The sequence below is a fragment of the Halococcus qingdaonensis genome (assembly GCF_024508235.1).
GTDB classification, from domain to species: Archaea; Halobacteriota; Halobacteria; order Halobacteriales; family Halococcaceae; genus Halococcus; species Halococcus qingdaonensis.
Genome location: NZ_CP101943.1, coordinates 2,621,238 through 2,678,908, shown reverse-complemented (window position 1 = coordinate 2,678,908; position 57,671 = coordinate 2,621,238). Strand labels below are relative to the sequence as shown.

The following is a 57,671-nucleotide window of genomic DNA, read 5'->3' as shown; positions in this document are numbered from 1 at the left end:
GCGCCGGAGGACGTCCGCGACCGCCTCCGGTCGTCGCTCGAGGAGAGCGGCGAGGCGGCCGTCGAGAGCGTACAGGCAGTCGATGCGAGCGTGACGACCGCCGTTCGCGAGGGCCAGCCGACCGAGGAGATCCAGCGCTACGCCGACGATCACGACGCCGATCTCGTGGCGACGGGCACGCGTGGGCGACACGGCGAGTACCGGTTCGTCCTCGGCAGCGTCGCCGAAGCGCTCGTCAGAAACCTCTCGGTCCCGGTGCTCACCGTCCGCCAGCTCAACGAAGCGGCGGACTGAAGCGGGGAGTACTTCGGCCGCGGTGGCGTTGGAGGCGCATGAACGACCGACTCATCGACGACGAGCATCTCCCGCTGGCCCGGAAATCGCTGCTGCCGGGCACGGGTTTCTTCTACCCCGACTCGTTCGACGAGGAGCGGGCCGAGCGCGAGACGCGCGAAACCGTCACCAGCGCGGAGCGGGTGGTTATCGCCGATCCCGACGCCGACGGGCTGGCCTGCGTCGCCCTGATTCGGGAGGCGTTCGGCCCGACGGCGCTCGTCCCGGCCGGCCCGCACGACCTCAGCGACGCCATCGACCGGGTGGCCGACCACCTGGACGCCGGCGCGCGTGTGTTCGTTTGCGATCTCGTGCCCGACGACTTCCACTACATCGCCGGCCAGTTCGAGCGCCTCACCGAACGCGCCAGCGCGGTGAGCTGGTTCGATCACCACCAGTGGGACGACGAGGACGCCGAAAAGGTACGCAGCCACGGCGCGCGCCTCGTCGTCGGCGATTCCGACGAGGAGTGCTCGGCGGACGTCACGCTCGCGGCGCTCGATCACGAGTTCGACCCGCAGTGGGCCGAGCTCGCGGCCGTGACGCGCGATCACGATCTCTGGCTGCGCGAGGACCCCCGCAGCGACGATCTCGCGGATTTCGCCTACTGGGCCGATCCCGAGGAGTACGTCGAAACCATCGGCGAGCACGGCGCGGATCTCCCCGTCGAGATCGAGGAGTATCTCGCCGAGCAGCGCGTCGAGAAGGAGGCACTCATCGAGCGGGCGGTCGAGCGGGCGACGATCGAGGAGATCGGCCCCTGGACCGTCGGCGTCACCTACGGCCGCTGCTCGCAGAACGAGGTCGCCGAGGCGCTCCGAGAAGAGGGTGCCGACGCCGCCGTCGTCGTCAAACCCTCCGGCAGCGCCTCGATCCGCGGCTCCGAGGGGTTCGAGCGCTGTCACGAAGTCGCTGGACAGGTCAACGGCGGCGGCCACCCGAAAGCCGCCGGCTGCAAACCCGACATCTACGACGACATGCTCGACTACGCCAATCACTGGACGACGCGCGGCGCGGTGACCAAACAAGTGATCCAGGAGGCGTTCGGCCGACTCCTAGAAAACGAAGACGCACAGTAAGGACGACCGTTCGATCGAGACGTCGCGGTTCGATCGTGAAACGTTCAGGCGTCGCTCGGCATCGGCGGTGTGGTCCGCTTGTGCTCGTTGTCACGGTGCAGTTCCTGGATGTGCTCAACGACCTCAGGGGTGGTGTCGGCGATCTCGGCGGCCGCGGCGGTCGCCACGTTGCCGTCGACGGTGAGCGCGACGATCGCGTCGATGGTGTCGTACTCGACGCCGATCTCCTCCTCGTCGGTCTCGTAGTCGACCATCCCGCCGGTCGGCGTCTTCTGGACGAGCTCCTCGTCGGCACCGAGATCGGCGGCGAGCTGGCGGACCTGCTGTTTGTAGCAGTTGCCGATCGGGTTGCAGTCGACGCCGCCGTCGCCGTATTTCGTGACGTAGCCAAGCGAGAGTTCGACGCGGTTGCCGGTTCCGAGCACGAGTTTGTTCTCCTTGTTCGCGACGAGATAGTTGACCGTCATCCGGACGCGTGCGCTCGTGTTCCCGACGAAACGGTTCGCCCAGTCGTCCTCGTCGCTCGCGCTCTCGCCCGCATCGATGGCGAGCAGTTCGTCCATGATCGGGTCGATGTCGACGACGTCGTAGCGGATGCCGAGATCGACCGCGACGCGTTCGGCGTCGCTCATGTTCGCGTCGCTGTTGACGTCACGGGGGAGTATGAGCCCGTGAACGGCCGATCGCCCGAGCGCCTCGACGGCGAGATGGGCGACGGCCGTGCTGTCGACGCCGCCCGAGAGTCCGAGGACGACGCCGTCGGCGTCGTGGCGATCGACCTGTGCTTGAATGAACGACGTGATGCGCTCGCGCTCGGCGGTGAGTTCGTCGCTCGAAAACCGCAGGTCGAGCGGCGTTATCTCCGCGTCGAGCTGGGGCTGTCGCTGTGATAATTCCATGGCCGTACACGGCCGTCATCGTATATAAATTGCGTGATGCGCTGCGGCCGGTCAGGTCGCGCCCACGACCCAGCGCTCGGAGTAGACATCCCCGCACTCACAGACTGCATAGGCGTGGATCACGTCGCCCTCGGCGTAGATGCCGCCGACGTCCTCGTTGCGCTCCTCGGCGAAGGCGAAGACGAATCGCGGGACGTGCTCGTCGGTCCCGTTGGCGTCCACATCGTCGCCGTCGCTCTCGGGACAATCGCCTTCGAAGGAGTCGAGATCGACCGTCCCCTCGGCGTCCATCGCCGCGCTCGCGAGGGACATCGGATCGACGCCGGTCGCTCCCTCGAAGGCGCTCCGGCCGCGTTCGGCCTCCAGGATCAGTGCGACGCCGTTGCCGACGGCTTCACCGTGCTGTGAGAGCGTTCCGAGGTCTGAGACGGCCGATTCGGCGAAGAACAGGAGCACGTCCTCGGGGCGCTCACCGTCGAGGAACTGGCGTCGGTCGGGGTTCATGAAAGCGTTACAGCGAGGGCGAACAAAAGGTCGCGGGACTCGTGTCGTCGACCGATCCCAAAGCGCCGATCGCGGACGACCGTTCGATGTCAGCCGTCGGCGTCGTCGAGATCGCGCGCGATGGCCGCCAGCCCCTCGTCAGGTGATTCGACGGCGTCGTAGACGACACGCTCGCCGGGTTCGCGAACGCCGTAAAGAAAGCCCGATTCGACGATATCGACCAGCACGCTCCGTCCGTAGTCGATGTCGACCGAGCGACGCCACGCTTCGAGACGATCCTCGCCATCGCGCTCGCGTGCGAGTCGGGCGTTGCCGTACGCGCCGTTGATCTCGACACCGTCATCGCGAGCGCTCTCGATGCGGGCATGAGAAACGTCGCCGTCGAGAACGAGACGGATCGTCGTGCGTGGAAAACGGTCGTCCGCCGGCAGTTCGAGCCGTGAGCGGGTGCGTCCGCGGCGGGCGAGCGTCGCACGCACCGTCTCGACCGACGGGTGATCGCTCGGCAGCCGGTCGGTCACTCGTCGTCTTCGTCCGCGTCGCCCGCGTCGAGCAGTTCGTCGACCGATTGGTCGCCACGGGCCGTGATCGTGGCGTTGATCTGCTGGGTCTCCTCGCCGACTTCGCGGCCGCGGACGGTGACGCGCTTTCGTTCGCCGTCGCGAGTCGGGTTGAACCCCGTTCCGCCCGAGAGCAGGACGGCGTTGAGCGCCGGTCCGGCGATGTCCTCGCGCATCGGTCGACCGGCCGTATCCGAGCCGCCGGTGAGCTCGACGGTGTAGCCGTCGAGACCGACCGCGCCGCCGTCGACCTCCTCGCCGATCGAGCGTCCGATGAAGCGGTTGGCGTCCTGTCCGTCGACCGCACGCTGGTAGGCCGCCCCGTCCTCGGGGTCGGCGACGACGACCGTGAAATCAGCCATGTGCGGGGAAGTCGGTCGGCGTTCAAAAGCGTATTGAAAGCTTCACGGCGGGAACGTCACGGATAGCGAACACGATCCACGACCAGCAGATTAATATTTACCCGGGCTGCAGACGATAACCAATGACACGACGGACGATTCTCACGGGGGTCGTCATCGCGCTCGTGCTACTGGCGGGCTGTAGCTCGTTCGCGAACGACCCGGCCGAATCCACCGCTACCAACGGAACGACGGCCGCCACGGAAACGCCGGCACCGACGGCAGAGACGACCGCCGCCACAACGACGGTATCGACGGCGACAGCAACCGCGACGGCAACCGAGACGGCGACCGCAACGGCAACGGCCACGCCGACAGCGACACCGACCGCGACGGCAACGCCAACACCGACAGAAACCGCCACGCCGACCGAGACGGCGACAACGACGAGCGCGACCGATGAATCGGCAGCGTCGGCCGCCGGACCCGAGCCGCCGCTGGACGCTGGAAGCATCGCCAGCGGACACGTCGAGGGGCTCAGAGCCGCCGGCAGCTTCTCGATCAGCGATAGCGAGACGATCCAAGGCGGGGAGGGTGACGGAACCAACGATCGCAGCGGCCGGGCCGATCTCGAAGCGAACACGGCCCGATTGACGTCACAGCCGACCGACGAGGCGACCCGCCACAGCTACGCCGAGGGGGCGACGGCCTACGAGAAAACGGAGTACGAGAGCATGGAGCCCCAGTTCGAGACGTCGGAGCTCGGCCGGCCGCTCGCCGAGAGCCTGCTCACCGCAACCGAGATCCAGGAGACCGTCCGGGCGGTCGACTACGAGCGTTCAGGCAGCGTCACGCGCGACGGCCGCGAACTCGCCGTCTACGTCGCCAACGGCACCGACAGCCTCAGTACCGAGGTGCTGTTCCGCGGCGAGGACGTCTCCGCGTTCAGTTCGACGCTCGTCATCGACCCCGAGACGGGCATCGTCCACACGCTGAAAACCGAGCGCACGACCGACCAGCTGAGTGCCGGCGAGCCGAACACGATCGTCGAAACCCTCGAATTCTCGGATGTCGGCTCGACCAGCGTCGAGCAGCCCGGCTGGGTCGACGACCTGAAGTAGCGAAACGGGAGCGAAGAATCGACGAGATCGGACCGACGGGCCGAAAGCCCGCAGCCGTGAAGAGTGACCAATGAACGTCGAATTCCTCGGCGGCGCGCGCGAAGTCGGCCGGAGCGCGGTGCTGATCAACGGCGAGCTGTTGCTCGATTACGGGATGAAGAGCGGGACGCCGCCGGGCTATCCGGTCGGCTCAGTCGATCCGGAAGCGGTCGTCGTCTCGCACGGCCACCTCGATCACGTCGGTGCCGTGCCCGCACTGCTGTCGGGCGACGAACGCCCGACGATCCACTGGACGCCGCCGACACGCGAGCTCGCGATGACGCTCGCCCGCGACACGCTCAAACTCCACGGCGGAACCTACGGCTGTCCGTTCACCGAGACCGAACTGCGGCGGCTCACGCAGGTCTCGGAGACCCACGATTACGGCGAGTCGTTCACGGCCGCCGGCCACGAGATCACGCTCTACGACGCCGGCCACATCCCCGGCAGCGCACACGTCCTCGTCGACGACGGCGAGACACAGCTCTGTTACACCGGCGACTTTCACACCGGTCATCCGGACCGCGGCCAGCGCCTCGTCACCCCCTCGACCGCCCGACCCGACGCCGACGTCGTGATCTGCGAGAGCACCTACTCCGACACCGAACACGACCCTCGTGAACAGGTCGAGGAACGCTTCGCCGAGAGCGTCAGGCGAACCCTCTGGAACGGCGGGACGGTCGTCGTGCCGGCCTTCGCCATCGGTCGCACGCAGGAGCTACTCCTGGTCTGTGAAGCCCACGACGTCGACTGCTACGTCGACGGGATGGGCAAAGAAGTGACGGAGATGTGTCGACGACACCCCTCGTTCGTTCGCGATGGTGACGCGCTCGATCGGGCGGCGGGCCACGCCCGGTTCGTCACTGGTCGCGACGGCCAGCGCGAGCGCATCGCCGCCGAGAACACGGCGATCGTCACCACCAGCGGGATGCTCTCGGGCGGGCCGGCGATGTCGTACATCCCCGAGATCCGAGCGGACCCGACGAACCTGATCGCCATGACCGGCCACCAGGTCGCCGGCACCCCCGGTCACGAACTGCTCGACACCGGGCGCGCGGAGATCGACGGCCGCGTGATGGCCGTGAGCGCACGGGTCGAGGCGTACGATTTCTCGGCACACGCCGACCGCCGCGGCCTGCTCGCGTTCCTGGACTCGTACCGCGATGCGACCGTACTCTGCGTCCACGGTGACCGCTGTCCGGCTTTCGCCGACGAACTGCAGGAGGAGGGATTCGACGCGAGCGCACCCGAGCGCGGCGAGCGGGTCGATCTCTGATCAGTTCGAATCGAGATCGTAGTGCACGCCGGTCAGGTTTTCGGAGACGTCCCAGAGCCGTCCGGCGGTCCTCTCGTCGTACGAACGCTCGCTGGAGCGCTGTGTCTCGGGCTGGCCGCGCAGGTTCCCGACCCCGCCCGGGCCGACGTACTCGCCGCCGTCGACGTCGTCGGCAGTCGCGGCGTAGAGCAAGGGGAGCACGCCCGTCGCGGCGTCCTGACCGATCACGGCGTTGGCGATCTTCATTCCCAGCAGCCCGAGCGTGGAGCCCGCCTGCTCCGGCCCCCGCTTCTGGAGGTTCGTATCGGCGTAGCCAGGATGGCAGGCGACGCTCGAAACGCTCTCGACGCCCGACGCTCGGAGGCGGCGCTGGAGCTCGTAGGCGAACAGCACGTTCGCGAGCTTGCTCTGGCCGTAGGCGGCCCACTTGTCGTACGACTCCTCGCGCTGGCGATCGGCGCTGCGCGCTACGCTATCGAAGTCGATCGTGCCGTTCTCGTGGAGCGCGCTCGACTGGGTGACGACGCGCGTTTCGCCCTCGGTGTCGCGGAGCTCGTCGAGCAGCAGGCCCGTGAGCGCGAAATGGCCCAGATGGTTGACGCCGAACTGCGTCTCGAAACCGTCCGTCGTTTCGCCGTACGGGATCGCCATCACGCCGGCGTTGTTGCAGAGCACGTGGAGTCCGTCGTGCGTATCGGCGAAGCTCGTCGCGAACGCACGGATCGACGCGAGATCGGCGAGATCGAGTTCGATCACCGTCAGTCGAGTGTCGGGAGCCACCTCCCTGATGCGTTCGCCCGCATCGACACCGCGCTCGACGCTCCGACAGGCCAACACGACGTCCGCGCCGTGGCTCGCGAACGCTTTTGCCGCCTCGAAGCCCAGCCCGCTGTTCGCGCCGGTGACCACGACGGTTCGATCGCTCAGATCGCCCATCCGCTCGGTCGTCCAGTCGCCGTTAGCGGTCATGGCCGCCCTGAGAGTGGCCCGCGGAAAGCGGTTGGCGTTGCGGCGACCGCACCAAACGTTTTGGTCACTCTCGGCGATGGAGAGGGTATGGACGACCAGCAGGGACCGGACGAGGACGAACGGGCGGCGCTCCACGATCTCCAGCTCGGCATCGAACATCTCCACCGGAGTTACGGCCACCTGCTCGCCTTCCACCACGCGGTCGGCCGCGGCATGAACCGCTTCGACGACGCCCGCGAGACGCTCCGTGCGAGCGGACACGACGAACACGCCGACGCGCTCCGCGACGACCTCCTCCCGGCGGGCGTCGTCGACGGGCAGTGGACCTACGAACTGGTCGAGGCGTTCGTCGACGAGTTCCTCGGTCCCGTCGACGAGTTCGAGGCGGACGTCCGCGAGGAGCTGGCCGACGGTCGACGCCACGTCACCGAAGATCGCCAGCGACGGGCGTGGCGCGAGCGCAGCGAGAAGGACTGGTAACGAGGAGTAAGCGGGGCAAACCGAAGAGGTCGAGATTCAGTCGTCGGTCGCGCCCTCGACCGTCGCGGCACGGTCTTCGAGCGCGGTGGCGACCGTGCGGGCCTGCTCGGGCGTGAGTTCGATCTCGTCGGCGTGGGCCGGCACGGCGTCGAGATCGGTGTTGTCGAGTTCGAGCTGGAGTTTCACCGCATCGGGATCGTTGCGGTCGGCCGTGACGTTCAGCACCGCGAGCGCGTGCTCCTCGAAACCGTGGCCCTCCGCTCGCCCATCGAGCAGATCGAGCGTCGTGTAGGCGTTGACCTTCAGGATACGATCGCTCATCGACGATCAGTCGTCGGCGGTGATCGGCGTACCGTCGGCGCGGGCCGGCGTCGGCCGGTCGTCCATCTCGTCCTCCTCGGCGTAGGGATACCACGTCATCTTCGTGTTGTGCATGTACGGGTCCGCGTAGTCGGTCTCTTCGGGCTCGGCGAGTTCCTCCAACTCCTCCTCGTCGCGCGCGGCGATGAACTCGCGGAAGCTCTCATCGCCGGATTCCTCCTCGTAGGCCGCGAGTACGTTGCGGATGTAGCCCGGCACCTCGTCGGCCGCGACGCGCATCGCGATCCAGTCGGCGAAGTGGGGATCCTCGCCCAGCCCGCCGCCGAGCCCGATGTCGAACGCCTCGACCGGCTCGCCGTCCTTTCTCGTCTTCATCCCACGAAGACTGATGTCGGCGATCTGTGGCTGGGCACAGGAGGCGGTACAGCCCGAGAGATGGATGTGGAAGTCCTGGATTCCCTCGGGAAGCGCGACGTTCTCCTTCAGCCAGCGGGCGTACCGGACCTGCCGGTTCTTCGTCTCGACGATCGACAGCGAGCAGAATTCGGTACCCGTGCACGCGATCGACCCGCGCATGAACGGATGCGGGTCGGGTGAGTAATCCTCCAGGAGCGGTTCGTCGAGGAACGCGTCGAGACTCCCCTCGGGAACGTCGGTGACGATGACGTTCTGGCGTTGCGTGAGTCGCACCTCACCGGAGCCGTACTCGTCGGCGAGGGCAGCGAGCTCGTGGACGTCGTCGACACCCATCCGCCCGACCATGACGTTCAGGCCGACGTAGTAGTTGCCGTCGGGCTGTTCGTGGACGCCGATATGGTCGCCGTGTTCGTCCTGTCGGCCCGCGTTGTAGGTGTATTGGTCGCGGAGATCCTCGCCCGCCGAGGGGAGTTCGTAATCGACGTACTCCTCCTGAAGGGTGTTCCGGATCTTCTCGGTGCCCCACTCGTCGACGAGGAACTTGATGCGGGCGTTGAACCGGTCGTCGCGGTCGCCGTAGTCACGGAACAGCGCGGACATCCCTGCCGACACCTTGGGGGCGTCCTCGGGCGTGCAGAACACGTCGATATCGCGGGCGAAGCGGGGTTCCTTCCGCGAGAGACCGCCGCCGACGCGGACGTTGAACCCCATCGTCTCCTCACCGTCGATCTCCTTTTCCGCGGGCTCGAACGCGAGATCGTTGATATCGCCCTGGCCACAGCCCTCGTCACAGCCCGTCACCGAGACCTTCCACTTCCGGGGGAGGTTCTCGTAGGCGTCGTTGCCCTTGAACTCCTCGTGGAGCTGCTCGGCCACCGGCCACGCGTCGACGTGTTCGTGTTTGTCCTTGCCGGCGACCGGGCAGCCGACGATGTTGCGCCAGGAGTCGCCACAGGCCTGCATGGTCGATAACCCATTGGCTTCGAGTTTGTCGAAGATCTCGGGCACGTCCTCGATCCGGATCCAGTGGAGCTGGATCGACTGGCGCGTGGTCCAGTCACAGTACGCGCCGCCGAACTCGGGATTGTCGGCCGGGCCGCGGGCGTACTCGTCGGCGATATCGGCGACCACCTCCAGCTGGCCCGGTTCGAGCACGCCGTTGGGCGTCCCGATCCGCATCATGAAGTAACTCTCCTGGCCGTTGCGCTGGTGGTACAACCCCCACCATTTGAACCGCTCGAACCAGGCATCGTGTTCGTCGTCGGGGATCGACTCCCAGCCCTCCTCGGCGAACTCGAAGAGATGCTCGCGGATCTCCTCGCCGTAGACCTCGTCCTTCCAGCCTTCGACGTTGGTCGACATACCGTCGCAACGACCCCGACTCCTAAACCCTCCTCCGTGGTGTCAAACCTCCCCGCGTCTCGGTAAACGAGGAAAGAATTGCTTCATTCGGGCGACGCCGGACGGGCGAGTCGGCTGCGTCGACACGGGATATGGACGCTCTCGGGCACGACGGGGCGAAACTCGCCGTCGAGCACGCGACCGACGGCGAGCCAGTCGGTGACGCCGCTCGCGCCACAGGCGATACACTGACCGGCGATGCGCGCCTCGATATCGCGCGTGTCGACGCCGACCTCGACGAACCCCTCGGCGAGGAAATCGGCCATCTCACAGCCACAGAACTCCTGTCTGGCGAGTCGCCAGAGGTTGCTCACGCTCACCTCGCGGCTGTCGTTGACGCTGATCCACGCGCCGGCGTCGAGCTGATGGACGTCGATCGACACGGCTGCTCTTTCACCCCTATCACACTATGTCTGTCGCCCGCTTCCCACAGGAATCGTGGTGACGCACGGTTTCGAGAAAACTGCATGAAAGCGACCGTATTGGTCGATGAGGTGCGTCGAAGACACAGGCAGCAGTTGCCGAGAGATGAGAGCCGGGGTAGCGCTTACGGGTGAGCGCGTGCTTATCCTGGAACGACCCTTACCTGGGATCGATGTCAGATACCGACGGCGCGCGTCAGCACGTTTCGGCCGACGTCGCGCCAGAGCTGTACGACTCGGAGGACGAACGATGAGCGAGGCCGAGGAGAGAGAGGAGGAGCCGTCGACCGATCACCTCGACGACGTCGCGGACGGCTGTGGCTGCACCGAGATCTGGGAACATCTCTCCGAGGAACGCGACGACTGAGCGTGGCACGGTCGCGCGACGAGGTGCTTTTGTCCGTTGGCGTTTCACATGGGATATGACCCCCGACGACGCAGCCGACGGGCCGACCGACCGCGAGTCACCCGTCGGCCAGCCGGTCGTCCGGGGTGATCCGACCTTTGCCGGCGAACACGCCCAGCAGGCGGTCCAGTTCGATCCCGACGATCCCGACAGCCTCGGGCGTGCCGCCGACATCGTCGAGCGCTTCGCCGACGATTCGATCGGGGCGGCCGACAGCGTCTACATGCTTCGCGGGGCGGCCGCGTGTGCCGCACTCGTCCGTGGCGAGGGCTCCTACAAGGCGGCCGCCGAGCGAGCCGACGAGGGCGTCACGGTCTCGTTCATCCGGAAATGGGCACGCGTCCACGACCTCCCGCGGCCGATCCGCCAGTACGTCGCCACCGGCGACATCGCCCCGACGGCAGCCAAGCATATCGCGCGCGTCACCGACCGATCCCGATATCTCCTCGCGTGGGCCGTGCTCGACGGCGATCTCACCGTCCGCGAGGTGCGCTCGGTCGCGAGCGCGATCAACGCCGGCACCGATCCCGAGGCGGTGCTCGACGCCCACGACGTCACTCTCGGCGAGATGACGCTGCGCCTCCCACGCGAGACCTACACCGATCTCAGACGCCAGGCCGCACGGGAAGGCGTCGATCCCGCAGTGCTGGTCGCGGAGGCGCTTGACGAGCAGTCGACCGATCCTGCAACCGCCGAACGGTACTGATTTACGGCCGCCGCCCTCAGTCGAAGCGAGGGCTGGTAGCTCAGTTAGGCAGAGCGTCTGGCTTTTAACCAGACGGTCGGGGGTTCGAATCCCTCCCAGCCCGCTGTTCTGCTAAACGACAATGAGAAGCCAATAGCGAACGCTGGAGGATTCGAACGACAAGCGAGTGAGTATGACGAGAGCAGGAACTATGAGGACGAAGCGACTCCGTAGCGCGAAACATCGATCGATGTCGAACGAGATCAGCGGCGGAGCGCTGGGTCAGCCTCTGACCGGCATATACGCCAGCGCGACGATGAGAATGGCGGCGAACAGGCTGATGATGACGATCCCCCAGAGACCGAGGATACGGTTGTTGAACTCGTCGAGTTTCGCCTGCTCGGCCTGATAGCCCGAGACGTTCTGTGAGAGCGTGACCGTGCTGTTGGTCGGGAACTGCGCGACGTACGTCGTCTCGCCGATCGTCGCGTTCTCGCCGTCCTTCAGCTCCGTCGAGCGAGTCAGATTGCCTTCCCACGCGAGCGTCGCGCCGCTGGTGTTGACGCTCGCGACGCTGGACGAGTTGTTCTCGTACGGGAACGAATCACCGACCGAGACGTTCCGAACCTCCGGCGTCGGGAGATACTCGTCGAGAGGCTGGGTCGTCCCGTTGCGGTAGCGGACGTACTGCGTGCCGTTCTCGCCGGTCAGCGCCACGTCGGCGACCGACGAGTCCTGCCGCAGGCGCTGGCTCGTCACGAACTCCTGACGAAGGGTGAACGACGAGACGTTGGTCGCGTTGCCACCGGACGCGTTCCCGCCCGAAGCGTTCCCTGCCGTGGCGTTCGGGATGACGACGCGGAACCGCGTTGCGGAGTCGTTGCTGGCCGTCTCGCCGGTCGCAAGGCTCGTTCCCGAACCACCGGAAGTAGCCGTCGCACTCGGCGAGGGGCTACCGGTACCGGTCCCGGCACCGCCGTCCGACCCGTTCGGAGCGGGGCGGTACTCGCCGTTCGCGAAGAGCAGTGACGAGTTGTTCGCGATTGACGTGGTGAACCGCGCCGATTCGTTGACCCGCGAGACGTTGCCTTCGCCGTCGTTGACGTTGACCGTCCACTCCGTGCCGCCGGCCGAAAGGGTATCGCCCTGCGAGTAGTTCTGTCCCGCGACCGATACCGACGGCTCCTGCGCCACCGTCGTCAGCGAGAACGCTCCAACGGCGACGAGGACGAAGAAGACGACGTAGATCGCCGCAGCCCGTCGTTGCATGTTCGCCAGAAACATTGCCGGTGGTATAATCGTTGCTTTTCGCCGGAGGACCGCGCGGGACGGCAACCAAAGCCATTAACATAGATCGGATGGATGACGGACACGTGAAACGAATCATCTCGACCGACGACGCACCGGCGGCCGTCGGCGCATACAGCCAGGCGGCGACGAACGACGACCTCGTCTTCACCGCGGGACAGCTCCCCTTCACCGCCGACGGGGACTCCCTCGCCGACGAATCGATCGCGACCCAGACCGAACAGAGCCTCGCGAATATCGAGGCCGTCCTCGCCGAGGAAGGGCTCGACATGGACGACGTGGTCAAAACCACCATCTTCCTCGCCGACATCGACGACTTCGACGAGATGAACGAAGCCTACGGCGACGTCTTTGACGACGAGCCACCCGCGAGAAGCGCCTTTGCCGTCGGCGATCTCCCGAAAGGCATCGGCGTCGAGATCGAAGCCATCGCCTCGGCGGACTAGAAGTCGACTGTATTCACCGTGCGCTCGAGGAAGGCTGGGCCGAAATCGTTGATGCACCCTCACCAGAAGATGCCGATGCGGTCACTGCCAGCGACATCGCACGGCGCGTTATTGCGAACGAGACCGGCCAGCCCGAACACGAGATCGAAAAGACTGATACGATTCTCGCTGGGCTAGTGATTCAGTATCTCCAAGACACGAGCGCGACAGATATCGGCGTTCTCACTGACGATATCCCGGCAAACCGTGAAATCGAGACCGCAGTTGACGAGTTGGGCTACGGGGATGCAATTGGCGTCTACGGTCTCTCAGATATCATCGGCGACGATGCGGATGATTCGCTGACCGTGATTTGACATCAAATGGATAGATCAAGGCGTCATGCATAGCGATCTGCAGAATGCAGGTTGGTGGAGATCGATATCCGTACGTCCCGACACGTCGTAACTCGCCAGCGGCTGTCTCGATCGTCCGCAAAATGGTTTGCTCACGCACTCATCTCCCGATCTGAATGGATTGAGGATTCGCAAGAATGGCGGCTCCAAATGGTTGAGGAATTGGTAAAACCTCAGTATCTCAGCATGCAGTTTATAGATGAAATTATAGTCGCTTCATGGTTTATGTGGGGCATATTCAGGCATTTGAGCGATTCTATGGTTTACTCGTGCTTAGTCCAATAAGAACACGTAGATTTATCCGAAGCCCCCGCCCTCTGCCACAGCACATCAGATGCTACGGCCCAGAACCAGGGTTACTCGCACCGAGAACAGTGCTCGAGCCAGCGAACGTAGCGGAGGCGCGTAGCGTGGTGTCGATCGATGCAGTCATCGAGGACTTCCTGACGGACAAAGGCAAAGGTCAGGGTGGCGAGAGCGGCAACTACCGCCAGGACGCGGTCGAGAGCTCGATCGGTTCGTCGAGTTCCTCACTGGCCACGAGGACAGTCCGACGACGTTCGACGAATTGGATTCGAGCCACCTCCGCGAGTACGCGCGTCATCTCACTCGGCAGGGCTGGACCGCGGGCACAATACGTACCTACTATGCGTACGTCTCGGTGTTCTGCGGGTGGGCCGTCCGTGAAGGTCACCTCGCCGAGAACGTCGCCCAGCGTCGCAACGCGACCGAACCTATCCCTGACGATGGAGGTCACAAGAGTGGCGAGCAGCAAGCGTGGTCAGCCGAAGATCGCCAGCAGCTCACTTCCTTCGTCGACGAACAGGTCAGCACTGCGATCGACGACGTTGGTGAGGACCGAGAAGCAGCGATCAAAACCTGTCGCGACCGTGCGCTCGTCTACCTCCTCTCGTACTCCGGCGTGCGAGGTGCGGAGATACTACGCAATCGCAGTGATGAACGACGTCAGGGTCTTCGCTGGGAAGACGTCCACCTCGAAGATCGCTACGCGACGGTGTTCGCGAAAAAGCAGCGTCTCGACGACCGAGGGCTTCCCAAGCCAGTGATTCACCCGTTGCAGATGTATCGGAAGGTGTTGGATGCACCGAGCGAGAGCTGGCCGGTATTTCCCTCGTTCCATCGCCCGACGCTCTCTCAGCAGGTGATGGACAGGCTGGATCGACGCGGATACACTGATACGGAAATCAATGAGATGCGCGCCGATCGTTCGCTGATCGAGAATTGCGTCGAGTACGGCATCGAACCACCGTCGATAACGACCGACGCCGGTCGGCACGTCCTCAAACGTCTCTGCGAGGAAGCAGGTATCGAACTCGATGACGGCGAGGAATATCTGATGCCTCACGGTGCCCGGCGCGGTGCTGGTGAAGTTCTCGTGCGTACGTCAGGGCAGGCGGCTGCTGCCCGAGCACTCGACAACTCTGAGGAGGTCGTTCGCGAGCATTACTCACATATTGAGGCTGGTGAACGTGCTGTCCAGATGACCGAAGCATTCGAAGAAACAGATCAACCGTAGTATTAGTGTTGGCCCCTGTACAATTAGTGATATCATATCAAACACCGGTCCTATGCGGGAACAATTACTCTATCAATGCGTATGGTAGGTAGTAACTGTCATGAAGCGACGAGCGTTTCTGGGTTCGGCTGGATCAATTGTCGGTGCTGGCCTCCTTTCGACAGGAACGGCGAGCGCTGGCGGCAACGATCCACTCGGGAGTGTCGAAATTCGGACGGACGAACACAATGTCAGCCACCTCTACAGCGACGACCTGTACGATCTCGTCTTCGCAAACGGATACGTGCAGGCACGCGACCGACTGTTCGAGATGGATGCGCTCCGGCATGTGGGGTACGGCGACAGCGCAGAGGTGATCGGCGAGGCACAGCTTCAGTCGGATATCGAAGTCCGACGCGACCTCTACAACGAAGAGGAAATCAAGCGTCAGTACGAGAATGCCTCGGAGCGGACTCAACAGATTCTCGAAGCGTTTGCCGACGGCGTCAACCGAAAAATGGTCGAGATGGGCGCATCTGCCCAACTCCCCGGCGAGTTCACCGCTCTCGCACACGCCCCCGAGCCGTGGAAACCCGAAGACTCCATCGCCGCGCTTAGCTATATGATCGGGCGGTTCGGCATCGGTGGCGGGACGGAACTCGACAACGCACGGACGCTCGCCCGCCTCCGGAAATCGTTCGACGACGATCGCGAGGCCTACAAAGCGTTCGGGGACCGCAACTGGCTGCGTATCCGTGATAACCACTACACCTCCATTCCCAAAGAAGACCTTACTGTTGATGGCGGAGAGGACGTACTTCCCTACGACGATGTTTCCGAAGAGCAGTTTCGGTACGTGGATGCTGCACTCGGCGCAGAGCCATGGGGTATCGAGAAGGACTTCTCGCTCGATGAATGGCTCAGTCGGGACGCAAAGGGTGCGATGAGTGGCTTCAAGTTCGGCAGCAACGCGCTCATCGTCGACGGTGAGCATACCGAGACGGGCAAGCCGATGCTCGCCGGCGGCCCGCAGATGGGATACTTCAAGCCGCCGGTCATTCATCAGATCGGACTCCACGGTGCAGGCTTCGACGTGACTGGTACCGGCGTCGTGGGCACCCCGGGTGTCATCATCGGTCGCACACCCGAGTTCACGTGGACGGTCACGAGCGGTCGCGACGATCAGGTCGATACCATCGCTGTCGATCTCCATCCCGACGACAAGCATCGGTACAAATGGAACGGCGAGTGGCACGAGATGACCACGGAGACAGTCAAACATCGCGCATCGATCCCTGCATCCATCGTCAACGGCGATCCCGACGTTCGGATCGTCGAACAGGAAGTCGCTCGAATCGAAGAAGACGGCGCAGTGATGCCCGTGGTGGCGTGGAACCCGGACGAACGGGTTGCGTGGTGTCAACGAACCACGACACGATACGAGGAGCTCGAAGGCGCGTTCATGTGGGCGACCCTCGGTAAGCGAGACGATCTCGACGGGTTCAAAGAACAGATCTCCGAGTTCCCATTCACGTTCAACTTTCACTATATCGACGACGAGAATATCTCCTTCATCCATACGGGGAAGGTGCCCGATCGCAACTCGTCGCTCGATCACCGTCTTCCCGCACCCGGATCGGCCCACGAGTGGAACGGAATGCAGGTCGGACTGGGGCTCGGCACCCACTACACGAATCCGTCGCGTGGCTACGTCGTCAACTGGAACAACGGCCCCTGTGCCGAGTGGCGTGCCGGTGACAAATCCCGCAACTGGGGCTCGATCCATCGGGCCGAACTGCTTGATCAATACACTCAGCAGGCGCTTGACGATGGTCCGCTATCACTCGATGATGTGGAGGGGGTCATCGACAGCGTTTCGATCCACGACGCTGCCGCGTCCTATACTGTCCCAGCACTCATCAAGGCTGGAAAGAACAGCGACGATCGCCAGTTGCAAGCGATGGCCGCGGAGATCGAAACGTGGAAAGAGACGAACTACGAGTGGCGCGACGAGAACGATAACGGCCATTACGATTCGGGCGGAATGGCAATCTGGGAAGAAACTCGACGAGAGCTCCAATCACTCGTGTTCTCGGATGAGCTTGGTGAACAGACGCCCTCACTTACGTTCGAGCCGCCACAGGCACGCCATGCTGGCGATCACGGCAACGCTGAGCAGGACACAGTACTCGTCGATGCACTTGCTGGCCGAACGACACACTCATGGTTCGAAGATGTCGACGAGCGTGGTCTCAGCACGGCCGAACGGAAACGTCGCCAGCGCTCCACGCTTACGGAAGCGCTCCAACGTGCTGGTCACACCCTCGAAGATCGCTATGGAAGCGCCGATCCCGCGAACTGGCAACGCGACGTGCGACAGTCCACGTTTCGGTCGCTCGGTGGCAGCACGCAGACGACCATCGATATGATCAATCGCGCCACGTACAATCAGGCGATCGCGATGGGGGAGGGACTCGATGGATCGAAACACGTTCTTGCCCCGAGCAATACCGGCTATCTTTCGTTTGGAGAGGTGCTATCCACTCGTATTTCGGGTGACGAGCCTGCCCGACTGACTGAACAACTTGATGAGTACGTTAACTTCGACTATATTCCCCATCCTTACACCCGCAAACAGGTCGAACAACTCGCAGTCAAAGAGCAAACCCTGCGGACTGCAAAGACATCGCTCAACGATCCGATCCAACCGAGCGGAACCCTTCCCACTGACGTCAAACGAGACGTAGTCAGTGACATGCAAACTGAGAAAGATGGGAACAAATCTGAAGAGTAGGAATTGATCGTTGAGATCTTCCGCCGCTGTTGCCGGAACGGAACACTGCTGGTTCATCAAACATGACCAGACACATCGATATCGACCGAGGATTCCGGACTTATATTTGGCGTTCTAGGGTAGCTCTTGAGCTATTTGCCGCGCAAGCTAGAGTGAATGCTTTAATCCACCTAGTATATCCGGAAATGGATATTACCTTCGTGAACATATAACACAGCGAAGCGGCCAAACTATGACCAAAACTACCGAAACGGACTGGGTATGGGTAAGCGAGAAACAAGACACGAATCGAGCGACTGACTCTACAGCCAGCCGTGAAGACCGTTCCAGTTCATCCCGACGGGCAGTCCTACGAAGCGGGGCCGCTATCGGAGCAACTGCCGCACTCGGCGGACTCGTCGGAGTAGCTGCCGGTGCCGAGACATCAGAACGGAACGTGATGTTCACCGGAAATGCAAAGGACGGAACGGTCAGCCTCTCCGACGCCGAAACCTTCGAGCCGATCAAGTCAATCGATACCTACCCGGACCAAAATAAAGAGGACAAGTTGGAAGATTCTCTTGACCATTCCACACCAAAACTGTTGAACACGTTCCTCCGAGAGAACTACCTAGAACACGCGAATGTCTCGCCGGACGGCCGGACGCTGTATGCTTCCCGGGGTCACGTTGGCGACATCCTGGCCATCGACATCGAGACCGGTGAGAAACTCTGGGAGACAGACCCCGTCACTCTCCGTACCGACCATCAGGTGATCTCCGATAACGGCGATTATCTCTATACCTCCGATCTCACCTCCAATCAGATCATCAAGATTGACGCCGATACGGGCACCATCGTAGGGAAAGTGTCCATTCGAAACTTTCCTCATGGCAACCACCTCCATCAAATCCCGAGCCTTGGGAACGAGAAGATGCTCATCAACGGTAGCCTTGGGAACATGGTCTATCCGGACTCCAATTGGGACCCCCTCCCGCACCAACTCTCGTTCGTCGACCCCGAGTCGATGCAAACGGTGCGTACGGTCGACTTCGAAAACGGCGTTCGTCCGTTTGCCATCACCGAAGACGGCCAGAAGATCTACGTACAGATTTCATATTTCCACGGATTCCACGAGTACGACACGAAGAAAGACCGAATAACCCGCACCCGATACCTGCCGAAGACCAACCACGTCCCAGAACGCGAGCGTGACTTCCCTGTCCAGTCGGCCCATCACGGTATCGGTCTCTCGGGCGACGGCAAGTACATCTATGTCGCCGGAACCACCTCGTGGTACGCTGCGATTATCCGCCGAGCCGACTTCGAGCTGGTCGAAACGATTCCAGTGGGCAAGTACCCCTACTGGGTGCAGACAACCCCCGACGGCGACCACGCATTCGTCCCGGTGAGGGGCGAAAACGAAATTTCGGTCATCAACTACGCGAATGCAGAAGAAGTTGCCCGCATCCCAGCCAGTGGCGGGCCACACGTGATAGAATCCGAGACAGTACCTGAAGAGGTTCTTTGAATCGGTACTGTTTTACTCGTGCTTAGCTCTCTAACCTCGAGTGTGAGTACGAAATTCGATTCGATGAACGGAGTGTATGTCTTTGAAAGCCACCGATATCGGATACCCTTATGTAACTCTGATCTTTTGAAATCGGCGAACTGTTACACAAGGTGAGCAGAACCGAGCCACTCTACTCTGTTTGATTGGGAAGTCGAAGAGTGAGTATCGTGACGATACCCATGAGAAGCGCCAACGCGAGATAGCCCTCGTCGAAGAAACCACGCTCGGCGACCGCGCCGAAGAGCACCGGACCTGTAGAAGCCAACAAAGAAGCGCTTGACCGGACAGCTCCCAGTCCAGTCCCTTCAATCTCCGGTGGAATCGTCTCCGAGAGGTACGACTGAGTGATTGCGCCCGAACCAAGCATCGAACTGATCAGAACCGTGTCCCCTGCGAGCAACCAAAAATTGGTGAGAAACGGCAGCAGAGCAAATCCGAGGATTGCTCCACCGAGGACGAGTGGCAGTGAGCGCCGAATACCGATCACATCGTATGCAACGCCAGCAAGCGGCTTGGCAGCGATCCCGAACGCGAAAAACAGACTGAACAACGCGCTTGCTGCCGTCGAGGAAAATCCCTTTTCGTGGATCAGATAGGTGGGATAAAACGCCGAGAACGTCTGTAGAACACCGATATACAAAAACAGAATAATCGCCATGATCACCAGTGTCGGATGGTAGAGCTCCCGAAGAACAGTCTTCGCCCGCTGGAGAGACAGTTCCGTGCGTGCTGTGTCCGACGAGACTGTTGATGGAAGAACTCGCCAGACAGCGATCGCAACAACGACGAGGAGGGGTACGACAAAGACAAGACCCACCTGCCATGTGAGACCGATGAGGACACCAGCAATCAACGGGAGGACTGTCTGTCCAGTGTCACCCGCTGCCATCGTTATTCCCAGCACACGACCGATGCGATCAGGGTAGAGATCCGAGAGAGCAGTAATCCGTGCGACCGGATACAGAGACAATCCGACACCGATCAGTCCGGTTGCAGCGAACAGGCTCCACGTCGACGGAGCGAGAACCACCAACGACACGGCACCAGCGACGATCATCAGCCCTGTTGTCAATATCGTCCGCTCACCGTATCGATCAGCCAGAACGCCACTTGGGACCTGACCGATCGCGTAGGTGACCCAGATAATCGTTACTAACAGGCCAGCAGTGGTGAGCGTAAGATCAAAGTTCTCGCTCAACGACGGCAACAACACTGGATAGATCATCCGAGTTCCGTTCAAGAGCCCCCATCCGAGAGCAATCGCGATTAGCTTCTTTCCTTTTCCATCGGACCACAGTGCGCCTATTTCCTGTTGTAGAGAAGGGAACGCGTCCATCAATTCCGGTCGTTCGCTCGTAACCAAGCTAGCTGCAAAACACTTGCAGTGCCAGCACAAAAATCCGGTTGTCGGATCGCGCTTTATCAGTGTATAGAGAGTGGGCCCAGGATTATTTGAGCTTTGTATAATGCTAAAAACAGAGATTCACGAGCTGGGAAAACATTGGGCACGATCTCATCAGCAGGTATTCCCACCCAGAGATGGCTTTTGAGAGCGAGATTCACTCAACGGGTAGCGCTCGAATCGGGACCGTAACAACAGTAAGTATCGATTGGAAAGTTCCAATCGCATGCTGAAGCCGTCAAGAGGCACTGTCTAGTTGAGGTGGCTTGAGGAATGCCTTGTTGCAGCGCTAGCTGAGACTGTTCTCAGCCGATTTCTCGGGTTTTTCGTGAGACATGTGGGGAATTGGACGCCGTCTTGCGGTATGAGGTCAAAACGACCACTAGCCCGATAGTGTAAGAAGCTTGCCAAGAAGTACGTCGACGACCCGGACGTACCCGCTGCGCCGAACGGCGACAGCGGGTACGCCGAGTGGGTCCAGATCGCTCTGATTCTGATGCGCATCGAACTCGACAAGAATCTCCGTGAGACCGAGGCGTTAACGATTCAACCGTTATCCTCGACGAATTCGCCCTCGAACGGGCACCACACTACAGTTCGTTCTGTCGATGGGAGTAGCAGTTCCGAATGCGAGCCCATTCTCGGTAGTTCCCAATCGAGTTGAGAGGCGGAGCTAAAGCGTCGGTCTGATTGCAGAAGATGTCTGGTTGGGTGAATGTGTTAGAATTACCGCAACCAGACGGCTTCCTTTCGGCGTGGGATGTCAAAGGTGTAGCGGCGGATGTGATCGGAGAGCTTCCCTTGCCAGGGATCGAGGGCTCGCCCCTCGATCCTGGCGACATCTGGTCCGTCGTTATCCTTGCCAGCACCAATCAGAGCTCCATTCGAGAGGTCTGTGCCGAGAATCACGAGGCTCCCTGTGACGATACTGTCTTCGAGTGGCTCCACACGCTCGATCGAGGCTGGCTCGAATTCGCCGCTAACCTCCTGTTCATGCAGTTGGCTATGACGATCCTCGACCCTGACCGGTCGAGGATCGTCTCCATCGATTTCGTCGATAACCCCTATCACGGCACCTACAGCGACGAGGTAGGCGAACTCTGTCGAATGAGCCCCAAAGACGGTACCACGACCTGCCACCGATACTGCACTGCTTACCTCGTCTCGAACGGGAAACCGATCACGCTCGCGATGACGTACGTCCGCAGCGACGAGAAGCAGGCCGACGCGGTCGAGCGCGTCCTCGACCGCGTCGAGGCCTATCCCTTCGAGATCGAGCTGCTACTGGCTGATTCGGGCTTCTACAACGAGCGCGTCATCCGCCGCTCACGAGAGATCGCCGCGACTGTCGTGCCGGTCGCCGAGAAAGGCGACCGGCTCGAAGAGAAGCTTGAGACGCACAAATCGTACATGACGACCTACCGGATGTACAAGGACAGCGAGCGGGAACTGCGCTTCCCGCTCGCAGTCTCTGTCTCGTATCAGAACGGCGATCGCGGCAAGCATGGTGAAGTGGTCCGAGGGTACGCGGCGTGCGATCTGGGCGATCGCACGCCTACACAGGTCGAACACTGCTACCGAAAGCGGTCAGCGATCGAATCGAGCTACCGTCTGTTTCGGAGTGCACGAGCGGTAACGTCGACGCAAGATCCGATCGTGCGGTTTGCGTTCGTGGTGGTGAGCTTTCTGCTGGAGAACCTGTGGTTGGTGCTACGATGGGCGGTCGTCGCCCGCCCTCGCCGAGGCGGGCGCGACCTGCCCGAGGAGTTCACGTTCTCGGTGTTCTGTGACTGGATTCGACACGCGTTGGAAGAAGAGTTGGAGCGGCGGTGGAAGATCGAGATGAATGGTGTCGGCGTGCCGGACGCATACACCGCGGCCGCGGGCTGAGGCCAGCCCGCGGCCTCGGGGGTGCCCTTCGTGAGCTCCAGCTGTTGGCTGGGTTCGTGAGGAGTCGATGCTGGGAAGCGTTGAGTACGCAGCGGCGCTTCTGACCTCCAGCCAACCGGTCCACTACGATGTTTACCTCGATAGCACACCGGTTCAGAGGAGATGTTGAGATTTCAGTTGGGAACTACCGATTCTGGTTTCGAAGCCGCCCATACAGAATTTCCCTACTATCGTCAAGCTGACTTACGAGACTTGTCGATCTTCGTCGATTTCGAGCCCTAACTCGCGGGTGAGGTGGCGATACGCTCGTGTGATCCGGAGATGCTCAATACGAGAAACAGCAGCGACTTCATCGAGTGATCGGGGGATATCGGCCTGTCACGCGGCGGCGTACACCGCAGCCGTACTCATCCCCCAGTCGACCGACCACGCAGCAAGTCTTCGTCAAGTGCCCGGCGGTAGACCGATGGTGTGACCGGACTCAAAACCCGGATATAGCCGGAACAGAGCTTCTCCGTGTGCCACGGAACAACGGAACGATGCGCGATAAGATACCAGCGGTCGAGTTGCTGACCGACGCACACGGCGTCACGCACGTCTATGTCGAGGACCGCGACGAGTACGTCGACGAGGACGAACTGTATGCGCTCTCGTATGCGAACGGCTACGTGCAGGCCCGCGACCGACTGTTCGAGATGGACGCGCTCCGGCACATCGGCTACGGTGACAGCGCAAGCGTACTCGGGCCGATGCAGCTCGACTCGGATGTGCAAGTTACACGTGACCTCTACTCTCGCGACGAACTGAAAGCTCAGTACGACGCTGCAAGTACCGTTACGCGGGTTGCGCTCGAAGGCTTTTCCGGTGGTGTGAATCGACGACTGATAGAGTGCCTCGTAGACCGCGACCTTCCGGCGGAATTTCTCGCGCTCGGCCACGCCCCCGAGCCGTGGTCACCGGTCGATAGCGTCGCGGTCCTCGCGTACATGGTCGGCTTCTTCGGCGTCGATGGCGGCACAGAACTGGAGAACGCGAAGAACTTTGCCGAACTGGCCGACTCCCTCGGCGACGAGCGAGCGTCCTACGAGGCCTACGGCGACCTGAACTGGCTGTCGATTCCCGACGAACACTCCCCCACCATCGATGCCGCGGAACTAACGGTTGAGAGCGATGAATCGATTCCCGGCTATGAGACCGTTCCCGACGAGCAGTTAGAACTCGCCCATGCCGCGGCCGATGCGGAGCCGTGGGGTATCGATGCCGAGGTGCTCAACGGTGGCATCGGTGCGTCGGTTCGGCGGGCGACCGGCGCGCTCTCGGGCTTTCGGTGGGGATCGAACGCGCTCGCGGTCGCTGGCGAGCACACCGATACCGGCGGACCGATGCTGTTCGGCGGCCCGCAGATGGGATATTTTGCCCCACCGGTCATCCACGAAATCGGTCTTCATGGTGCCGGCTTCGACGTCGCCGGCGTCGGCGTGGTCGGCACGCCGGGCGTCGTCATCGGCCGCACACCCGAATTCGCGTGGACGGTCACCAGTGGCTACGATGACCAGGTCGATACCATCGCGGTCGAAGTTCATCCCGAAGACCGTCATCGGTATCGGTGGAACGGCGAGTGGCGGCGGATGGAGACGGAGACCGTCGTTCATCGGCCATCACTCCTCGGTGCGCTCGGTAACGGTGACTGGCCCCGTGGAACCGTCGAGCAAGAACTCGCCTACATCGAAGAGCGGGGAGATTCGATGCCCGTCGTCGCGTGGAACCCCGACGAGCACGTCGCGTGGTGTCAACGCACCACGACGCGAGGCGACGAACTTGAGGGCGTGTTCGCGTGGGCCGAACTCGGTCGACAGGAGAGTTTCGAGGAGTTCGAGACACAGCTTGCCGAGTTCCCCTTTACGTTCAATTTCATCTACGCCGACGACGAGGACATCGCGTTCGTCCACACCGGGAAGGTCCCCGATCGCAATCCCTCCCTCGACCATCGGTTTCCTGCCCCCGGCAGCGACCACCGCTGGGAATCGATGACGACCGGCACAGGAATGAACATGACGGTGCGAAATCCCGATTCGGGGTATTTCGTCCAGTGGAACAACGCGCCCGTCGCGGGCTGGCGGGCCGGCGACGCCGCGGGACGGTGGGGGTCGATCCATCGTGTCGACCTGCTCGACGACCTCACGCAGGACGCCATCGCGGACGGTCCGCTCTCGCTCGACGACGTGGCGGGCATCCTTCGAGACGTCGCAACCCGAAGCCCGATAGCCGGTGCTTCGACGCCCGTCTTCGTCGAAGCGGCCCGCGAGGCTGGGATGGACGCCATCGCCGACGAACTCGAACGGTGGGCCGCTGCGGAGTACACGTGGGAGACTGAAAACGGACGGTATCTTCCCGGATTTGCGATCTGGGAGACGGTGCGTAGAGAGCTACAGGAACTCGCCTTTAGGGACGAACTCGGTGACCGGACGCCCGAACTCCGGTTCGACCCGCCGACCGAAATCGACCTCGGCGCGGACGAGGACCCCCACGCCGGCGATCACGGCCGCACCATCCGCGAGGTCACGGTCGTCGATGCGCTCGCCGGACGGACGGGCCACGACTGGCTCGGCGAGGACCGCGAAAAAACGGTGCAAACCGCGCTCGAACGCGCACGCGAGACGCTGGCCGACCGATTCGGGACCGGAGACCCATCGGCGTGGCGGCAGGAAGCAAGAACGACCGGATTCATGGCCATCAGTGCGGCTGAGGGTCCGGAAATCGAGTTGGTCAACCGTGGGAGTTGGAATCAGGTCGTCTCGCTCGCCACCGGCGAAGGAAGGGGTATCCTGCCGCCCGGCAACTCGGGCCATCTTCGACTCGGCGAGCTACCCAAGGCAGTCGTCGGCGACCCGCCGGCCCGACTCACTGATCAGCTCGAACCCTACGAGAGCTTCGAGTACAAACCGTTCCCCATCGAGCGAAGCGCGGTCGAAGCGAACGCCGAGCGCCACGAATCGCTCTCGGTGTGGCGGCAATCGGGACTCTCGGGACAGGCGCTCGGAGTGCTCTCGCGGTGGTTTCGCGAGCGCTGAGGCGCGTTTGGGTGGCCACGATTACGGCGCGAACAGATCTTCGAGGTGGTCGTTGAGGAAGGCCCCGTCGTGATCGAACGAGCGCCGGACCTCCTCGAACGTGTCCCATTCGGGATAGCGCGATCGGAGGCGTTCGGTGTCGAGCGAGTGCATTTTCCCCCAGTGCGGCCGGCCATCATGCGCGTCGAAGATCGATTCGCAGGCGTCGAAGTACGAGCGATAGGGCTTGCGGTGGTACTTGTGGACAGCGATGAAAGCCGAATCGCGGCCGTAAGCGGGACTCAGAGGAATGTCGTCGCTAGCGACGCACCGAAACTCGACCGGAAACAACACTGTCGGCTCCGCGCGGCGGATGTGGTCGCGGATCTCGCGCACGACGGCCGCACCCTCGTCAGCCGGAACACCGTACTCAGTTTCGTTGAACCGAACTGTGCGCCGAGTGGGAAACACCTCGTGGCTCGGGCCAACCGTCTCGCCATCGGTGAGGGTGCCAGCGGCGACCCGCCCGCAGTACGGTGAGAGACGTGAGAAGCGGTTTGACAACCGACACAGTCCGCCCAACGCGAGGTTTTCGGCGCGCTCGTCCACAGTGAACGGTAGCGAGCGTGTTTCCGGCTTTCGAGTTTTGTCGAGCGTCTTGACGAGCGCGGTATCGGTGTGGGGAAACCAGAAGAACTCGAAGTGACGGTGGTTTTCGCGGAGCGGTTCGAGATTGTCGAGCACGGCATCAAGCGGAGCCGTTCGCGTGCGCTCGCGGAGCTTGTAGGCCGAATCGAGCTGAAGGGTGACCTCGCTCACGACGCCGAGCGCGCCGAGGGAGAGTCGTGCGGCCCGGAACACGTCGCCGTCGGTGGGTGAGAGCGTTACGACTTCGCCCTCGGCAGTGATGAGCCGTAATTCGACGACCTGCGTGGCGAGGATGCCGAGATCGATACCGGTGCCGTGGGTGCCAGTCGCCAGCGCGCCCGCAATCGTTTGACGATCCACGTCGCCCATGTTCGAAAGCGCGAGGTCGTGACCCGCGAGTTCGGCGTTCAAATCGTCGAGGCGCGTGCCCGCCCGGACGGTCGCTTGGCGACGCTCCCGATCGATGGCCGTCACGCCGGTATACGATCCGAGCGAGAGGAGTACGTCGTCCGTCGGCACGACGGGCGAGAACGAGTGGCCCGACCCCACGACACGAATCGTTCGCTCGTCGGCGTGGTGCGCGACGATACGCCGGAGTTCGGCCTCGGTCATCGGCTCGTAGTAGCTTTCCGGCCGACACGACACCGCTCCCGACCAGTTGCGCCAGCGAATCATTGCTCCGGCGTTTTCTTACAGCCATCGCTCATAAAAAACACTCCCCGTCGCCGCGATAGGTTGGGTATCGGTCCACGAGGTCGCCGTCAGCAACCACGTGGAGTTGCTCGAAACGCGTGCAGAGTTCGCCCGCCTTCGCGTGGCGGAACAGGATCGGGTCGCCGAGAGCGAGCTCAACCGGCCCATCGTATTCAATCGGCGTCTGTATCTCACCTGCGCCCTCGTTCGAGAGCAGCGAGGCACCCGCGGGAAGATGTGGCGCGGGAGCCTTGTCGACACCGGTTGAGCCGCTTGCAACGTAGCCACCACCGCGACAGGTGTAGATATCGGAAGTGGGCTGGCGGACGATTTCGACGGCGTACCCCGCCGCGGGTTCGTACTGAAATCCTCGATAGTGGTCGAACAAGTGTGGTGCGTAGAATCCCGATCCGACTGTGAGTTCCGTCACTGAGACGTCCCGGCAGGTTACTTCTACACTTCCTGTGCCACCACCATTGACGAACATGAGGTCGTGGCCCGCACGTTCGAGCGCCGCGACGACCCGCTCGCGCCGTTGGCGCATCGTTAGTGCGGACCGGTGCTTCAACCCGCGAACGATGGCGTTCGTCACGGCGTTGTTCGATGGGCTGTCGTCCGGTAGTCCAGCGATCTGCGCCTCGTAGCCCATCGCGCCAACGAGTTCGATATCCTCCGCGTCGGCGATGGTTTCAGCCAGCGAGAGCGCCCCATCCGGCGTCCTCACACCCGACCGCCGGACGCCGAAATGGATCCCGAAATACTCGGTCGACATGTCGATATCGATGCAGACCGGAACTTCGATGTCGTTTTTAGTGGCAATTTCGCCAATACGCTCAATGTGAGATGGGTCGTCGACCATGAGTACGACGCGAGTTCCTTTCTCGATGGCATCACATACGGCTTCGAGTTCGCCTCTGTGCCACACCGGGTAGGCGACGAGCAGGTCGTTGAACCCGTCGGCCGCGAGATGAGCCGCCTCGTGACCGGTATAGCACATGACGCCACGAAATCCCTCGTGGTCAAGGATGTAGCGGAGCACGTCCCGACACCGGACGGATTTCGATGCGACCCGCACCGGAAGGTTGCCGGCACGCCGACGCGTGGTTCGGATATTGGCGTCGAGCGCGTCGCGGTCGAGATACGCCAGCGGGAACTCCCGCTCTTCCATCGCCAACCGATACCTTTCGTACGCGGTCGAAGCCATAGATAGCAGTCAGAACCGGACCGTATAAATCCGATGTCCTGGTACGTACGTCAGGTCATGCAGCCGCTGCCCGAGCGCTTGACAACTCCGAAGAGGTCGTCCGCGAGCACTCCTCGCATATCGAAGCCGGCGAACTCGCCGATCAGATGACCAGTGCCTTCGAAAAAGCCGATCAGCAAAACGGTTCCAGTAACGAGTGAAAATGGGTACTGATTGCTAGCACTATTAACCACGAATTACAGCGGGCGGCTTCCGCAAGCTTCCGCGCACGACTCCGGCAGTCCACCCATGCTCGCCCGGTATCACCAAGCGGTTCGCGCGCCTGCGCACAAATCTCTCCGCCCTCGCCGTCCGGAATACATACTTCCGCGACGACGCGTTTCGGCGGACCACGCTCAATCATCAATCGATCACTGACAGTTGGTCGCCTCTCGTTTTGAAACTCGTGGCCCACCGTTTCTCTCCTCGCTCTCCCACCACTACCTACCTATCATCGAGAGCTCCATGTCTGGCGCGCGTCCGCCCCCCCCCCGTCTGCCAGCTTTGCCATTCATTCCAACAAAGCGCGAGAGCAAGACTAAATCCTATCGTACGGTCGCGTGCGATCTCTCGAGTCTCACCCGCCAGACACTCACGAACATCGACAAGGACCCCAGCGACGGCAATGGTACCTCGACACTGAAGCTGGCGACGAGCGTGTTGACGCCGCTCTCGAAGCCGTTCGATAAAGTACCAAACGGAGGCGCGAGCCTGGTACTCAGTTCGGCAGTTGCTCCCAGTATGGGGCTGAAGCAAGACTCGGCAGTGCTGTATGTAGATCCGAATGTGTTGTTCCGTAAAATCTCTCTCTGCCAACAGGCGTCGTGATACGCATGATGACGGTATTACTTGTAGCTTGGAACACCGACAGTATCCACGAGCTGGCTGTCTGTTCCCATTTACCCAAAACTGCGGTTTCATTATCCTCGATGGTACGTAGCCCCAATTCCCAACTCAGTCGTGTAAGCGGGTGGAGATCAAACGGGAGAACATCTGGAAGTTCGGGCGAAGTCCCACCGGCACTCTGAGAGCTATGTGCCGCCATACCATCCACTCGTCATCCTAAATTAAAAATGTGCCTATTCACTCGGCGGTTGAACTCGGAACCACTGGTCAATTCGCGGTGCTTGCGGTCTCGATCGCTATCTGCGGGTCCGATGATCCGAGTTGGATCTTCAATACAACCGAGAGACGCACGTCGTCGGCAACATTAGAGGCGTACCGTCCGGTGTCGGTGAATTGCTGATGGGTGCTGGCTAGGTGAAGGATCCAACGTCTTCGTGTCACCAACGTGGCCAGGAGACTCGCAATCTCGATCAATTCGACAGTCGTTCGCACAGCCTCGCGTCCACCCGCGATGCTGAAGATGAGCATTTGCACGAAGACTGACGGACTCGTCGGAGTCTCGCCAGAACAGAAGTGCCGCGACCAGCGGCAAGCAGTTCAACCGCGTTGCCCCTCCCTGTGGCCCGCGAGACCGTTTCGACGAGTCCGAGGTCCGCGAGCGATGAGTTGCCAGTCGTGAAACACTGGCGGACGGCACCGTTCGAGACATCGTGGGTCGCGTAGAGCGCGTTGTACGAAAGCGTCTCTGCAGTCTCTCCGGCGAGCTGCCGAAGGATTGGACTTTCCGGCTATCGGCATCAAGCGCTTCACGAGCAGCCTCGACGCGCTGAGTAATGGTGCCTGCGGAGGGGCCTGCAGTGTATTGTTCGCTAACGCCGGGTGGTTGTTCGCGGTATTCGCGCGCGAGCTTGCGTTGCCAGCGGCCGGTCGCTACAATGTGGAGGTCAACGGCACTAGCGAGGTCAGCAAGCAGTCCAAGAACTTCGGTACGCTGGTTGGCATTCAACTCGGCAAACGTATGGTCAATCTCCACGGCGACGGTTGGTGTCACTTCACTAGCTCGTAACACAGCGAGAGGTCCATCTTCAATGTCCTCAACCGGCGCATGTATCCAGAAAGACGTCCGTTCGGCCGCTCCGAACTCTTCAGTGCGTTGGAGCGCTTGCTCGCGGCGCTGCTCGCGAATGGGGTCTGTATCAGCGAGGGCTGCGACGACGCTCGCGTATAGTCCATCGAGTGCGGTCACGCCGTGCTGTTCGAGCGCGAACGCGCGTTGGCCCGCGTGAAGGTGGCCAACGAGTTCATTCACTCCCGTATCGAGCGCCTGCTGGAATCCAGAATTGGCGACGATGCGTTGCCAGATCACACCGATGGGTGCATCAAGCATGACGGCCACAGCAGGAGAGCGGTGGCTGCTGGGTGAGGGAGAGCCCTGCATTCGACATTCAGACTCACCTCACCCCTCCGCGTTGCCCACGCTCACCTAGTGCGTGTCGTGACGTGACTGTCGCGCAGTTTTGCTTGTACGCGGCCGATCTCCCTGTCTCGAAGCCCCGGGTTTGCATCCCCGGAACCGTCTTCTACGGTATTGTGTAAATTAGAATCGGGCGGTTCAGCTGTGTAGCTTTCACTATCAGTGTTGAAGAGAGCGAGAGAAATGTCACCAAATACATCAACCAGAGATAGTAGAGTAGAGTTGACACTCTTCGCGTGGATTGTGAAGAAATTGGTATAAGCCAAGGGCCGGATTTGAACCGGCGATGGGCGGCTCTGCAGGCCGCTGCGTTAGGCCGGACTCTGCCACCTTGGCGCAGTTGGGACTACTGGACTGATTGGCATAACGGTAGCGGTTTGCTACCGAGCATTGCCACTCCGCGAGTGATGATGAGTGAGCTACCGAAAACGGTAGCTCGAGGTATGAATGGGAGGCGGCGAACCACTAGTTATGAGCCGTTGTAACGGAGCGGTCTCGGGTTCCACCGGGACGGACCCTGCGTGTACTACCGATTGCGCTCCTGGGCTCACACTTGGCCCCTCTTGCGAGGCAGTTTTCCCAGAGGTTCGCACACTCCAGTACTCGCTGGAACGCTGGCGGGCTTATCTGCCGTGTTCGGGATGGGTACGGGAGTCGCCCCGCCGCTGTGGCCGCCTTAATGCCGATCCGCGGAGTCGAACCGCGTAAACCTGTGATCGGTGGGCCGATGCGTTCGGGTCTGCTGTGAGTGTATGATACGTGCGATCCAGTTAGCGCCTGGACCCGTCCAGCAGGACGGATTCCAATGCGATATGACTGATGTGGCTCGGTCAGTTAGTGCTCGCGGGCTGAACGCCTCGTTGCCTCGGCGCGTACACCCCGAGTCTATCGAACTCGTCTTCTACGAGTGACCTTGGCGGTACCTCTTTTCCAGGTGGGTTTCGAGCTTAGATGCGTTCAGCTCTTACCCCGTGTCGCGTGGCTGCCCGGCACGTGCCCTCTCGGACAACCGGTACACCAGTGGCGACCAATCGTAGTTCCTCTCGTACTATACGATCGTTCCCGTCAGGTACCATGACACCCCCAATAGATAGCAGCCGACCTGTCTCACGACGGTCTAAACCCAGCTCACGACCTCCTTTAATAGGCGAACAACCTCACCCTTGCCCGCTGCTGCACGGGCAGGATGGAGGGAACCGACATCGAGGTAGCAAGCCACCGGGTCGATATGTGCTCTTGCCGGTGACGACTCTGTTATCCCTAAGGTAGCTTTTCTGTCGTAAATGGCCCGCATCAAGCAGGCTCATCCGTTCGCTAGACCACGCTTTCGCGTCAGCGTTCCCGTGTTGGAGAGAACACTGTCAGACCACCTTTTGCTCTTACGCTCTTTTCCGGGTCTCCGACCCGGATGAGGTGATCTTCGGGCGCGCTCGATATTCTTTCAAGCGCGTACCGCCCCAGTCAAACTGCCCAGCTACCGGTGTCCTCCGCCAGGAGTAAGGGTCACAGTCACTAGTGGGTAGTATTTCAGTGGTGTCTCGGCGGCCCGCTAGCGCGGGTGCCTGCGTGACGACTCCTACCTATCCTGCACACTAGCGACCGTGTCCCAGCGACAGCTTGCAGTAAAGCTCTATAGGGTCTTCGCTTCCCCTTGGGGGTCTCCAGACTCCGCACTGGAACGTACAGTTCACCGGGCCCAACGTTGGGACAGTGACGCTCTCATTCATCCATTCATGCGAGCCGCTACTGAAGCGGCAAGGTACTACGCTACCTTAAGAGGGTCATAGTTACCCCCGCCGTTGACGGGTCCTTCGTCCCGTTGTACCGGGTGTTCAGATACCCGCACTGGGCAGGATTCAGTGACCGTACGAGTCCTTGCGGATTTGCGGTCACCTGTGTTGCTATTAGACAGTTGGAGCGTCCGAGTCGCTGCGACCTGCCTCATTCCGAGGCAGGCATCCCTTATTGCGAACGTACGGGACTAACTTGCCGAATTCCCTAACGTCGGTTGTCCCCGACAGGCCTTGGCTTTCGCCGCCACGGACACCTGTGTCGGATCTGGGTACGGACCGCGTGCGCCTTTTCACGGGCCCCAGGTTGGACCGAATTTCTCTATCTCACCGTTCGCCCGCTTCGTGCCGTTACGGCTTCCACGAGTTTTGGTGATTCGACCGGGCGAGTGCCCGGCTCGGTCGACCCCGAGGCGTCGGCATGATTGCACGCGGGCACTGGAATATTAACCAGTTTCCCGATTCGTCTTACTCGAACTGCGGTAAGACTGAGGACCGGCTAACCCTCGGTTGACGAACATTGCCGAGGAACCCTTGTCCGTGAGGCCGTCGGGATTCTAACCCGACTACCGCTGCTACTGTGGCCAGGATTATCGTCACCGTTCGGTCCATACGAACTCTCGCCCGTACTTCCACCCAAACGGAGCGCCGACCTACTGGATCGCACTATACAGTGCGCCGCTAGGTCTCGGTGGTGGACTTGAGCCCCGATCATTTTCGGCGCTCCAAACCTCGGCCGGTAAGCTGTTACGCTTTTCTTAGCGGGTAGCTGCTTCTAAGCTCACCTCCCGGCTGTCTATGGCTCGGAACCACCTTCGATCGCACTTAGTCCACACTTGGGGACCTCAACCAAGCTCTGGGTTGTCTCCCTCATGGTGCACAGGCTTACCCCGCACACCGCTCTCCCCGCGTCGACGGCGTTCGTAGGTTCGGAGTTCGACAGGAGGGCCGACTCCTCTCGGAGTCGGTCCCTCCAATCGGTCGCTCTACCCCACGAACTACCTCGGCGGAGGTCATGCTTCGACATGTTTCGGTCGGAACCAGCTGTTGCCGGACTCGATGGGCCTTTCACCCCTACACACTGGTCACGGGAGGGTATTGTAGGACACCATCCCTAACAGGCCTCCACGCAGCTTTCGCCACGCTTCACCTTGCCATCGTGTAGATCGTCCGGATTCGGGTCGTGTCCGCTTGACTCCCCGCGCTTGAACACGGCGGCCCTCGTACGTAGAACGCACTGCGGCCATGTCGGTTTCCCTACGCCTTCCCCGATACTCGGGTTAGACTCGTCAAGCAGACACACTCCCTGGCTCGTTTTTCAAAACGCACGACGGAACATCGGCTCGTCTCGGTTGCTACTGCGGGGTCGCCCCCGGGTCGTTCACTGAGACGCCTTTCATGCCCCGTCGCTCGATCGCCAACTGAGTTCAAGCCCTATTGCACCTCCCTTTGTGGGGTGCTTTTCAGCGTTCGCTCACGCTACTTGTTCACTATCGGTCTCGAGATGTGTTTAGTCTTGGCCGTCGATGCCGGCCATATTCACGAGGGATATCCAACCCCCGATACTCTGGAGCTGACGCACACCGTACTGATCTGTGTTACGGGGTTTTCACCCTGTCTCACGCTCCATTCCAGGAGACTTCACACAGACGATCCGGTGCTGAGAGCCAGTCCGAACACCACATTGCTCGTGGGGCAAAGCCCCGTAAGCTTCGGTTTGGACAGTGTCGCGTTCACTCGCCGTTAGTAACGACATCCCGTTCGGTTTCTCTTCCTGCCGGTACTGAGATGTTTCAGTTCCCGGCGTTCCCCATTGCGCGAAGCAATTGCGGTGGGGATTCCCATTCGGAAATCTCAGGTTCTTCGCCTCCGTGCGGCTCCCCTGAGCTTATCGCAGCTTGGCACGTCCTTCATCGGCACTCGAGCCGAGCTATCCACCAGTTGGCATAGTAGCCACGGTCTTCTAATCAGAATCCATGAACCCGCTGAACGGGTCCAGTGGACGCCTGGATCGCACGTACACACAGTCTCATGGACGTGCCCGAGTGTCACGAGGCACGTCTCAACCCTTCCCACCCACGCTTGCACGGGGTGGTGCATCGGTTCGGTCGGACTCGAGTATACCACCGAGACCCACTTAAGGGACTCGGTTCGGTCGAGTCGACGGATGGACCCACTGGGATTCGAACCCAGGGCATCCTCCTTGCAAAGGAGGCACTCTCCCACTGAGCTATGGGCCCGCCTTCCGTTTTCCCGCAGGCCGACTGCCACGGAAGGCTCGCGTTTGCTGTCAGCCCTGATAGTTCGTAGGTGCCCGGTCGGCACCGCGAGTCACGAACGCGAACACGAGTGGGTCGGGCCGTCGGCCCGATCCCGATCTGTAGGAGGTGATCCAGCCGCAGATTCCCCTACGGCTACCTTGTTACGACTTAATCCCCCTTGCGAAGCCCAGATTCGACCGGCGTTGCGCCGGCCTCATCCGGACCTCACTCGGGTGATTTGACGGGCGGTGTGTGCAAGGAGCAGGGACGTATTCACCGCACTCTTCTGAAATGCGATTACTACCGAATCCAGCTTCATGCGGGTGGGTTTCAACCCGCAATCCGAACTACGACCGAGGTTAGGAGATTAGCGCCCCCTCTCGGGGTAGCGTCCCATTGTCTCGGCCATTGTAGCCCGCGTGTCGCCCGGCACATTCGGGGCATACTGACCTACCGTTGCCCGTTCCTTCCTCCGTCTTAGCGACGGCAGTCTCCCTAATGTACCCAGCCAGCACAAGGCTGCTGCTGGCAATTAGGGACGCGGGTCTCGCTCGTTGCCTGACTTAACAGGACGCCTCACGGTACGAGCTGACGGCGGCCATGCACCTCCTCTCAGTGGCTCAAGTAAGCCCATCAGACTGACTGTCACTGCACACTGTCGGTGCCGGTGAGATGTCCGGCGTTGAGTCCAATTAAACCGCAGGCTCCTCCGGTTGTAGTGCTCCCCCGCCAATTCCTTTAAGTTTCATCCTTGCGGACGTACTTCCCAGGCGGCTCGCTTCTCGGCTTCCCTACGGCACAGCGCTGGCTCGTAGCCAACGCCACACCTAGCGAGCATCGTTTACAGCTTGGACTACCCGGGTATCTAATCCGGTTCGAGACCCAAGCTTTCGTCCCTCACCGTCGGGTCCGTTCTCCAGAGACGCTTTCGCTACCGGCGGTCCGTCCAGGATTACAGGATTTCACTCCTACCCCGGACGTACCTCTCTGGTCTCCCGGCCCCAAGCCGACTGGTTTCCGCCGGACGTCCACCCGTTGAGCGGGTGGATTTCCCGACGGACCTGTTCGGCCGGCTACGGACGCTTTAGGCCCAATAAGAGTGGCTATCACTCGAGCTGCCGGTATTACCGCGGCGGCTGGCACCGGTCTTGCCCAGCTCTTATTCTGAGACCTTCTTACGGTCACGAAAAGCGAGGACTGTATGCCCTCGCACTCGGGGTCCCCTTATCGCACTGGCGTGCAGTGTAAAGGTTTCGCGCCTGCTGCGCCCCGTAGGGCCCGGTATCTTGTCTCAGATACCGTCTCCGGGTTCTTGCTCTCACAACCCGTACCGATTATCGGCACGGTGGGCCGTTACCCCACCGTCTACCTAATCGGCCGCAGTCACGTCCTCCGGCGGCGGACCGTTTCCGACTTTCTGTGTTCCAACATGAAAGCAGTATCTGGGATTGACCTCAGTTTCCCGAGGATATCCCGGTCCAGAGGGTAGTTTGACCACGTGTTACGGAGCTATTTGCTACGGGCCTAAACCCGTACAACTAGCATGGCTGAATCGGACCCCGATAGCAATAGCCTCCGGCAGGATCAACCGGAATGTCCCGAGCACGAAGGCTCGGGGGGTTAGGCGGGAACACAAGGGTGTGTTCACCTATCGGGTTCGCGTTCGTGACACCGCGGACCGAACCGGGTGTCACCGAACTATCAGGGCTAACGTCAGATCCCGTCTTGACGGCGGACCGCAGGGGCGGAATCCTCATCTCCTTCGGATCTCTTCGTACACCGTTCGAGGGTATAAACCCTTCGAAGCGGCGACCCGGTGAGCGAGCCGACCTCGCCCACCGCGATCCGGCGAGAGCCGAGTTGAACGGCCCCCGAGTGTCGCTTTCTTTCTGCATTCCATCCGAGTGCCCTGTACCACTTAAGGGCGTCGGATCGTCGTTCGGTCGATCGTTTCCAACCGACCTTCGCATTCCATTCGAATCCCGGGTAACGGATAAACCCGTCGGAAGAGACGCCGTGTGTCGCCCGTTCACGCCGAACTCGTGTGTTGCTATACCGAGCGGAGTTCGATGCCAGATATCGTAAATATTGCTGCTACCAAAAGGATTGATCGCGGAGATCGCCGCGAAAAACGGCGAATTGTCATTATTATGACTGTGTGATCCTCGAAGAGCTGTTGCGCGGCTGGAGGTCGACCGTTCATCCCGCGCGTGTGCGTCGGGTCGGGTCGGATGTCTGGCCGCGCGTGTGGACATCGGCGCGTCGAACAAAAAGTCGGCCCGGTTCGTCGCTCGCGGGTTACAGCTCTTCGAGATGTTCGATACCCTGTTTCGAGACGTTCGCCTCCGTGATCCGATCGGGCATCCAGTCGGGTTTGTCATCGGGTGCGTCCTCGCGCCACGCCCAGCCCTCGTAGATATGGACCTTCTGCGTGCCCTTCTCGCGCAGTCGGAGATCCGCCCGACCGGCATCGTCCTCCGAATCGGCGGGATCGAGCCGGCGAGCGGCCTTCAACGCCGCCTGCCGTGGCGTCCGTCCCGAGAAGACGCTCGTTTCCCCATCACTCTCGCGCAGTGCGAAGTTTCGCTTACCGTCCGTGTCACGTGCCATGGTTTTGGTCGCTCCATGGGAACCCAACGCAGGCCACATTATAAATATATCCCCGGCACGGGGCGTCGACACGGATCGGGACCTATCGAAGCGTCGATCACCGACGGGGAGGGTGATCCGGTCGCCGCTCGGACCGTAACGTTAAGTGTATGCTACGTCGAACCCCGGTCAAGACTCCGCGATGGTACGGAAAAAGAAACTGAGTCCCAGCGGGGCAAAGGACGACGACGGCGAATACCACAACGTCCACGTCAACCTTCACGAGGACGAGCTGGCCGTCGCCGGGATGGCCATCGGCGACGAGGTGTTCGTCCGGGTGCGCGAGGACAAGATCATCATTCAGAAAGCCGACCAGGACGAGGTCGAGCACGACTTCTGAGTCGCCCAAACGACACATTCCCGATGCGCGCGTACGATGCTCTGAAACCACTGTTGTTCCGCCTCCCGCCCGAAACCACCCACAGCGCGGCCCACGCCCTCCTCGACGGCGTCCAGCACACGCCGCTCGAACGCGCCCTCGACGCCCGCTACACCGTCGATGACCCGCGACTGCGAACGGATGTGTTCGGCTGCGAGTTCCCGAACCCGATCGGCGTCGCCGCCGGCTTCGACAAGAACGCCGAGGTCCCGCGCGGACTCTCGACGCTCGGCTTCGGCCATGTCGAAGTCGGTGGCGTCACCGCCGAGCCACAGGCGGGGAACCCGCAGCCGCGACTCTTTCGCCTCCCAGGGGACGAGGCGCTCGTCAATCGGATGGGATTCAACAACCACGGTGCCGACCGCATCGGCGACCGACTCACGCGTGCGCGCGTTGATGTTCCCGTCGGCGTCAACATCGGGAAATCGAAGACGACGCCGCTCGACGAGGCGGCCGCCGACTACCGCTACTCATACGAGCGCTGCGCGGCAGGCGACTACTTCGTCGTGAACGTCTCCAGCCCGAACACGCCGGGGCTGCGGGATCTCCAGAACCGCGAGCATCTGGAACGGATCCTCGGCACGCTCCAGGACGCCGGCGCGAGCCCGCTGCTCGTGAAGCTCTCGCCCGACCTCACCGACGACGCGACCGCCGAGGCAGTTGCGGTCGCCGAAGAGCTCACCTTAGACGGGATCATCGCCACGAACACGACCACTGAGCGGACGTCGTCACTCCGTGGCGAACACCGAACCGAAGAGGGTGGGCTCTCGGGAGCACCGCTCGAATCGCGCGCGACACGAACCGTCCGTTTCGTGGCCGAACGCACCGACATCCCGGTGATCGGCGTCGGTGGCGTTTCGAACGCGAAGGATGCCTACCGGAAGATCCGGGCCGGCGCGTCCCTCGTCCAGCTCTACACCGGACTCGTCTATCGGGGACCGGCCATCGCGCGCGAGATCAACCGTGGCCTGCTCGCTCTCCTAGAACGCGACGGGTTCGAATCGATCGCCGACGCGGTCGGCGCGGACAACTGACTATCGAAGCGCGTCAGCGCGGAACTCGAAGCCGACGATGGGGACCTCCAGCCCGTGCTCGACGAGTATCTCCGGGTGAAGTTCGCCGACGATACCCGCGTGTTCGCCGTCAAGCACGACGCTCGCGACGCGACCTTCGATGAACGAGGGATGGTCGGTCGCAGGTGTTTGCAATTCGACGTCGAACGCGCGCGCGAGCGATGCCAGCCGTCCTTTCGCGTCCTCGTAGGAGGCATCGGTCCGGGCGAGCACGCCGGCGACGCGGCGCTCCTCGGCGATATTCGTGTTCTCGTCGGAGTTCACGCGGGCAGCGAGACCGACCTCGGCGAGCGCCTGTGGGTAGCGCCGATGGGTGTTGTTCTCCAGGACCATCAGCAGCGAGGGGAGCGCCCACGTGCGGACGATCTCGTAGTCGCGGCTGTACGGTTCGGCGATCGTCGCGGGTTCGGCGGCCCCGAGAGCATCGTCGCCCGGCGAGAGCCCCATCCGGTCGAAGTTCTCCGACTCGCCAATGAGATGGAAGTTCAGCAGGTCTTCGAAGCCCAAACCGACGAGCGTCTCGCGGATCGCCCGTTCGTGGCGCGAACGCTCGTGGCGGCCACCGACGGTGCTGACGTCGGGATACTCCGGCTCCAGACGGTTGAATCCGTACGCGCGCCCGATATCGTCGATCACGTCGACGGGATGGAGCACGTCGGTTCGGTAGGGCGGGATCGAAACGCGATAGCTGGGTTCGTCGCCCTCGCCGTCGCTCTCGGCGTCGAGCCCCGCACGTTCGAGCAGGTCGATCACCTCCCGTTCGTCGACGTCGATGCCGAGTGCGCGCTCGATACGCTGGTGGGAAACGGTCTTCTCGTCGGTCGCGAAGTCGGGGCGGTCAAGCGTACGATCGGGGTATTCGACGTTCACGCGCTCGATCGTCGCCCCGCGCGCGTCGAGCGCGTAGCAGATGATGGTACACATCCGGTCGATCGTCCACTGGTCGGTGCCCGTGAGCTCGACGAACAGCTCTCGGCTCCCCGTGTCGACCTCGGTGCGCCGTCCGTTGATCACCGGCGGGAACGAGAACAGCCCGAGATCGTCGTAGATGGCGGGATAGCGCTCGTAGCCGTCGAGCAGGGGGGCGTACGTCTCGCCGGTCGGATGATCAGTGAGTACCTCGGCGGGCGTGAGTTCGTCGTCGCTATCGAGCGGGACGAAACTCTCCCCGTCCGGTTCGATGCCGCGATAGCTGATCGAGTTTTGGCTGCCATCCATCCGACTCTGGCCCTTCAGCATCGTCAGGTCGTGGATGCCGATCGCACCCTTCGCGCGCCCGCGACCCATCGTCGCGTGGAGTTTCTCTTGGAGCTGGATCAACGAGTCGAGCCCCGCCTCGTCGAGGTCCACCCCTCGAATCACGGCCCCGGTGACGTACGGGCGCTCGTCCGGCACAGTTGGGGCGACCTCGATCGTCCAGTCGGCGTCGTTGGTCGACGGAACGTAGACGCCCGTGTCGTCGCCGTACTGATAGCGCAGCGAGCGCGCGACGCCCTCGACCGAGAGGCGGTCCAGCCGGTCGGCCTCGAACTCCAGTTGGAACAGTCCGTCCTCGGTCTCGCCCTCGAACTCGAGACCGAGTTCGAACAGGTCGTCGAGCAGTTCGTCGTCGTCCTTCTCGTCGTGGCCGGTGAATCGCCGGAGTTCGTCGGGATCGACGTCGACGACGGGCATCAGTAGACCACCTCCGCGTTCCGCAGGAAGTCGAGATCGACGAGCGTCCCGTGCACATCCCGAATGTCCTCGAAGCCGTGCGTGAGCATCAGCAGCCGTTCGAGCGCGAGCCCCCAGGCCATCACGTCGCAGTCGATGCCGAGCGGGTCGAGCATCTCCGGCCGAAAGAGCCCGGAGTTGCCGATCTCGACGAGCTCGCCAGTGGTGGGATGTTCGCCGAACAGCTCGAAGCTCGGCTCCGTATAGGGGTTGTACGTCGGCTTGAACTCCAGATCGGTGATGCCGAACTGCGCGTAGAATTCGGTGAACGTGCCCATCAGGTCGCGTACTGAGAGATCCTCGGCCATCACCAGACCTTCGATCTGGAAGAATTCGAGGAGGTGGGTCGCATCCAGCGTATCGTTCCGGTACACCTTCTCGACGCTGAACAGCCGTTGTGGCGGCTCCAGCTCACCGGCTGCGACGCCGGCGAGATGGCGTGCCGACAGCGAGGTCGTGTGCCCGCGCAGCGAGAGCCGCCGGGCGATGTCGGTCGACCACGGCGAGTGATAGCCGTCGCCGTCCGGACCGACCCCCTCGCGGTGGGCGTGTTCGACGCCCGCAACCAGTTCGTCGGGAAGATCGTCGATTTTCTCGGGCGTCGCGAGCGTGAACTGGTCCCAGTGGGTTCGTGCGGGGTGATCCTGGGGCATGAACAGGCAGTCGTTGATCCAGAACTCGGCGTCAGCGTGGGGCCCGTCCATCTCCTCGAACCCCATCCCGACGAGCACGTCCGTCACGCGCTCGGCGGTCCGCCGGAGCGGATGGAGGCGACCGGCCTGCGCGCGCTCGGCGTCGGCTTCGACGTTGTACGCGGCGAAATCCGCGTCGCGCCACTCGCCGGTAGTGAGCATCTCGGGGGTGAGCGCCCCGACTGTGTCTGCTATTTCGATCCCCTCCATCAGCGCGGTGACGCCGTCGTCGGCGAGCGTGACCTCGCGGACGGTGGTCTCTTCGCGCGCGACGAGGTTGCGACCGGCGAGTCCGTCGAGCACCGACTCGTCGTCGATAGATCCATCGTCGGCGAGCGTCGCGAGCGCCAGCCGCTCGGGATCGTCAGCCGGGTCCGCGTCGGGGGCGACCGAGATCTGCCCGCTGTCGATCGTTCCGTACCCCTTCCTGGAGAAGTTCGAGAGCGCGATGTCGACCTGTGGGCCCTCGAGATCGGCCTCGTTGATCGCGCTGCCGAGGTCTATCTCGCCGCCGGCCGCGACGACGGCCTCGTGGAGGGCCAGTTCGGGCAGTTCGGTGTCGGCGTACTCACGACCCTCCTCGGTGAGCGCTGCATCGGTCTCGATGCGTTCGGTGAGGCCGACGAGCCCCTCTTCTTCGAGAGTGAAGGCCGCCCCGACCACCGTCGGCTCCGGCAGATCGGCCTCGGCGGCCAGTCGCTCGATCGACCGTGCCTCGTTCGCGCTCGCGGCTTCGAGCACGGCGCGTTGTGCGTCCGGGAGTTTCATGCAGGCATCTACCGCGGTCGCTCAACTAACGGTTCCGACTCGGGACGAGCCTGCCGAAGAGCTAACCCCATCGAGCGAGAGGGTTCGAGAAAGATGTCGCCGAAACGTATCGCCGAGGCGGAGGCCGACGAAGCCGAGATCGAGAACCAGCGGGCCACCATCACCGAACGCGCGGCGATGGACCGCCAACGCGACGACGGGATCGAGAACGTGCTCGACGCCGACCGCGAGACGCTCGTCGAACGAGTGGGGATCGACGAACCGCCCGGCGACGTGGTCGACGATCACGAGTCGTGGGACGAGGGCATCGAGCAACTCGCTGCGACGAGTGAGGAATCGATCGCCGACGCGATGGCGGCGAAAGTCGATACCCTCCGCGGGCGGGCCGAGCGGGAGCATCCGTCGCTGTTGCGCCTGCGCTTTCGTCCGGAGGAACCCTTCGAGTTCGTGCCGGGCCAGTACGCGCGCATCAGCTACGAAGAGGAGGAACCGCGCGTCTACTCGATCGCGAGCTCGCCAAACCGCGACGAACTCGAACTCTGCATCCGGCGCGTGCCCGACGGCGAACTCACGCCTGACCTCTGCGACAGAACCGCCAAAGGTGACGAACTGTTCCTCCGCGGACCTTACGGCGACGAGTTCATGCTCCAGGACCCCTCCGAACGCGACCTCGTCTTCATCGCCACCGGCACGGGCGCGGCCCCGTTCAAGAGCATGATCGACTACACCTTCGAAGAGGGTCGCGACGAATTCGAGGGCCACGAACGCGACGTCTGGCTATTTCTGGGAGCATCCTGGGAGGACGATCTCCCCTACCACGAGGAGTTCCTCGCGCTCGCGGACGAGAACCCGAACTTCCACCCTGTCTTCACCTGCAGCCGCGAGGAGTATCTCGGCGACTGGGACGGCGAGACCGAATACGTCCAGCACACCTTGCTCAAATATCTCGATCCCGACTGCGTCGACACCGACAGCCTTCCGCCCGACATCACCGATTTCGTCGGCAGCGAGACGAAGACTGACATCGAGACGCGGATCGACCCGAAAAACGCCGAGGTGTACGTCTGTGGCATCGGCGCGATGTGCGAGAGCGTCCGCGAAGTCGTCGAACCGCTCGGCGTGCCCGATCTCTACTACGAGGAAGAAAGCTACGGGTAAGTGGGGATTTCACCGACGCAACGACCCGCAGTGTTGTCCAGGGATGAGATCGGAATATATTCTCTTAGAGACGTGAAATTTTATGTAGACGTGGTGAGTCCATCGAAGTGATGAAAAACGAGGACACACCTGAAAGATGTGGAATCGTCATCCGGGGCGTGGCGATGGCGATCGATTCGATCGTTTGGTTCGCGTTGTTTTTCGTCTCCACTTTTCTCGTGGCTGGAGTCATCGGTGATATCCAAACCAGCGGGACAACGACGAACGCGGACTTGGAGGGTGTTCCTGCGCTCGTTTCGCTCGTGCTCTGGATGGGGTTTTCCATCGGCTATCACGCGTTGCTGGAGTGGCGATTCGGTAGGACCATCGGCAAGGCTGCTGTCAAAATCCGGGCTACGAACTCCGATGGATCATCCATCTCACTGCAGTCATCGGTGGTACGAAACGTGCTACGGCTCGTGGATTTCTTCCCGTTTTTCTACGTCGTCGGGATCGTCTCGCTCGCCGTCTCGGATCACTCCAAACGACTGGGCGACCGATTTGCCGACACGATCGTTGTTCGGTAGTGGCCAACGCGGTGCCGTGCGAAACCGTTCGTGAGAAGCGGTGAAGCTACCCCGACAGCCCTCTACAGATCAAGATCGACGTCGAGACCGTCCAGCACTTCCTTCGCTTCCTCGCGTTTTTCCTGATGGTCTTCGAGGAACTCGCGCATCAATTCCGCGGCCTGCTCCTTACAGCCCCCGCAAAGGCGCTCGCCGTTCGTACACTCCTCGTAGACGCGGATCGCGAACTCGTCGTCGTCCGCCGCGAGCAGGTAGTTGTAGAGCTCGTAGACCGGACATTCGTCGGCTCGGCCGCCGAGTTCGCGCTGTTTTTCGGCCGTCTCGCGCCCGCCCGTGGTCGCCGATTTCACCTTCTCGTAGCCCTCGTCGGGGTCGTCGAGCAGACTGATGTGGCTCGCCGGCACCGAGGAGCTCATCTTCCCACCCGTCAGTCCGGTCATGAACCGATGATAGATCGAGGAGGGAGCAACGAACCCGTAGCCACCGTGATCGATTTCGACCTCGCGCGCGAGCGATTCGGCGTCCTCCCGCGAGAGTTCGAAGCTGTCGATGTGACCCTCGTAGACGCGTTTTTCGCCCTCGATCGCCTCGATGAGTGCTTCGAAGGCTGCGTCGGTTGCGGTACGATCCAGGAATCGGGTTCGCGGGCGAAGCGGTTCCTTGCCGGCGGCGCGGAGTTTCTTGATCGCGCCGGCACGGGCCTCACTCGGATCGTCCGCGTCGGCGAGCCAGTCGGCGGCCTCGACACAGCGGATCGGCTCCTCATCCGTGCTCGCGGAGAGCGCGTCGTACGCCTCACCGATGAGCACGCGCTCCTCGCTGTCGGTCTCGAAGCTCGCGTACGCTTCGCTGACCTTGAAATAGCGCATGCTGGCCGCGAGGTCGCGCGAGAGCCTGACGTGGGGGTCCTGATCCGGGCCCACCGGGATCACCGTGGGTTTCGGTTCGTCGATCTGTGGGTAGAGGATGTCCGCCATCTGGGTGACGACGCTCTGCATATGCGAGACGTTGGTCTCGCCGTCGAAGCCGTAGAGCGCCTGCATTTCGGAGAAGTTGACGTGCGCGCCGAGTTCGAAGGCGAGATCCTGCAGCGGGCGGTTGTCCGATTGGCGGTAGATCTCTCCTTCCTTGGGATCGAACCCGAGCGCGATGAGGCTCAGCAGGTACTCCCGCGAGTGGCGGGCGATCTCGTCCCAGGAGAGCCCGCGGGCGCTGTGGGCCTCCATGTCGGCGATCAGCGCGTAGGCGTCGCCACCCTGCTGTTGATGCCAGACGATCTCGTCGATGACGAGCTTGTGACCGATGTGCGGATCGCCGGTCGGCATCCAGCCCGAGAGCACGGCGAACTCCTCGTCGTTGGCCATCGCGCGCGCGACACGATCGTACCCTCGATGACCGAAGATGACCCCGCGGCGCATCAGGTAGTGGGGGCTCGGCACGTCGGGGAGCACATCGTCGAACTCCTCGATGCCGAACTCCTCGAAGAGTTTGCGGTAGTCGGCAACGGTCGACGATCCCCACGGGTCGAGCGTCGTCTCGTCGGCTCCAGTCGCTGTGCCACCGTCCGTTCGGGGTGGCTGGTCCGGCGCTCGTCGGTCGTCCGCGGGCTGTGGGTCGGTCATGGTGTGATTCGCTCGACGGCGAGCCAGTCGATGTCTTCATTCATGTGGGTCAGCGCAAAAGCCATTCGCTTGTGAACCCCGCCGGCGAGCCGCACGTCGAGCGAGAGTTCGCGCGGCCCGAAGGCGTACTCCGCAGGCAGGACGCGCACCAGAAACTCCGAATGACCGAGGTTATCGACCGATTCGACGTCCGCGTACGTCCGGAAATCCGCACCGAACTTGAACCCGGTTTTGGGAACGAGCCCCTCGGAGCGGAGCGTCGCGTAGACCGCCAGTCGACGGTCGAACCGCTCGCCCTCGACCGCCCGCCCGCGCTCGACGACCGTTTCGGCTCCGCCATCGAGGTCCAGCACATTCTCCTGGGCGAGAAACGCTGTCTCGACGAGCGAGAGCTGGAGCGGACCGCCATCGGCCCCGCGCCCGGCGAGTCGCTGGCCGTAGAACGCCCGTTCGTAGAGGTCGTCAGGAGGGTTCCAGAGCACGGTTCGATCCTCCAGCAGGTCGGCGGCGATCCCGGTCGGGTGATCGTAGTCGGTGCTTCCCGTCATCTCGGGGCGTGCGGTGTCGAGATAGGTGATCTCGCTCTCCTCGTCGACGACGGCGAGCACCACGCTCCCGAGGTCGTTCGCCGGCACCGCCGCGCGCTCGCCGACGACGCGCACGCGGTAGGCGATTTCGTCGTCCCACGGCCCGTTGCCCTGCGGGTAGACCACGAGGTCCGCGTCCGTTCGTGCGTCGGCGGCATCGACCCAGCCCTCGCGCGCGGGCGAAAGGTAAAAGCCGCGCTCGCGGAAGTCCTTGTAGACCAGAAAGCGGACCACGCAGTCGGTCGCGGCGAGAAATTTCCCGAGATCCATTCCGTCGACCGCGTCGAGATCGTCGCGAAAGAGCAGGTGGGCGGCCTCGACCGGCGCGAGCACGACGCCCGCGCCGTCGGGCCGACCGTAGCCACTTGAGTCGTAAAAGCGCTGGCGCGCGTCGCCGCCGACCCGGACGACGCCGCCGTCGAGCGTGCCTTCCATAGCGACAGCGGGTCGCGCGACGACAAGTCGCCTGCGGTCGGCCGTGGTGCTTCCAGTGAGAATCGAAGCGAATCAACCAGCGCGCTCGCAGGTCGCATCGAGACAGCGTCGTCCACCACCCGTGTCGAACGCCGGCAGCCCACACTCGCAGTCGCCGTCGACTGTTCCCGATGGGATCGAGAACGCGGTCTCGCAGTCGGGATAGTTCTCACAGCCGGCGAGCAGTTGGCCGTTGCGGATGACGCGCAGATCGCCGTCGCAGTCCGGACAGCCCCACTCGCGATCGAACGCTTCGTTCACTCGGTCGTCGAGCGATTCGCACTCGCGATCGATGCAGAGCGTGAACGCCCGCCCGCGCTCGGCGATCATCGTCGGCAGCCCGCAGTCGCGACAGGTCCGATCGAGCACGTCCGCGCCCGCCGGCAGCCCGTAGCGCTCGTCGCAGTCGAGACACGCCACCGCACCCGTCGCGCGGACGAGCGCGCCCTCGCAGTCGGGGCAGTCGCCCACGGGAACGCCGGCGTCGGAGGCCGGATAGCGCGCGAGTCCGTGCTCCTCGTTGGCGACCACGTCCAGCGACGACTCGCCATCGGTGGCGGTCAGCGAGAACGTCCCGCCGCTCGTCCCCTCGTAGCTGAGCGTCTCTGGGCGGGTGAGCCACGCCGCCGGCTGGTAGCCGTCGCGGTCGTGAATCAGAACCGTGTCGTCGGGTTTGATCACCACGACGACGTCGCCGCGCTGTTCGCGCTCGCCGTCCTCGGTGATGGTGCAGTCGCCGGCGAAGACCCGGATAGCGTCCATGGGGCGGCTGGCCGCGGCTTCGTAGTTGAACCTACGCCTCGCTGGGAGACTCAATCGACCCAGACGGTTCGCGTCTCGACCACCGGCGCGAGCGGCAGATCCGGGAAGACGATCTCGATGATGAACTTGAGCGTGTCGGGCTCGCCGCCGAAGACCGGGGCCGGCACGGTCTCGGTACCCAGAAACGAACTCGTCGCCGTCATCTCGGTGTCGTTGACCGAGACGCGGATCCCGGCGCGTGCGCCGTCGCCACCGTTCTCGATCGTCACCTCGGACAGCTCGTTCTCGCCGCGCGCGATCCGTTCGGGGAATGCACCCCAATCGATCGACAGCGCGGGGAGGCCGCGTGCACTCTCGACGACCCGCTCGGCGACACCCTCCGTGAGACCGGCAGCGACGAGCGCTTCGATGCCGGCCTCGACGACAGCGGCGGGCGTTTCGATCCCCTCGCCGGCGAGTTTGCTCGCTCTGCCCGGGCCGACGCCATCGATGGCGGTGAGCGCAACCGATTCCTCGCCCACCCCGTTCTCGACGCGCGCGGCCGCGCGACGCGCACGATTGGCCTCCCACTCCGAGCCGAAGCGATCGAGGAAGGCCCGCAGCGCGGCGAGCAGGCGCACGGCGTTCTGGCGAATGACCCATGCATCGCTCTGGAGTTCGCTCGGCGTCGCGGCGCGCGTGCTCGACGCGAGAATGGCCAGCACCTTTCGTCGGCCCGGATCGAGATCGCCGTGACCGTCGAGCACGCTTTCGATGGCGTCGCGCTCGGCGCGGCGGGCGTTCACGCTGTCGAACTCCGCGCTTCGGGCGACCGTTTCGAGGAGGACGTCCGTCGATGGGTCGGTGCCGGCGAGTTCGTAAAATCGGTGGGCGGTCGGCAATCTGAGGTAGTACGCCGACGCGAGCGTGCCGAGCGGGGTGGCCGAGACGGTGTCGTCCTCGATCGCGACGAACCCCCGATCGGCGAGCGTCGAGAGCGCTTCACGGACGCGTTCCCTGAGCGCCGCGACCGCGCCCTCGTCGGCACTCTGGGCACGGACGAACGCGAACGTCGTTTCGAGCCACTCCATCACCTCGGGCACGTCGTCGATGGTACCCATCGCGATCTCGGCGTTGAGATGCGTGTCGAGGTCGGCCGTGAGGTGGGAGTCGATCTCCGTCCCGTCGCGGAGCAGTTTTCGGTACTTCTCTGCGTCGCTGCCGTCACAGACCACGTAGGCGTAGCCCGCGTCGTCGTAGCCCGGCCGACCCGCGCGCCCGAGCATCTGGAGCACGTCGAGCGGGCTCATGTCGACCTCGCCTTCCAGGGGGTCGTGGTATTTCGTGTCGCGGATCACGACACACCGTGCGGGCAGGTTGACGCCCCACGCGAGCGTCGAGGTCGAGAAGAGCAGCTGTATCTTCCCCTCACGAAACCACTGCTCGACGTGGTCTTTGTCCGATTTCGATAGTCCGGCGTGATGGAAGGCGACGCCGTCGAGGGCCGATTTCCGGAGGGTCTGGTTCTCCAGAACCTGCGTTTCGGTATGGAAATCGTAATCGCCGCGCGCGCCGATCGGGACGTCCCGCGAGGCGAGTTCGTCGCGAGCCTTCTCGGCCGCGCGCACCGTGTCCTGACGGGAGGCGACGAAGACGAGGGCCTGGCCGTCCTCGCGGATGTGTTTCTCCGAGAGGTCGAGCGCGCGGTACAGGCGACGGTATTTGTCGGCGAAGGCGTTCTCGCCGTGCGTGTAGGTGCGGACGCCGGATTCGAGATCCACGGGCCGATACTCGTCGCCGAAATCGAAGGTCGTCTCCGGGACGGCGTCGAGCCAGTCGGCGATTTCGTCGACGTTGGGCATCGTCGCCGAGAGCGCGACGACGCGCGGGGTCGCGAGCCGGCGGAGCCGGGAGATGGTGACTTCGAGCACGCTCCCCCGATTCTCCGAATCGAGCAGGTGAACCTCGTCGATGACGCAACACGAGACGTCGGTGATGAACTCGTACCGGGGCGAGTCGTGTTTGCGCGTGGCCGAATCCACCTTCTCGGGCGTCATCACCAGAATGTCGGCGCGTTCGGCTCTGCGGGGATTCAGGTCGCGCTCGCCGGTGACGACGTAGACCGAGTAGCCCAGCTCCTCGAACCGTTCCCACTCGCTTTCCTTCTCGTTGGTGAGCGCGCGCAGCGGCGCGATGAACAGCGACGTCCCGCCTGCGTCGAGACACTTGCAGATGGCGAGTTCGGCGAGAGCGGTCTTCCCGCTCGCGGTGGGGGCACTGGCGACGACGTTCTCGTCGCGGTTCATGATCGCCGGCAGCGCCTCGCGCTGCATTCGATTGAACTCCTCGAAGGCGAAGGCATCGGCGAACTCGGGGACCGCCTCGGCGACGTTCATGGAGGGCCCTCCCGGAGACGATCCCCACGAGCACGTCGCGAGCGAAGCGAGACGACGTTCACGAGCGTCGCCCCCATCGGTCTTGGAGGCGTCGCGGGCGAAATGAGGCGACGGGAGTCACGTGCGTTGGTCTGTGGCTGGCGCGGCCAAAGGCGTTTCCTTACGCCCGCACGGCGCGTATCGGCGACTCGCTACCCATCCGCATCCGCGTCGGCATCGGTACCATCGGCGTCAGCATCGGCCCCGTCCGCGTCGGCGTCAGCGTCGTAGCCGTCAGCGTCCGCATCGGCGTCGTACCCGTCTGAATCGCTGTCGGTGTCGGTGCCGTCGGAGTCACTGTCCCTGTCGATACCATCCGAATCGCTGTCCCTATCGATACCGTCGAAATCCCGATCGACATCGCCGGTCGCGGTCGGTCGGCCAGAGCGATCGTCCGGAGAGCGGTCGTGTTCGGCGAGGTCGTCGCCGGTGAGATAGAGATAGACAGGCGGGAGGAGATAAGCGACGATGGCGACGGCGACGAACCAGCGCTCGAAATACGCGAGCAGCCCGAGCCCGGTGAGCGCCGCCGTCGCCGCCGCGTGGATCCCCGTCCGCTGCTTCGTGTACCGCCGGTAGTACTCCCAGCCCCGGCGGAGTCGACCCATGCTCGCCGTGCTCATGGGGCCACTACCGTCGCCGGCGTAATCAGGATGTTCCCGGCACAGTGGGCGGCGACTCACTCACCGACGGAAGTGTGCTACCGATGATCTCGTGACGGGCGGAGATCCAGAAGAGCGCGGGGATAACGACGTGCGAGAGTACGCCGACGCCGGCGTCGCGACGAGGCCTCACTCGTATTCGCCCTTGTCGACGTCGGGTTCGGGTTGGACGGACATGCCGACGCGCTGTTGGGGGAGGAAATGCGCGAGATCGGTCGTGGTGACGATGCCGACGGGTTCGCCGTCCTCAGTCACGGGGAGCTTCTTGACCGTGTTCTGCCCCATGCGCTCGCCCGCATCGCCCACGCTGTCGGTCGGACGGATGGTGACGACCGGATCGGACATCAGTTCGGCGACCGCCGTTTCCGTCGGATCGAGCCCCTCGGCGACGCTACCGACGATATCCGTCTCGGTGACGATCCCCTCGATGCGCTCCTCGCCGACGATCAGCGAGCCGATCCCCTGTTCGGTGAGCGCGCGAGCAGCCACCGCGATCGTCGTCTCGCCGGTGACCGTCCGGACCGGCGTCGTCATGACGTCGTTCACGGGTGTGTCTTTCATTGTCGTGTGTAGCGGTATCGTTCCCACAACTTAATCGTACTGGTCGTGGCGACCCCACGACCCGACGAACCGCACGCTTTTGCCGGGCGACCCTCGATACGTGGTATGAGTCGGGCGCGCAAACCGGCGTGGCTGAAGAGCCGCCCGCCGTCGGGCGAGCAGTTCACCGAGATCAAGGCGACCCTCCGCGAGCGCGACCTCCACACCGTCTGCGAGGAGGCCAACTGCCCGAACATGGGCGAGTGCTGGTCCGGACGGGACGGACCGGGCACCGCGACGTTCATGCTGATGGGCGAGCGCTGCTCGCGCGGCTGCAACTTCTGTGACGTCGAGACCGGCGGCATGAGCGCGCTCGATCCCGACGAGCCCGCGAACGTCGCCGACGCGGTCGCCGAGATCGGCCTGGAGTACGTCGTCCTGACGAGCGTGGACCGCGACGACCTCGACGACTACGGGGCCGCCCACTTCGCCCGCACGATCACGGCGATCAAGGAGCGCGACCCGTCGATCCTCGTGGAAGTGCTGATCCCCGACTTCCAGGGAGAGCCCGAGCTCGTCCGGGAGATCATCGACGCCGGGCCGGACGTGATCGCCCACAATATCGAGACGGTCGAACGGCTCCAGTGGCCCGTCCGCGACCGCCGGGCGAACTACGCCCAGTCGCTCTCGGTGCTCGAACAGGTCGAACGCGAGTCCGAGATCCACACCAAGACCTCGATCATGCTCGGCGTCGGCGAGTACGATCACGAGGTCTATCGCACGCTCTCCGATCTCAGAGAGGCTGATGTCGACATCGTGACGCTCGGCCAGTATCTCCAGCCCTCGCGCTCGCATCTCGACGTCTCCTCCTATGTGCATCCCGACAAGTTCGAGACCTGGCGGACGGTCGCCGAGGAGGAGTTGGACTTCCTCTACTGTGCCAGCGGGCCGATGGTCCGCTCGTCGTACAAGGCCGGCGAACTGTTCGTCGAGGCCGTGCTGCGGGAGGGGCAGTCGATCGAGGGTGCGCGGCGATCGGCGCGGGCGGCCTCCCAGTCAATCTGATCGAGGGCTCGGGCGAGCCCCGAATTACCGTCAGACGCGTTCTTTCAGCTCGATCCGGTAGCCGAACGGATCGACGACGTAGATCGAGGGTGCCTCGCCCGTCGCCCCACGCGGCGCGGCGAGTTCGTCGTCGATCTCGACGTCTTCCTCGTCGAGGCGTTCGCGGACCGTCTCGATCGGTTCCTCGACGACGACACAGAAATGGTTGAAGTTCGTCGCCGTCGGGACCTCGAACTCGTCGGTCGGCCAGAGATGGACGACCGCGGTCGCCGACAGTCGCGCGTCGAGAAACGGTTTTTCGCCCGTCTCGTAGAGCGTGTCCTCGATGCCGAAACCGAGCTGGTCGCCGTAGAACGTCCGTGCGGCGTCGGCCCCGTCGGCCGGGATGCGGAGGTTCACGTGATCGAGATGTCGTGCCTTCACGCATCGATCTTCGTCGCCGAGTCGCAAAAACCGTCTGGCGGTCGGTTGGTCGTCGCCCGTCCCGCGACGGCTATTCGGGGTTCAGATTTTCACGGACAAGCACCGATTATTGACGAATTCGTCGTTTTTCGTGTGCGAACGCGACACACGAACGGTTTTTCAGGGCTGGGGTGGCAAGAACAGCGGTCACAAAAACCCTTTTACAAAAAGGATATAACTGCGGCAATCAATGGTGCAGGTATGTCAGCGAGGTGGCTCCGCCCGTGAGCACGTTACAGCACGAAGTCGGCGAGCGCATCGAAGTTCTCGACAAGAACGGAGAGGTACGCGACGGTGCGACGGTGCCGGACATCGACGACGAGCTGCTGATCGCGATGTACCGCGAGATGCGGCTGGTGCGCCACTTCGACCAGCGCGCCGTCTCGCTCCAGCGCCAGGGGCGCATCGGTACCTACCCGCCGCTGTCGGGCCAGGAGGCCGCCCAGGTCGGCAGCGCCCACGCGCTGGCCGAAGAGGACTGGCTGTTCCCGAGCTACCGCGAACACGGCGCGTCGCTCATCAAGGGGTTCTCGCTCGAGCGCACCCTGCTCTACTGGATGGGTCACGAGGTGGGCTACGAGGAAGAGGACGCCAACATCTTCACGCCCGCGGTGCCGATCGCCTCCCAGCTCCCGCACGCCGTCGGCGCGGCGTGGGCCTCGAAACTCCGCGACGAGACCAAGGCGTTTCTCTGCTACTTCGGCGACGGTGCGACCAGCGAGGGCGATTTCCACGAGGCGATGAACTTCGCGGGCGTGTTCGACACCCCGAACATCTTCTTTTGTAACAACAACCAGTGGGCGATCTCGGTTCCAAGAGAACGACAGACGGCGAGCGCGACGCTCGCACAGAAGGCCAACGCCTACGGGTTCGAGGGCGTGCAGGTCGACGGGATGGACCCGCTCGCGGTCTATCAGGCCACCCAGCAGGCCGTCGAGAAGGCCAAAGATCCCGACGAGGACGAGCTCCGGCCGACGATGATCGAGGCCGTCCAGTATCGCTTCGGCGCGCACACGACCGCCGACGATCCCTCGGTCTATCGTGAAGACGACGAGGTCGAGGAGTGGAAACAGAAAGACCCGATCCCGCGACTGGAGGCGTTTCTGGAGGATCAGGGGCTGCTCGACGACGAGCGCATCGACGCGATCGAGGAAGAGATCGAGGAGAGCGTCGCCGACGCGATCGAGGCGGCCGAGTCCCACGAACGCCCGGAGCCCGAGGAGATGTTCGCGGACGTCTACGCCGAGATGCCGAAACGACTCGATCAGCAGTTACAGTACCTGAAGCGCCTGCGCGACGACCACGGCGACGAGGAGATCCTGGAATGAGCACGACAGAACAGCAGGAAACGGGCGAAACGCAGAGCCTGACGCTCGTCCAGGCGGTCCGGGACGGGCTCTACGGCGAGATGAACCGGGACGACGACGTACTCGTCATGGGCGAGGACGTCGGCGAGAACGGCGGTGTCTTCCGGGCGACACAGGGCCTCCACGACGAGTTCGGTGACGATCGCGTCATCGACACGCCGCTGGCCGAGTCGGGTATCATCGGTACGGCGATCGGGATGGCCGCCTACGGGATGAAACCGATCCCCGAGATCCAGTTCCAGGGGTTCATCTACCCGGGCTTTGACCAGATCGTCAGCCACGCGGCGCGGCTCAGAAACCGCTCGCGCGGCCGGTTCAACTGCCCGATGGTGATCCGCGCGCCCTACGGCGGCGGCATCCGCGCGCCGGAGCACCACTCCGAGTCCAAAGAGGCGTTCTTCGTCCACGAGGCCGGCCTCAAGGTCGTGATCCCGAGCACGCCCCGCGACACGAAGGGGCTGCTCGCCGCCTCGATCCGCGATCCCGACCCCGTTCTGTTCCTGGAGCCGAAACTCATTTACCGCGCGTTCAGGGAGGACGTGCCCGACGAATCCTACACCGTGCCGCTCGGCGAGGCCGCCATTCGCCGGAAGGGGAGCGACGTCTCGGTGTTCACCTGGGGCGCGATGACCCGCCCGACGATGGAGGCCGCCGAGTCACTCGCCGAGGAGGGCATCGACTGCGAGGTCGTCGATCTCCGCACGCTCTCGCCGCTCGACGACGAGGCGATCGTCGAGTCGTTCAAGAAGACGGGGCGGGCGGCCGTCGTCCACGAGGCACCCAAGACCGGCGGACTGGCCGGCGAGATCACCGCCACGATCCAGGAGGAGGCGCTCGTGTATCAGGAGGCACCGATCACGCGCGTCACGGGCTTCGACACGCCGTTCCCGCTGTACGCGCTCGAAGACTACTATCTCCCCGAGGCTGCCCGTATCGAGGACGGGATCCGGGAGGCCGCGGAGTTCTGAATGGTCCGCGAGTTCGAACTGCCCGACGTGGGCGAGGGCGTCGCGGAGGGCGAGATCGTCGACTGGCTGGTCGAGGAGGGCGACGCAGTCGAGGAGGACCAGCCCGTCGCCGAGGTCGAGACGGACAAGGCGGTCGTCGACGTTCCCTCGCCCGTCAACGGCAGCGTTCGGGAGATCCACGCTGAGGCGGGCGAGATGGTGCCGGTCGGCACCGTGATCATCACGTTCGCCGAGGAGGGCGACGACGAGAGCGACGAGGCGACGAGCACTGAGGAATCGACCGAAACGGACGCCACCACGGAGACGAGCGCAGCGGCGGAGGCGGAGACGACGGCCGAAGAGACGGCGGACGAGGAGACGCCGACGGCGAGCGGGCGCGTCTTCGCCGCCCCGAGCGCACGGCGGCTGGCGCGCGAGCTCGGCGTCGATATCGGGAACATCGACGGCTCCGGCCCCGGCGGCCGGGTGAGCGAACACGACGTGCGCGCGGCCGCCGAGGACGCAACGGGAGCGGGCGGTGAGGAGGAGAGCGACTCACCCGAACCGGCCGCCACACGTATCGAGGACTCCGACGAAGCGGATGCCGGCGAAACGGACACCGCCGGGGGTGGCGCAGCGCAAGCGTCATCGGCGAGTCAGTCCGCGTCGAGCGGTGCGATGGCGGGCGAATCGGCCGATCGCGAGCGCACGCTCGCCGCGCCCGCGACGCGGAAACTCGCCGCGGATTCGGGGGTGGATATCGACGCCGTACCGACCGACGAGGAGCGCGACGGTGAGGCGTTCGTCACACCAGCCGCCATCGAATCCTATGCCGAGGCTCAGCAGGCCGCACAGGACGCCGACAGGGCCGCGCTCGCCGGATCGAGGGAGGAAGAACGGATCCCCTACCGTGGGGTCCGGCGGACGATCGGCCAGCAGATGGCGGCATCGAAATACACCGCACCCCACGTCACCCATCACGACGAGGTCGACGTCACCGCGCTGGTCGAAGCCCGGACCGACCTCAAGGAACTCGCCGACGAGCAGGGGATCAGCCTCTCGTACATGCCGTTCGTCATGAAGGCCTGCGTGGCCGCGCTGCGCGAGTTCCCAATGGTCAACTCCATGCTCGACGAGGAGGCCGAGGAGATCGTCCAGAAGAAATACTACAACATCGGCGTGGCGACCGCGACCGACGCCGGGCTGATGGTGCCCGTCGTCGAGGACGCCGACCGGAAGAACATGCTCCAGTTGGCCTCGGAGATGAACGAACTCGTCGAGAAGGCCCGTGAGCGCACGATCAGTCGGGACGAAATGCAGGGCGGCACCTTCACCATCACCAACGTCGGGGCCATCGGCGGCGAGTACGCGACGCCGATCGTCAACCATCCCGAGGTGGCGATCCTCGCGCTCGGCGCGATCAAGGAGAAACCGCGAGTCAAGGACGGGGAAATCGTCCCCCGCAAGGTGATGACACTCTCGCTGTCGATCGACCACCGCGTCGTCGACGGCGCGATCGCGGCGCAGTTCACCAACCGCGTCGAGGAGTTCCTGGAGACCCCCCAGCGGTTGCTGCTCGAAGCGTAGTCGATTCAGACCCTACTGATTTTTCACGTCCGCGCGCCTCCGGTCGGTATGGTCGTCGGAGACGTCACGACGGGGACGGACGTACTGATTGTCGGCGCGGGCCCCGGTGGCTACGTCGCCGCCATTCGCGCGGGACAGCTCGATCTGGACGTGACGCTCGTCGAGAAAGAAGCGTATGGGGGGACCTGCCTGAACCACGGCTGCATCCCCTCGAAGGCGCTCATCTCGGCGACCGACGTCGCGCACGACGCGAGCACGGCCGAGGAGATGGGCATTCACGCCGATCCCGCGGTCGATCTCGCGGGAATGGTGAGCTGGAAGGACGACGTCGTCGATCAGCTCACCAGCGGCGTCGAGAAGCTCTGCAAGGCCAACGGCGTGAACCTCGTCGAGGGGCGTGCGGAGTTCGCGGGTGACGATACGGTGCGGGTCGCCCACGCGGGCGAGGGCCAGGGTTCCGAAACCATCCAGTTCGAGCACGCGATCGTCGCCACCGGCTCGCGCCCGATGTCGATCCCGAACTTCGAATTCGACGGCGAACACATCATCTCCTCGCGCGAGGCGCTCGCGCTCGATGCGGTGCCCGAGAGCCTCGTCGTCGTCGGCGCGGGCTACATCGGAATGGAGCTCTCGACCGTGTTCGCCAAACTCGGCACGGACGTGACGGTGGTCGAGATGCTCGATTCGGCGCTGCCGGCCTACGAGGACGACGTCGCGCGCGTCGTCAAGGACCGTGCCGAGGAGCTCGGCATCGACTTCTATTTCGGTGAGGGTGCGAGCGAATGGGAAGAGTCGGGCGACGGGATCACCATCAAGACCGAAGACGAGGACGGCGAGATCTCGGAGTTCGGCGCGGAGAAGGCGCTCGTCGCGGTCGGGCGCGAACCCGTCACGGACACGCTGAACCTCGACGCGATCGGGCTCGCGACCGACGAAGGCGGCTTCCTCGAAACGGACGATCGCGCACGGACCGACGTCGAGAATGTCTTCGCCGTCGGCGACGTCGCCGGCGAGCCGATGTTGGCCCACAAGGGGATGAAGGAGGGCGAGGTCGCCGTCGAAGTCATCGCCGGCGAGCCGTCGGCGCTCGACTACCAGAGTGTGCCGGCCGCGGTGTTCACCGATCCCGAGATCGGCACGGTCGGGATGACCGAGGAAGAGGCCGAAGAGGCGGGCTTCTCGACGGTTGTGGGCGAGATGCCGATGCGCGCGAGCGGGCGCGCGCTCACGCTCGGCGAGAGCGACGGGTTCGTCCGCGTCGTCGCCGACGACGATGCTGGATTCATCCTCGGCGCACAGATCGTCGCGCCGGAGGCCTCGGAGCTGATCGCCGAGCTCGGGCTGGCCGTCGAGATGGGTGCGACCCTGGAGGACATCGCCGCGACGATCCACACCCATCCCACACTCGGCGAGGCCGTGGTGGAGGCCGTCGAGAACGCGCGCGGCAGGGCGATCCACACACTCAACCGCTGAGGAAAGTCACGAATTCACGTGAATTCGTGAATTTCGGAGCGGACCGACGAGCACCGCAGCGTCCGCCGGGCTTTTGTTCGACTAGTCGTAACGTGACGGTATGAGCGGCTCCGAGGAGGACATCGAAGAACTGCGCAAGCAGAAGCTCGA

The 57,671-nt window shown here is 63.2% G+C and carries 46 protein-coding genes, 3 tRNA genes, 3 rRNA genes and 4 pseudogenes (2 of these 56 cut by a window edge); 28 read left to right on the top strand and 28 right to left on the bottom strand.

Annotated elements, in window-relative coordinates:
- Both NO363_RS13985 and NO363_RS13980 read left to right on the top strand, forming a co-directional pair.
- Positions 1–294: the 3' portion of a universal stress protein gene (locus tag NO363_RS13985; RefSeq protein WP_256685920.1), read on the top strand. 138 nt of this gene lie to the left of the window's left edge; the window shows 294 of its 432 coding nt (coding positions 139–432); the start codon falls outside the window, past its left edge; its stop codon occupies positions 292–294.
- Positions 295–332: 38 nt separating this feature from the next.
- Positions 333–1,412 carry a DHH family phosphoesterase gene (locus NO363_RS13980; RefSeq protein ID WP_256685918.1) on the top strand — a complete coding sequence of 360 codons (1,080 nt, stop codon included), beginning with the start codon at positions 333–335 and terminating at the stop codon, positions 1,410–1,412.
- A gap of 44 nt (positions 1,413–1,456) precedes the next feature.
- Here NO363_RS13980 and NO363_RS13975 read toward each other — a convergent pair whose 3' ends face one another.
- The 4 genes from NO363_RS13975 to NO363_RS13960 all read right to left on the bottom strand — a co-directional run bounded on the left by NO363_RS13975 (position 1,457) and on the right by NO363_RS13960 (position 3,737).
- A complete protein-coding gene (locus NO363_RS13975; RefSeq protein ID WP_256685916.1) occupies positions 1,457–2,311 on the bottom strand; it encodes an NAD+ synthase in 855 nt (284 codons plus the stop codon).
- A 51-nt stretch (positions 2,312–2,362) separates the two neighbouring features.
- Positions 2,363–2,815 carry a DUF5807 family protein gene (locus NO363_RS13970; protein WP_256685915.1) on the bottom strand — a complete coding sequence of 151 codons (453 nt, stop codon included), beginning with the start codon at positions 2,813–2,815 and terminating at the stop codon, positions 2,363–2,365.
- An 89-nt stretch (positions 2,816–2,904) separates the two neighbouring features.
- Positions 2,905–3,336, bottom strand: coding sequence for a DUF7112 family protein (locus NO363_RS13965; protein ID WP_256685914.1), 432 nt, complete (start codon positions 3,334–3,336; stop codon positions 2,905–2,907).
- Positions 3,333–3,737, bottom strand: a complete 405-nt coding sequence (locus tag NO363_RS13960; protein WP_256685913.1) for a 30S ribosomal protein S6e — start codon at positions 3,735–3,737, stop codon at positions 3,333–3,335. Before NO363_RS13960 ends, NO363_RS13965 begins: the two co-directional genes overlap by 4 nt.
- Positions 3,738–3,859: 122 nt before the next feature.
- Here NO363_RS13960 and NO363_RS13955 point away from each other — a divergent pair, with 122 nt between their 5' ends.
- Both NO363_RS13955 and NO363_RS13950 read left to right on the top strand, forming a co-directional pair.
- Complete coding sequence (locus NO363_RS13955) at positions 3,860–4,837, top strand: DUF7537 family lipoprotein (RefSeq protein ID WP_256685911.1); 978 nt, start codon at positions 3,860–3,862, stop codon at positions 4,835–4,837.
- A 70-nt stretch (positions 4,838–4,907) separates the two neighbouring features.
- Positions 4,908–6,152 carry an MBL fold metallo-hydrolase gene (locus tag NO363_RS13950; protein WP_256685909.1) on the top strand — a complete coding sequence of 415 codons (1,245 nt, stop codon included), beginning with the start codon at positions 4,908–4,910 and terminating at the stop codon, positions 6,150–6,152.
- Here NO363_RS13950 and NO363_RS13945 read toward each other — a convergent pair whose 3' ends face one another.
- Positions 6,153–7,121, bottom strand: coding sequence for an oxidoreductase (locus NO363_RS13945; RefSeq protein ID WP_256685908.1), 969 nt, complete (start codon positions 7,119–7,121; stop codon positions 6,153–6,155).
- Positions 7,122–7,208: 87 nt separating this feature from the next.
- On the opposite strand from NO363_RS13945, the gene NO363_RS13940 reads away from it, so the two are divergent.
- Complete coding sequence (locus NO363_RS13940; protein ID WP_256685907.1) at positions 7,209–7,601, top strand: hypothetical protein; 393 nt, start codon at positions 7,209–7,211, stop codon at positions 7,599–7,601.
- A 36-nt stretch (positions 7,602–7,637) separates the two neighbouring features.
- On the opposite strand, the gene NO363_RS13935 is transcribed toward NO363_RS13940, so the two are convergent.
- The 3 genes from NO363_RS13935 to NO363_RS13925 all read right to left on the bottom strand — a co-directional run bounded on the left by NO363_RS13935 (position 7,638) and on the right by NO363_RS13925 (position 10,123).
- Complete coding sequence (locus tag NO363_RS13935; RefSeq protein ID WP_256685906.1) at positions 7,638–7,922, bottom strand: DUF6360 family protein; 285 nt, start codon at positions 7,920–7,922, stop codon at positions 7,638–7,640.
- Positions 7,923–7,928: 6 nt separating this feature from the next.
- Positions 7,929–9,701, bottom strand: coding sequence for a nitrite/sulfite reductase (locus NO363_RS13930; protein WP_256685905.1), 1,773 nt, complete (start codon positions 9,699–9,701; stop codon positions 7,929–7,931).
- Positions 9,702–9,784: 83 nt separating this feature from the next.
- Positions 9,785–10,123 (bottom strand): DUF8134 family protein, encoded by a 339-nt coding sequence (locus NO363_RS13925; protein ID WP_256685904.1) that lies wholly within the window; start codon positions 10,121–10,123, stop codon positions 9,785–9,787.
- A gap of 289 nt (positions 10,124–10,412) precedes the next feature.
- Here NO363_RS13925 and NO363_RS14230 point away from each other — a divergent pair, with 289 nt between their 5' ends.
- The 3 genes from NO363_RS14230 to NO363_RS13915 all read left to right on the top strand — a co-directional run bounded on the left by NO363_RS14230 (position 10,413) and on the right by NO363_RS13915 (position 11,377).
- Positions 10,413–10,529 (top strand): DUF8595 family protein, encoded by a 117-nt coding sequence (locus NO363_RS14230; RefSeq protein ID WP_007740584.1) that lies wholly within the window; start codon positions 10,413–10,415, stop codon positions 10,527–10,529.
- Positions 10,530–10,584: 55 nt separating this feature from the next.
- Positions 10,585–11,274 carry a DUF7119 family protein gene (locus NO363_RS13920; RefSeq protein ID WP_256685902.1) on the top strand — a complete coding sequence of 230 codons (690 nt, stop codon included), beginning with the start codon at positions 10,585–10,587 and terminating at the stop codon, positions 11,272–11,274.
- A gap of 29 nt (positions 11,275–11,303) precedes the next feature.
- A tRNA-Lys gene (locus NO363_RS13915) sits at positions 11,304–11,377 on the top strand.
- A 158-nt stretch (positions 11,378–11,535) separates the two neighbouring features.
- Here the strand turns inward: NO363_RS13915 and NO363_RS13910 are convergent.
- Positions 11,536–12,522 (bottom strand): DUF8231 family protein, encoded by a 987-nt coding sequence (locus NO363_RS13910; RefSeq protein ID WP_256685901.1) that lies wholly within the window; start codon positions 12,520–12,522, stop codon positions 11,536–11,538.
- Positions 12,523–12,626: 104 nt separating this feature from the next.
- Here NO363_RS13910 and NO363_RS13905 point away from each other — a divergent pair, with 104 nt between their 5' ends.
- The 5 genes and pseudogenes from NO363_RS13905 to NO363_RS13885 all read left to right on the top strand — a co-directional run bounded on the left by NO363_RS13905 (position 12,627) and on the right by NO363_RS13885 (position 19,222).
- Positions 12,627–13,007, top strand: a complete 381-nt coding sequence (locus NO363_RS13905; protein ID WP_256685899.1) for a Rid family detoxifying hydrolase — start codon at positions 12,627–12,629, stop codon at positions 13,005–13,007.
- Positions 13,008–13,018: 11 nt separating this feature from the next.
- Entirely contained in the window at positions 13,019–13,363 is a 345-nt protein-coding gene (locus tag NO363_RS14175) for a PIN domain-containing protein (protein ID WP_502306397.1), read from the top strand.
- Positions 13,364–13,812: 449 nt separating this feature from the next.
- Positions 13,813–14,939 (top strand): annotated as a pseudogene (locus NO363_RS13895) (tyrosine-type recombinase/integrase).
- A 100-nt stretch (positions 14,940–15,039) separates the two neighbouring features.
- The gene (locus NO363_RS13890) at positions 15,040–17,712 is read left to right on the top strand and encodes a penicillin acylase family protein (RefSeq protein ID WP_256685897.1); all 2,673 of its coding nucleotides are present in this window, start codon (positions 15,040–15,042) and stop codon (positions 17,710–17,712) included.
- 439 nt (positions 17,713–18,151) lie between these two features.
- Positions 18,152–19,222 carry a YncE family protein gene (locus NO363_RS13885; protein ID WP_256685895.1) on the top strand — a complete coding sequence of 357 codons (1,071 nt, stop codon included), beginning with the start codon at positions 18,152–18,154 and terminating at the stop codon, positions 19,220–19,222.
- A 172-nt stretch (positions 19,223–19,394) separates the two neighbouring features.
- On the opposite strand, the gene NO363_RS13880 is transcribed toward NO363_RS13885, so the two are convergent.
- Positions 19,395–20,489 carry an MFS transporter gene (locus tag NO363_RS13880; RefSeq protein WP_256687985.1) on the bottom strand — a complete coding sequence of 365 codons (1,095 nt, stop codon included), beginning with the start codon at positions 20,487–20,489 and terminating at the stop codon, positions 19,395–19,397.
- A gap of 571 nt (positions 20,490–21,060) precedes the next feature.
- On the opposite strand from NO363_RS13880, the pseudogene NO363_RS13875 reads away from it, so the two are divergent.
- Both NO363_RS13875 and NO363_RS13870 read left to right on the top strand, forming a co-directional pair.
- Positions 21,061–21,281, top strand: a pseudogene (locus tag NO363_RS13875) (IS5/IS1182 family transposase); the annotation flags it as partial.
- Positions 21,282–21,383: 102 nt separating this feature from the next.
- Positions 21,384–22,556 (top strand): ISH3 family transposase, encoded by a 1,173-nt coding sequence (locus tag NO363_RS13870; RefSeq protein ID WP_256685615.1) that lies wholly within the window; start codon positions 21,384–21,386, stop codon positions 22,554–22,556.
- A gap of 267 nt (positions 22,557–22,823) precedes the next feature.
- Here NO363_RS13870 and NO363_RS13865 read toward each other — a convergent pair.
- Positions 22,824–23,020 (bottom strand): annotated as a pseudogene (locus NO363_RS13865) (transcription initiation factor IIB 2); the annotation flags it as partial.
- Between the two features lie 75 nt (positions 23,021–23,095).
- Between NO363_RS13865 and NO363_RS13860 the strand changes: the two are divergent.
- Positions 23,096–25,627 carry a penicillin acylase family protein gene (locus NO363_RS13860; RefSeq protein ID WP_256685894.1) on the top strand — a complete coding sequence of 844 codons (2,532 nt, stop codon included), beginning with the start codon at positions 23,096–23,098 and terminating at the stop codon, positions 25,625–25,627.
- 21 nt (positions 25,628–25,648) lie between these two features.
- Here NO363_RS13860 and NO363_RS13855 read toward each other — a convergent pair whose 3' ends face one another.
- Both NO363_RS13855 and NO363_RS13850 read right to left on the bottom strand, forming a co-directional pair.
- Positions 25,649–26,899, bottom strand: coding sequence for a D-arabinono-1,4-lactone oxidase (locus NO363_RS13855; protein WP_256685893.1), 1,251 nt, complete (start codon positions 26,897–26,899; stop codon positions 25,649–25,651).
- A 58-nt stretch (positions 26,900–26,957) separates the two neighbouring features.
- Positions 26,958–28,151: an amino acid deaminase/aldolase gene (locus NO363_RS13850; RefSeq protein ID WP_256685892.1), complete on the bottom strand. Its 1,194-nt coding sequence runs from the start codon at positions 28,149–28,151 to the stop codon at positions 26,958–26,960.
- Between the two features lie 32 nt (positions 28,152–28,183).
- Between NO363_RS13850 and NO363_RS13845 the strand changes: the two are divergent.
- Positions 28,184–28,351 (top strand): annotated as a pseudogene (locus tag NO363_RS13845) (integrase); the annotation flags it as partial.
- A 1,934-nt stretch (positions 28,352–30,285) separates the two neighbouring features.
- Positions 30,286–30,459, top strand: coding sequence for a hypothetical protein (locus NO363_RS13840; RefSeq protein ID WP_256685891.1), 174 nt, complete (start codon positions 30,286–30,288; stop codon positions 30,457–30,459).
- A 311-nt stretch (positions 30,460–30,770) separates the two neighbouring features.
- Here the strand turns inward: NO363_RS13840 and NO363_RS13835 are convergent.
- The 6 genes from NO363_RS13835 to NO363_RS13810 all read right to left on the bottom strand — a co-directional run bounded on the left by NO363_RS13835 (position 30,771) and on the right by NO363_RS13810 (position 37,171).
- Positions 30,771–30,846, bottom strand: a tRNA-Cys gene (locus NO363_RS13835).
- Positions 30,847–31,070: 224 nt separating this feature from the next.
- Positions 31,071–31,189 (bottom strand): 5S ribosomal RNA (rrf, locus tag NO363_RS13830).
- Positions 31,190–31,326: 137 nt separating this feature from the next.
- A 23S ribosomal RNA gene (locus NO363_RS13825) occupies positions 31,327–34,262 on the bottom strand.
- Positions 34,263–34,468: 206 nt separating this feature from the next.
- Positions 34,469–34,540, bottom strand: a tRNA-Ala gene (locus NO363_RS13820).
- Positions 34,541–34,682: 142 nt separating this feature from the next.
- A 16S ribosomal RNA gene (locus tag NO363_RS13815) occupies positions 34,683–36,156 on the bottom strand.
- The 16S, 23S and 5S rRNA genes sit together here with 2 tRNA genes alongside, the layout of an rRNA operon.
- Before the next feature lie 703 nt (positions 36,157–36,859).
- Complete coding sequence (locus NO363_RS13810) at positions 36,860–37,171, bottom strand: non-histone chromosomal MC1 family protein (protein WP_007740578.1); 312 nt, start codon at positions 37,169–37,171, stop codon at positions 36,860–36,862.
- A gap of 181 nt (positions 37,172–37,352) precedes the next feature.
- Between NO363_RS13810 and NO363_RS13805 the strand changes: the two genes are divergently transcribed.
- Together NO363_RS13805 and NO363_RS13800 are read left to right on the top strand one after the other, a co-directional pair.
- A complete protein-coding gene (locus NO363_RS13805; protein WP_004051936.1) occupies positions 37,353–37,550 on the top strand; it encodes a hypothetical protein in 198 nt (65 codons plus the stop codon).
- 23 nt (positions 37,551–37,573) lie between these two features.
- Positions 37,574–38,623 carry a quinone-dependent dihydroorotate dehydrogenase gene (locus NO363_RS13800; protein ID WP_256685889.1) on the top strand — a complete coding sequence of 350 codons (1,050 nt, stop codon included), beginning with the start codon at positions 37,574–37,576 and terminating at the stop codon, positions 38,621–38,623.
- Here the strand turns inward: NO363_RS13800 and pheT are convergent, their stop codons facing one another.
- Positions 38,624–40,336, bottom strand: coding sequence for a phenylalanine--tRNA ligase subunit beta (gene pheT / locus NO363_RS13795; protein WP_256685888.1), 1,713 nt, complete (start codon positions 40,334–40,336; stop codon positions 38,624–38,626).
- Positions 40,336–41,835: a phenylalanine--tRNA ligase subunit alpha gene (pheS, locus tag NO363_RS13790; RefSeq protein WP_256685887.1), complete on the bottom strand. Its 1,500-nt coding sequence runs from the start codon at positions 41,833–41,835 to the stop codon at positions 40,336–40,338. The genes pheT and pheS overlap by 1 nt, the downstream gene beginning before the upstream one ends.
- Positions 41,836–41,928: 93 nt before the next feature.
- On the opposite strand from pheS, the gene NO363_RS13785 reads away from it, so the two are divergent.
- Positions 41,929–42,993 (top strand): ferredoxin--NADP reductase, encoded by a 1,065-nt coding sequence (locus NO363_RS13785; RefSeq protein WP_256685886.1) that lies wholly within the window; start codon positions 41,929–41,931, stop codon positions 42,991–42,993.
- A gap of 110 nt (positions 42,994–43,103) precedes the next feature.
- Positions 43,104–43,559 carry an RDD family protein gene (locus tag NO363_RS13780; protein WP_256685884.1) on the top strand — a complete coding sequence of 152 codons (456 nt, stop codon included), beginning with the start codon at positions 43,104–43,106 and terminating at the stop codon, positions 43,557–43,559.
- Between the two features lie 62 nt (positions 43,560–43,621).
- Here the strand turns inward: NO363_RS13780 and NO363_RS13775 are convergent, their stop codons facing one another.
- The 6 genes from NO363_RS13775 to NO363_RS13750 form a co-directional block, all read right to left on the bottom strand.
- The gene (locus NO363_RS13775) at positions 43,622–45,181 is read right to left on the bottom strand and encodes a tryptophan--tRNA ligase (protein WP_256685883.1); all 1,560 of its coding nucleotides are present in this window, start codon (positions 45,179–45,181) and stop codon (positions 43,622–43,624) included.
- Positions 45,178–46,203 carry a tRNA-intron lyase gene (endA, locus tag NO363_RS13770; RefSeq protein WP_256685881.1) on the bottom strand — a complete coding sequence of 342 codons (1,026 nt, stop codon included), beginning with the start codon at positions 46,201–46,203 and terminating at the stop codon, positions 45,178–45,180. The genes NO363_RS13775 and endA overlap by 4 nt, the downstream gene beginning before the upstream one ends.
- 72 nt (positions 46,204–46,275) lie before the next feature.
- Positions 46,276–47,004 carry a PDDEXK family nuclease gene (locus NO363_RS13765; protein ID WP_256685880.1) on the bottom strand — a complete coding sequence of 243 codons (729 nt, stop codon included), beginning with the start codon at positions 47,002–47,004 and terminating at the stop codon, positions 46,276–46,278.
- Between the two features lie 50 nt (positions 47,005–47,054).
- Positions 47,055–49,379 carry a DEAD/DEAH box helicase gene (locus NO363_RS13760; protein WP_256685879.1) on the bottom strand — a complete coding sequence of 775 codons (2,325 nt, stop codon included), beginning with the start codon at positions 49,377–49,379 and terminating at the stop codon, positions 47,055–47,057.
- 191 nt (positions 49,380–49,570) lie between these two features.
- Positions 49,571–50,041, bottom strand: coding sequence for a hypothetical protein (locus tag NO363_RS13755; protein ID WP_256685877.1), 471 nt, complete (start codon positions 50,039–50,041; stop codon positions 49,571–49,573).
- A 168-nt stretch (positions 50,042–50,209) separates the two neighbouring features.
- On the bottom strand, positions 50,210–50,641 hold the full coding sequence (locus NO363_RS13750; protein ID WP_256685875.1) for a CBS domain-containing protein: 432 nt from the start codon (positions 50,639–50,641) through the stop codon (positions 50,210–50,212).
- A gap of 45 nt (positions 50,642–50,686) precedes the next feature.
- On the opposite strand from NO363_RS13750, the gene lipA reads away from it, so the two are divergent.
- The gene (gene lipA, locus NO363_RS13745; protein WP_370525569.1) at positions 50,687–51,685 is read left to right on the top strand and encodes a lipoyl synthase; all 999 of its coding nucleotides are present in this window, start codon (positions 50,687–50,689) and stop codon (positions 51,683–51,685) included.
- 30 nt (positions 51,686–51,715) lie between these two features.
- Here lipA and NO363_RS13740 read toward each other — a convergent pair whose 3' ends face one another.
- A complete protein-coding gene (locus NO363_RS13740; protein ID WP_256685870.1) occupies positions 51,716–52,108 on the bottom strand; it encodes a VOC family protein in 393 nt (130 codons plus the stop codon).
- A 263-nt stretch (positions 52,109–52,371) separates the two neighbouring features.
- Between NO363_RS13740 and pdhA the strand changes: the two genes are divergently transcribed.
- The 5 genes from pdhA to NO363_RS13715 form a co-directional block, all read left to right on the top strand.
- Complete coding sequence (pdhA, locus tag NO363_RS13735) at positions 52,372–53,475, top strand: pyruvate dehydrogenase (acetyl-transferring) E1 component subunit alpha (protein WP_256685868.1); 1,104 nt, start codon at positions 52,372–52,374, stop codon at positions 53,473–53,475.
- The gene (locus NO363_RS13730) at positions 53,472–54,482 is read left to right on the top strand and encodes an alpha-ketoacid dehydrogenase subunit beta (protein WP_256685866.1); all 1,011 of its coding nucleotides are present in this window, start codon (positions 53,472–53,474) and stop codon (positions 54,480–54,482) included. The genes pdhA and NO363_RS13730 overlap by 4 nt, the downstream gene beginning before the upstream one ends.
- A complete protein-coding gene (locus NO363_RS13725) occupies positions 54,483–56,048 on the top strand; it encodes a dihydrolipoamide acetyltransferase family protein (protein WP_256685864.1) in 1,566 nt (521 codons plus the stop codon). It abuts the gene before it with no gap.
- A 48-nt stretch (positions 56,049–56,096) separates the two neighbouring features.
- On the top strand, positions 56,097–57,521 hold the full coding sequence (lpdA, locus tag NO363_RS13720; protein ID WP_256685863.1) for a dihydrolipoyl dehydrogenase: 1,425 nt from the start codon (positions 56,097–56,099) through the stop codon (positions 57,519–57,521).
- A 100-nt stretch (positions 57,522–57,621) separates the two neighbouring features.
- Positions 57,622–57,671, top strand: partial view of a DNA-binding protein gene (locus NO363_RS13715; protein ID WP_007740549.1) — the beginning only. Its footprint extends 298 nt past the window's final position; the window shows 50 of its 348 coding nt (coding positions 1–50); it begins with the start codon at positions 57,622–57,624; the stop codon falls past the right edge of the window.

Excerpts from the sequence above, each read along its gene's own strand:
- NO363_RS13920 (WP_256685902.1), top strand. The coding sequence starts at position 10,585 with ATGACCCCCGACGACGCAGCCGACGGGCCGACCGACCGCGAGTCACCC.
- pheS (WP_256685887.1), bottom strand. The coding sequence starts at position 41,835 with ATGAAACTCCCGGACGCACAACGCGCCGTGCTCGAAGCCGCGAGCGCG.
- NO363_RS13850 (WP_256685892.1), bottom strand. The coding sequence starts at position 28,151 with ATGGCTTCGACCGCGTACGAAAGGTATCGGTTGGCGATGGAAGAGCGG.
- NO363_RS13960 (WP_256685913.1), bottom strand. The coding sequence starts at position 3,737 with ATGGCTGATTTCACGGTCGTCGTCGCCGACCCCGAGGACGGGGCGGCC.
- NO363_RS13955 (WP_256685911.1), top strand. The coding sequence starts at position 3,860 with ATGACACGACGGACGATTCTCACGGGGGTCGTCATCGCGCTCGTGCTA.
- endA (WP_256685881.1), bottom strand. The coding sequence starts at position 46,203 with ATGGAAGGCACGCTCGACGGCGGCGTCGTCCGGGTCGGCGGCGACGCG.
- NO363_RS13755 (WP_256685877.1), bottom strand. The coding sequence starts at position 50,041 with ATGAGCACGGCGAGCATGGGTCGACTCCGCCGGGGCTGGGAGTACTAC.
- NO363_RS13945 (WP_256685908.1), bottom strand. The coding sequence starts at position 7,121 with ATGACCGCTAACGGCGACTGGACGACCGAGCGGATGGGCGATCTGAGC.
- NO363_RS13775 (WP_256685883.1), bottom strand. The coding sequence starts at position 45,181 with ATGACCGACCCACAGCCCGCGGACGACCGACGAGCGCCGGACCAGCCA.
- NO363_RS13880 (WP_256687985.1), bottom strand. The coding sequence starts at position 20,489 with ATGATCTATCCAGTGTTGTTGCCGTCGTTGAGCGAGAACTTTGATCTT.
- NO363_RS13730 (WP_256685866.1), top strand. The coding sequence starts at position 53,472 with ATGAGCACGACAGAACAGCAGGAAACGGGCGAAACGCAGAGCCTGACG.
- pheT (WP_256685888.1), bottom strand. The coding sequence starts at position 40,336 with ATGCCCGTCGTCGACGTCGATCCCGACGAACTCCGGCGATTCACCGGC.
- NO363_RS13980 (WP_256685918.1), top strand. The coding sequence starts at position 333 with ATGAACGACCGACTCATCGACGACGAGCATCTCCCGCTGGCCCGGAAA.
- NO363_RS14230 (WP_007740584.1), top strand. The coding sequence starts at position 10,413 with ATGAGCGAGGCCGAGGAGAGAGAGGAGGAGCCGTCGACCGATCACCTC.
- NO363_RS13750 (WP_256685875.1), bottom strand. The coding sequence starts at position 50,641 with ATGAAAGACACACCCGTGAACGACGTCATGACGACGCCGGTCCGGACG.
- NO363_RS13930 (WP_256685905.1), bottom strand. The coding sequence starts at position 9,701 with ATGTCGACCAACGTCGAAGGCTGGAAGGACGAGGTCTACGGCGAGGAG.
- NO363_RS13935 (WP_256685906.1), bottom strand. The coding sequence starts at position 7,922 with ATGAGCGATCGTATCCTGAAGGTCAACGCCTACACGACGCTCGATCTG.
- NO363_RS13765 (WP_256685880.1), bottom strand. The coding sequence starts at position 47,004 with ATGGACGCTATCCGGGTCTTCGCCGGCGACTGCACCATCACCGAGGAC.
- NO363_RS13760 (WP_256685879.1), bottom strand. The coding sequence starts at position 49,379 with ATGAACGTCGCCGAGGCGGTCCCCGAGTTCGCCGATGCCTTCGCCTTC.
- NO363_RS13725 (WP_256685864.1), top strand. The coding sequence starts at position 54,483 with ATGGTCCGCGAGTTCGAACTGCCCGACGTGGGCGAGGGCGTCGCGGAG.
- NO363_RS13975 (WP_256685916.1), bottom strand. The coding sequence starts at position 2,311 with ATGGAATTATCACAGCGACAGCCCCAGCTCGACGCGGAGATAACGCCG.
- NO363_RS13890 (WP_256685897.1), top strand. The coding sequence starts at position 15,040 with ATGAAGCGACGAGCGTTTCTGGGTTCGGCTGGATCAATTGTCGGTGCT.
- NO363_RS13780 (WP_256685884.1), top strand. The coding sequence starts at position 43,104 with ATGAAAAACGAGGACACACCTGAAAGATGTGGAATCGTCATCCGGGGC.
- lpdA (WP_256685863.1), top strand. The coding sequence starts at position 56,097 with ATGGTCGTCGGAGACGTCACGACGGGGACGGACGTACTGATTGTCGGC.
- NO363_RS13785 (WP_256685886.1), top strand. The coding sequence starts at position 41,929 with ATGTCGCCGAAACGTATCGCCGAGGCGGAGGCCGACGAAGCCGAGATC.
- NO363_RS13810 (WP_007740578.1), bottom strand. The coding sequence starts at position 37,171 with ATGGCACGTGACACGGACGGTAAGCGAAACTTCGCACTGCGCGAGAGT.
- NO363_RS13885 (WP_256685895.1), top strand. The coding sequence starts at position 18,152 with ATGTTCACCGGAAATGCAAAGGACGGAACGGTCAGCCTCTCCGACGCC.
- NO363_RS13910 (WP_256685901.1), bottom strand. The coding sequence starts at position 12,522 with ATGCAACGACGGGCTGCGGCGATCTACGTCGTCTTCTTCGTCCTCGTC.
- NO363_RS13970 (WP_256685915.1), bottom strand. The coding sequence starts at position 2,815 with ATGAACCCCGACCGACGCCAGTTCCTCGACGGTGAGCGCCCCGAGGAC.
- NO363_RS13805 (WP_004051936.1), top strand. The coding sequence starts at position 37,353 with ATGGTACGGAAAAAGAAACTGAGTCCCAGCGGGGCAAAGGACGACGAC.
- NO363_RS13860 (WP_256685894.1), top strand. The coding sequence starts at position 23,096 with ATGCGCGATAAGATACCAGCGGTCGAGTTGCTGACCGACGCACACGGC.
- NO363_RS13950 (WP_256685909.1), top strand. The coding sequence starts at position 4,908 with ATGAACGTCGAATTCCTCGGCGGCGCGCGCGAAGTCGGCCGGAGCGCG.
- NO363_RS13800 (WP_256685889.1), top strand. The coding sequence starts at position 37,574 with ATGCGCGCGTACGATGCTCTGAAACCACTGTTGTTCCGCCTCCCGCCC.
- NO363_RS13940 (WP_256685907.1), top strand. The coding sequence starts at position 7,209 with ATGGACGACCAGCAGGGACCGGACGAGGACGAACGGGCGGCGCTCCAC.